The organism is Suilimivivens aceti, assembly GCF_025567405.1.
Lineage (GTDB): Bacteria > Bacillota > Clostridia > Lachnospirales > Lachnospiraceae > Suilimivivens > Suilimivivens aceti.
On the sequence record NZ_JAOQKJ010000008.1, the window covers coordinates 1 to 57,671 of the forward strand.

The 57,671-nt window shown below is 45.4% G+C and carries 59 protein-coding genes, 1 tRNA gene and 1 riboswitch (1 of these 61 running past the window's edge); of the genes, 11 read left to right on the plus strand and 49 right to left on the minus strand.

Going from position 1 to position 57,671, the window contains the following annotated elements; translation table 11 throughout:
* Positions 1-516 (plus strand): ABC transporter permease (locus tag OCV77_RS10370; RefSeq protein WP_262575016.1); only part of this gene is annotated, 516 nt, incomplete at its 5' end.
* Positions 517-567: 51 nt separating this feature from the next.
* On the opposite strand, the gene OCV77_RS10375 is transcribed toward OCV77_RS10370, so the two are convergent.
* From OCV77_RS10375 to OCV77_RS10435, 13 genes are all read right to left on the minus strand, one after another.
* Positions 568-813, minus strand: coding sequence for a DUF6061 family protein (locus tag OCV77_RS10375; RefSeq protein ID WP_262575017.1), 246 nt, complete (start codon positions 811-813; stop codon positions 568-570).
* Between the two features lie 227 nt (positions 814-1,040).
* Positions 1,041-2,486 (minus strand): 23S rRNA (uracil(1939)-C(5))-methyltransferase RlmD, encoded by a 1,446-nt coding sequence (rlmD, locus tag OCV77_RS10380; RefSeq protein ID WP_262575018.1) that lies wholly within the window; start codon positions 2,484-2,486, stop codon positions 1,041-1,043.
* A 155-nt stretch (positions 2,487-2,641) separates the two neighbouring features.
* Positions 2,642-2,968 carry a DUF4366 domain-containing protein gene (locus OCV77_RS10385; protein ID WP_118798640.1) on the minus strand — a complete coding sequence of 109 codons (327 nt, stop codon included), beginning with the start codon at positions 2,966-2,968 and terminating at the stop codon, positions 2,642-2,644.
* A 97-nt stretch (positions 2,969-3,065) separates the two neighbouring features.
* Positions 3,066-5,336 carry a DNA helicase PcrA gene (gene pcrA / locus OCV77_RS10390; protein WP_262575020.1) on the minus strand — a complete coding sequence of 757 codons (2,271 nt, stop codon included), beginning with the start codon at positions 5,334-5,336 and terminating at the stop codon, positions 3,066-3,068.
* A 15-nt stretch (positions 5,337-5,351) separates the two neighbouring features.
* Positions 5,352-6,116 carry a zinc ribbon domain-containing protein gene (locus tag OCV77_RS10395; RefSeq protein ID WP_262575021.1) on the minus strand — a complete coding sequence of 255 codons (765 nt, stop codon included), beginning with the start codon at positions 6,114-6,116 and terminating at the stop codon, positions 5,352-5,354.
* Between the two features lie 25 nt (positions 6,117-6,141).
* Positions 6,142-7,245, minus strand: coding sequence for a TFIIB-type zinc ribbon-containing protein (locus OCV77_RS10400; protein WP_262575022.1), 1,104 nt, complete (start codon positions 7,243-7,245; stop codon positions 6,142-6,144).
* 24 nt (positions 7,246-7,269) lie between these two features.
* Complete coding sequence (locus tag OCV77_RS10405) at positions 7,270-8,625, minus strand: SPFH domain-containing protein (RefSeq protein ID WP_262575023.1); 1,356 nt, start codon at positions 8,623-8,625, stop codon at positions 7,270-7,272.
* Between the two features lie 207 nt (positions 8,626-8,832).
* Entirely contained in the window at positions 8,833-9,861 is a 1,029-nt protein-coding gene (locus OCV77_RS10410) for an ABC transporter substrate-binding protein (protein ID WP_262575025.1), read from the minus strand.
* Positions 9,862-9,970: 109 nt separating this feature from the next.
* Positions 9,971-10,300: a LiaI-LiaF-like domain-containing protein gene (locus tag OCV77_RS10415; protein ID WP_262575026.1), complete on the minus strand. Its 330-nt coding sequence runs from the start codon at positions 10,298-10,300 to the stop codon at positions 9,971-9,973.
* The gene (locus OCV77_RS10420) at positions 10,301-10,906 is read right to left on the minus strand and encodes a hypothetical protein (protein ID WP_262575027.1); all 606 of its coding nucleotides are present in this window, start codon (positions 10,904-10,906) and stop codon (positions 10,301-10,303) included.
* 27 nt (positions 10,907-10,933) lie between these two features.
* A complete protein-coding gene (locus tag OCV77_RS10425) occupies positions 10,934-11,335 on the minus strand; it encodes a hypothetical protein (RefSeq protein WP_262575028.1) in 402 nt (133 codons plus the stop codon).
* Positions 11,332-11,859 carry an RNA polymerase sigma factor gene (locus tag OCV77_RS10430; protein WP_262575030.1) on the minus strand — a complete coding sequence of 176 codons (528 nt, stop codon included), beginning with the start codon at positions 11,857-11,859 and terminating at the stop codon, positions 11,332-11,334. Before OCV77_RS10430 ends, OCV77_RS10425 begins: the two co-directional genes overlap by 4 nt.
* A 172-nt stretch (positions 11,860-12,031) precedes the next feature.
* Positions 12,032-12,646, minus strand: coding sequence for a DUF1836 domain-containing protein (locus tag OCV77_RS10435; protein ID WP_262575031.1), 615 nt, complete (start codon positions 12,644-12,646; stop codon positions 12,032-12,034).
* A gap of 170 nt (positions 12,647-12,816) precedes the next feature.
* Here OCV77_RS10435 and OCV77_RS10440 point away from each other — a divergent pair, with 170 nt between their 5' ends.
* Positions 12,817-13,110: a YerC/YecD family TrpR-related protein gene (locus OCV77_RS10440; RefSeq protein WP_118798629.1), complete on the plus strand. Its 294-nt coding sequence runs from the start codon at positions 12,817-12,819 to the stop codon at positions 13,108-13,110.
* A 61-nt stretch (positions 13,111-13,171) separates the two neighbouring features.
* On the opposite strand, the gene OCV77_RS10445 is transcribed toward OCV77_RS10440, so the two are convergent.
* The 3 genes from OCV77_RS10445 to OCV77_RS16820 all read right to left on the minus strand — a co-directional run bounded on the left by OCV77_RS10445 (position 13,172) and on the right by OCV77_RS16820 (position 14,519).
* Positions 13,172-13,885, minus strand: a complete 714-nt coding sequence (locus tag OCV77_RS10445; RefSeq protein ID WP_262575032.1) for a M23 family metallopeptidase — start codon at positions 13,883-13,885, stop codon at positions 13,172-13,174.
* Between the two features lie 94 nt (positions 13,886-13,979).
* Complete coding sequence (locus OCV77_RS10450; protein WP_416910500.1) at positions 13,980-14,300, minus strand: PTS sugar transporter subunit IIC; 321 nt, start codon at positions 14,298-14,300, stop codon at positions 13,980-13,982.
* Between the two features lie 42 nt (positions 14,301-14,342).
* Positions 14,343-14,519, minus strand: coding sequence for a hypothetical protein (locus OCV77_RS16820; protein ID WP_331488846.1), 177 nt, complete (start codon positions 14,517-14,519; stop codon positions 14,343-14,345).
* 228 nt (positions 14,520-14,747) lie between these two features.
* Between OCV77_RS16820 and OCV77_RS10455 the strand changes: the two genes are divergently transcribed.
* Positions 14,748-14,948: a cold-shock protein gene (locus OCV77_RS10455; protein WP_118798626.1), complete on the plus strand. Its 201-nt coding sequence runs from the start codon at positions 14,748-14,750 to the stop codon at positions 14,946-14,948.
* 307 nt (positions 14,949-15,255) lie between these two features.
* Positions 15,256-16,611: a sodium-dependent transporter gene (locus OCV77_RS10460; RefSeq protein ID WP_262575034.1), complete on the plus strand. Its 1,356-nt coding sequence runs from the start codon at positions 15,256-15,258 to the stop codon at positions 16,609-16,611.
* 157 nt (positions 16,612-16,768) lie between these two features.
* Here OCV77_RS10460 and OCV77_RS16825 read toward each other — a convergent pair whose 3' ends face one another.
* From OCV77_RS16825 to hisA, 10 genes are all read right to left on the minus strand, one after another.
* Positions 16,769-17,038 carry a CFI-box-CTERM domain-containing protein gene (locus OCV77_RS16825; protein ID WP_416910529.1) on the minus strand — a complete coding sequence of 90 codons (270 nt, stop codon included), beginning with the start codon at positions 17,036-17,038 and terminating at the stop codon, positions 16,769-16,771.
* 92 nt (positions 17,039-17,130) lie between these two features.
* Positions 17,131-17,445 (minus strand): type II toxin-antitoxin system RelE/ParE family toxin, encoded by a 315-nt coding sequence (locus tag OCV77_RS10465; protein ID WP_262575035.1) that lies wholly within the window; start codon positions 17,443-17,445, stop codon positions 17,131-17,133.
* Between the two features lie 4 nt (positions 17,446-17,449).
* The gene (locus OCV77_RS10470) at positions 17,450-17,716 is read right to left on the minus strand and encodes a type II toxin-antitoxin system Phd/YefM family antitoxin (RefSeq protein WP_262575036.1); all 267 of its coding nucleotides are present in this window, start codon (positions 17,714-17,716) and stop codon (positions 17,450-17,452) included.
* Positions 17,717-17,811: 95 nt separating this feature from the next.
* Positions 17,812-18,072, minus strand: coding sequence for an AAA family ATPase (locus tag OCV77_RS10475; protein WP_262575038.1), 261 nt, complete (start codon positions 18,070-18,072; stop codon positions 17,812-17,814).
* A 207-nt stretch (positions 18,073-18,279) separates the two neighbouring features.
* Positions 18,280-19,680 (minus strand): sensor histidine kinase, encoded by a 1,401-nt coding sequence (locus tag OCV77_RS10480; protein ID WP_262575040.1) that lies wholly within the window; start codon positions 19,678-19,680, stop codon positions 18,280-18,282.
* Complete coding sequence (locus OCV77_RS10485; protein WP_262575041.1) at positions 19,668-20,330, minus strand: response regulator transcription factor; 663 nt, start codon at positions 20,328-20,330, stop codon at positions 19,668-19,670. Before OCV77_RS10485 ends, OCV77_RS10480 begins: the two co-directional genes overlap by 13 nt.
* Before the next feature lie 40 nt (positions 20,331-20,370).
* Positions 20,371-21,114: a lantibiotic immunity ABC transporter MutG family permease subunit gene (locus OCV77_RS10490; RefSeq protein WP_262575042.1), complete on the minus strand. Its 744-nt coding sequence runs from the start codon at positions 21,112-21,114 to the stop codon at positions 20,371-20,373.
* Between the two features lie 2 nt (positions 21,115-21,116).
* Positions 21,117-21,848, minus strand: coding sequence for a lantibiotic immunity ABC transporter MutE/EpiE family permease subunit (locus tag OCV77_RS10495; protein WP_262575043.1), 732 nt, complete (start codon positions 21,846-21,848; stop codon positions 21,117-21,119).
* A 50-nt stretch (positions 21,849-21,898) separates the two neighbouring features.
* Positions 21,899-22,609 (minus strand): lantibiotic protection ABC transporter ATP-binding protein, encoded by a 711-nt coding sequence (locus tag OCV77_RS10500; RefSeq protein ID WP_317246632.1) that lies wholly within the window; start codon positions 22,607-22,609, stop codon positions 21,899-21,901.
* A gap of 301 nt (positions 22,610-22,910) precedes the next feature.
* Positions 22,911-23,753 (minus strand): phosphoribosylformimino-5-aminoimidazole carboxamide ribotide isomerase, encoded by an 843-nt coding sequence (gene hisA / locus OCV77_RS10505; protein ID WP_262575044.1) that lies wholly within the window; start codon positions 23,751-23,753, stop codon positions 22,911-22,913.
* A 113-nt stretch (positions 23,754-23,866) separates the two neighbouring features.
* On the opposite strand from hisA, the gene OCV77_RS10510 reads away from it, so the two are divergent.
* A complete protein-coding gene (locus OCV77_RS10510) occupies positions 23,867-24,331 on the plus strand; it encodes a hypothetical protein (protein WP_262575045.1) in 465 nt (154 codons plus the stop codon).
* Between the two features lie 70 nt (positions 24,332-24,401).
* On the opposite strand, the gene OCV77_RS10515 is transcribed toward OCV77_RS10510, so the two are convergent.
* From OCV77_RS10515 to OCV77_RS10535, 5 genes are all read right to left on the minus strand, one after another.
* Positions 24,402-26,354 carry a fructose-1,6-bisphosphatase gene (locus OCV77_RS10515; protein ID WP_262575190.1) on the minus strand — a complete coding sequence of 651 codons (1,953 nt, stop codon included), beginning with the start codon at positions 26,352-26,354 and terminating at the stop codon, positions 24,402-24,404.
* 87 nt (positions 26,355-26,441) lie between these two features.
* Positions 26,442-27,203, minus strand: a complete 762-nt coding sequence (dapB, locus tag OCV77_RS10520; protein WP_118799380.1) for a 4-hydroxy-tetrahydrodipicolinate reductase — start codon at positions 27,201-27,203, stop codon at positions 26,442-26,444.
* Positions 27,204-27,238: 35 nt separating this feature from the next.
* Entirely contained in the window at positions 27,239-28,123 is an 885-nt protein-coding gene (gene dapA / locus OCV77_RS10525) for a 4-hydroxy-tetrahydrodipicolinate synthase (RefSeq protein ID WP_262575046.1), read from the minus strand.
* A gap of 70 nt (positions 28,124-28,193) precedes the next feature.
* A riboswitch (Lysine riboswitch) is annotated at positions 28,194-28,370 on the minus strand.
* 142 nt (positions 28,371-28,512) lie between these two features.
* Positions 28,513-29,010, minus strand: coding sequence for a cob(I)yrinic acid a,c-diamide adenosyltransferase (locus OCV77_RS10530; RefSeq protein ID WP_118799378.1), 498 nt, complete (start codon positions 29,008-29,010; stop codon positions 28,513-28,515).
* A 105-nt stretch (positions 29,011-29,115) separates the two neighbouring features.
* A complete protein-coding gene (locus OCV77_RS10535) occupies positions 29,116-29,769 on the minus strand; it encodes a single-stranded DNA-binding protein (RefSeq protein ID WP_118799377.1) in 654 nt (217 codons plus the stop codon).
* A 172-nt stretch (positions 29,770-29,941) separates the two neighbouring features.
* Here OCV77_RS10535 and typA point away from each other — a divergent pair, with 172 nt between their 5' ends.
* A complete protein-coding gene (gene typA, locus OCV77_RS10540) occupies positions 29,942-31,801 on the plus strand; it encodes a translational GTPase TypA (RefSeq protein ID WP_262575048.1) in 1,860 nt (619 codons plus the stop codon).
* 122 nt (positions 31,802-31,923) lie between these two features.
* Here the strand turns inward: typA and mgtE are convergent, their stop codons facing one another.
* Both mgtE and OCV77_RS10550 read right to left on the minus strand, forming a co-directional pair.
* Positions 31,924-33,273 carry a magnesium transporter gene (gene mgtE, locus OCV77_RS10545; protein ID WP_262575191.1) on the minus strand — a complete coding sequence of 450 codons (1,350 nt, stop codon included), beginning with the start codon at positions 33,271-33,273 and terminating at the stop codon, positions 31,924-31,926.
* A gap of 218 nt (positions 33,274-33,491) precedes the next feature.
* Positions 33,492-34,139, minus strand: coding sequence for an IMPACT family protein (locus OCV77_RS10550; protein ID WP_262575050.1), 648 nt, complete (start codon positions 34,137-34,139; stop codon positions 33,492-33,494).
* 177 nt (positions 34,140-34,316) lie between these two features.
* Here OCV77_RS10550 and OCV77_RS10555 point away from each other — a divergent pair, with 177 nt between their 5' ends.
* The gene (locus OCV77_RS10555) at positions 34,317-37,043 is read left to right on the plus strand and encodes a transglycosylase domain-containing protein (protein WP_262575051.1); all 2,727 of its coding nucleotides are present in this window, start codon (positions 34,317-34,319) and stop codon (positions 37,041-37,043) included.
* 154 nt (positions 37,044-37,197) lie between these two features.
* Here the strand turns inward: OCV77_RS10555 and OCV77_RS10560 are convergent, their stop codons facing one another.
* The 7 genes from OCV77_RS10560 to OCV77_RS10590 form a co-directional block, all read right to left on the minus strand.
* Positions 37,198-37,953, minus strand: coding sequence for a hypothetical protein (locus tag OCV77_RS10560; protein ID WP_262575052.1), 756 nt, complete (start codon positions 37,951-37,953; stop codon positions 37,198-37,200).
* Entirely contained in the window at positions 37,925-39,295 is a 1,371-nt protein-coding gene (locus tag OCV77_RS10565; RefSeq protein WP_262575053.1) for an MATE family efflux transporter, read from the minus strand. The genes OCV77_RS10560 and OCV77_RS10565 overlap by 29 nt, the downstream gene beginning before the upstream one ends.
* A 12-nt stretch (positions 39,296-39,307) precedes the next feature.
* Positions 39,308-39,937 carry a histidine phosphatase family protein gene (locus OCV77_RS10570; RefSeq protein ID WP_262575054.1) on the minus strand — a complete coding sequence of 210 codons (630 nt, stop codon included), beginning with the start codon at positions 39,935-39,937 and terminating at the stop codon, positions 39,308-39,310.
* 195 nt (positions 39,938-40,132) lie between these two features.
* Positions 40,133-40,543 carry a PBECR2 nuclease fold domain-containing protein gene (locus tag OCV77_RS10575; RefSeq protein WP_262575055.1) on the minus strand — a complete coding sequence of 137 codons (411 nt, stop codon included), beginning with the start codon at positions 40,541-40,543 and terminating at the stop codon, positions 40,133-40,135.
* Positions 40,544-40,761: 218 nt separating this feature from the next.
* Positions 40,762-40,834: transfer RNA gene (locus OCV77_RS10580), tRNA-Thr, on the minus strand.
* Positions 40,835-40,965: 131 nt separating this feature from the next.
* Positions 40,966-41,790 (minus strand): Cof-type HAD-IIB family hydrolase, encoded by an 825-nt coding sequence (locus OCV77_RS10585; protein WP_262575056.1) that lies wholly within the window; start codon positions 41,788-41,790, stop codon positions 40,966-40,968.
* Positions 41,777-43,159, minus strand: a complete 1,383-nt coding sequence (locus OCV77_RS10590; RefSeq protein ID WP_262575057.1) for an MATE family efflux transporter — start codon at positions 43,157-43,159, stop codon at positions 41,777-41,779. The genes OCV77_RS10585 and OCV77_RS10590 overlap by 14 nt, the downstream gene beginning before the upstream one ends.
* 109 nt (positions 43,160-43,268) lie before the next feature.
* On the opposite strand from OCV77_RS10590, the gene OCV77_RS10595 reads away from it, so the two are divergent.
* Entirely contained in the window at positions 43,269-44,180 is a 912-nt protein-coding gene (locus tag OCV77_RS10595; RefSeq protein WP_262575058.1) for an AraC family transcriptional regulator, read from the plus strand.
* A gap of 204 nt (positions 44,181-44,384) precedes the next feature.
* On the opposite strand, the gene OCV77_RS10600 is transcribed toward OCV77_RS10595, so the two are convergent.
* Positions 44,385-45,152, minus strand: a complete 768-nt coding sequence (locus tag OCV77_RS10600) for a hypothetical protein (protein WP_262575059.1) — start codon at positions 45,150-45,152, stop codon at positions 44,385-44,387.
* A gap of 349 nt (positions 45,153-45,501) precedes the next feature.
* Here OCV77_RS10600 and OCV77_RS10605 point away from each other — a divergent pair, with 349 nt between their 5' ends.
* From OCV77_RS10605 to OCV77_RS10615, 3 genes are read left to right on the plus strand one after another with little or no spacing between them, the layout of a single operon-like run.
* Positions 45,502-46,257, plus strand: coding sequence for a DUF5058 family protein (locus OCV77_RS10605; RefSeq protein WP_262575060.1), 756 nt, complete (start codon positions 45,502-45,504; stop codon positions 46,255-46,257).
* A gap of 15 nt (positions 46,258-46,272) precedes the next feature.
* Positions 46,273-46,986 carry a hypothetical protein gene (locus OCV77_RS10610; RefSeq protein WP_262575061.1) on the plus strand — a complete coding sequence of 238 codons (714 nt, stop codon included), beginning with the start codon at positions 46,273-46,275 and terminating at the stop codon, positions 46,984-46,986.
* Positions 46,983-48,428: a M20/M25/M40 family metallo-hydrolase gene (locus OCV77_RS10615; protein WP_262575062.1), complete on the plus strand. Its 1,446-nt coding sequence runs from the start codon at positions 46,983-46,985 to the stop codon at positions 48,426-48,428. The genes OCV77_RS10610 and OCV77_RS10615 overlap by 4 nt, the downstream gene beginning before the upstream one ends.
* Here OCV77_RS10615 and OCV77_RS10620 read toward each other — a convergent pair.
* The 8 genes from OCV77_RS10620 to OCV77_RS10655 form a co-directional block, all read right to left on the minus strand.
* Positions 48,388-49,578: a PP-loop family protein gene (locus tag OCV77_RS10620; RefSeq protein ID WP_331488849.1), complete on the minus strand. Its 1,191-nt coding sequence runs from the start codon at positions 49,576-49,578 to the stop codon at positions 48,388-48,390. The two genes, OCV77_RS10615 and OCV77_RS10620, sit on opposite strands and share 41 nt — an antisense overlap.
* On the minus strand, positions 49,562-50,335 hold the full coding sequence (locus OCV77_RS10625) for a tRNA threonylcarbamoyladenosine dehydratase (RefSeq protein WP_262575064.1): 774 nt from the start codon (positions 50,333-50,335) through the stop codon (positions 49,562-49,564). The genes OCV77_RS10620 and OCV77_RS10625 overlap by 17 nt, the downstream gene beginning before the upstream one ends.
* A 144-nt stretch (positions 50,336-50,479) precedes the next feature.
* Positions 50,480-51,415 carry a cysteine synthase A gene (gene cysK, locus OCV77_RS10630; RefSeq protein ID WP_262575065.1) on the minus strand — a complete coding sequence of 312 codons (936 nt, stop codon included), beginning with the start codon at positions 51,413-51,415 and terminating at the stop codon, positions 50,480-50,482.
* A 100-nt stretch (positions 51,416-51,515) separates the two neighbouring features.
* A complete protein-coding gene (locus OCV77_RS10635; protein ID WP_262575066.1) occupies positions 51,516-52,700 on the minus strand; it encodes a MalY/PatB family protein in 1,185 nt (394 codons plus the stop codon).
* Positions 52,701-52,717: 17 nt separating this feature from the next.
* Positions 52,718-53,872, minus strand: coding sequence for a trans-sulfuration enzyme family protein (locus tag OCV77_RS10640; protein ID WP_262575068.1), 1,155 nt, complete (start codon positions 53,870-53,872; stop codon positions 52,718-52,720).
* A 27-nt stretch (positions 53,873-53,899) separates the two neighbouring features.
* Positions 53,900-54,490 (minus strand): hydrolase, encoded by a 591-nt coding sequence (locus OCV77_RS10645; protein WP_262575069.1) that lies wholly within the window; start codon positions 54,488-54,490, stop codon positions 53,900-53,902.
* Between the two features lie 163 nt (positions 54,491-54,653).
* Positions 54,654-56,231, minus strand: a complete 1,578-nt coding sequence (locus tag OCV77_RS10650; protein ID WP_262575070.1) for a DUF853 domain-containing protein — start codon at positions 56,229-56,231, stop codon at positions 54,654-54,656.
* A 118-nt stretch (positions 56,232-56,349) separates the two neighbouring features.
* Positions 56,350-57,671, minus strand: partial view of an ABC transporter ATP-binding protein gene (locus OCV77_RS10655; RefSeq protein ID WP_331488851.1) — the 3' portion only. The gene runs 676 nt beyond the window's last position; the window shows 1,322 of its 1,998 coding nt (coding positions 677-1,998); its start codon lies beyond the right edge, outside the window — the gene reads right to left on this strand; its stop codon occupies positions 56,350-56,352.

A 57,671-nucleotide genomic window follows, 5' to 3' on the forward strand; every position in this document is an offset into this window, starting at 1 on the left:
GACGAGGCCGAAGCAGAGCAATATCTATCGAAGCTCACTGCCGGTGAGTTTTCGCCCTTGATGTATGAAAGCAAGGCCACGGCTCGCTCTGAATTTGCTCAGTTCCGGCAGATGTTCCTTCTGATAGGTGGTATCCTCTGTGCTATCATTGGGCTGGTGGGACTCTTAAATTTCTTCAACGCCATGATGACCGGTATTCTTTCCCGCCGCCGTGAATTTGCTGTGCTTCAGGCTGTAGGAATGACAAACCGGCAGCTCAAAACCATGCTGATCTACGAGGGGTTGTTTTACGCAATGTCTTCTGTAGCGGCGGCCTTTATTCTGTCGCTGGCGGTGGGACCTCTTGCGGGGAAAATGCTGGGCAGTATGTTCTGGTTCTTTGAGTATCGATTCACCATTCTGCCTGTCCTGCTGACAATTCCGGTATTTCTTCTGCTGGGGTGGCTGATTCCTTGCATGATGTATGACAACGCAGCGAAATGCAGTGTTGTAGAGCAATTAAGGGATACTCAATAACTGTTAAGCAAAAAACGGCCCTCTGCCAAGGAAAAGGCAGAGGGCTGAGTTTTAATCTAAGGGTTTACATTCAGTTACAGTTTTTAGATAAATTTCGGGGTTTCCGTTCAAAACAAGGTCTGCATATCCAATCGGGTCATTGTAGATTAGATAGTCCAGCTCTGACCGCTGATACATATTGTCGGCAACCTCGTTTTCCACCGCATTCGTATCAATGGCAATCTTGCTGCCATCAAAAAATTTCAATTCCACACAAGCGGTATCCATGTTAAACTCACAAGAAACCAATCTATCCATAAGAAACCTCCATTTTGCTGGATGTTAGATCATCCCAAAATATTTGAACGCTTCTCGGATTGCTTTCTCTTTTTCCGGCGGACACTGGGGCTGTCTGGAATCCTCGGATTTCGGCAGATTATAGTTTTTGCCTACCTCAGTTTAACCTGTGAGATATAGAGGTTGGACACCTTTAACCCGGTATGCTCCAGCGCATAGTCCTTGATTTGAGTGTAGGTTGCCCCATCCTAAAATTCGGACATATCCCTATCTTCCAAAGAGAACTCAACCCGAATCTTTTTCGAGTCGACCTCACCCTTGGAAAGCAAGACAACAGTCTCAATTCCTGTGGTAAATGGGAACTGATCCACAGCCACTGCCTTTTCCACGTAATATCCTTCTTCAAGGAAAACCTCCAGATCTCTCACAAGGCTGGTGGGTTTGCAGGAAATATAAACAATCCTGTCAATCCCATAGCTGATGATCTTCGTAAGTGCCTTCGGGTGAATACCGTCACGTGGGGGATCCAGCACGATCATATCCGGCTTTTCTTTGATCTGATCCAGTACCTTCAGCACATCGCCTGCAATAAATTCGCAGTTGGTCAGACCGTTTCTCTTCGCATTTTCCCTTGCTGCCTCTACCGCCTCTTCCACGATCTCCACGCCGATCACCTTCTTCGCTACCGGAGACAGGAGCTGGGCGATTGTTCCCGTACCGCTGTAAAGATCATATACAACCTTATCTGCTTTTCCCTCTCCGTCTGTCAGGTCTCCCACGTAGTCCCTTACTGTCTGGTACAGCACCTCGGCACTCAGGGAATTGGTCTGAAAAAAGGAAAATACAGAAATCTTGAACCTGAGTCCCAGAAGCTCCTCCTCAAAAAAATCCCGTCCATACAGGATCTCTGTTCTGTCACTCTGTACCACATCTGCCACCGCATCATTTGTGATATGGAGAATTCCTGCCAGACTGCCATCCAGGGAAAGTGCAAGCAGTCCCTTCTTATATGCTGTCAGATCCACTTCCTCCTGGGAGGTTGTCACAAGGGCAGCCAGGATCTCTCCGGTACGCTTTGCCTTTCTCACAAGAAGATGACGCAGATATCCGGTATGTCTTAATCTGTGGAAAAAGCTGATATTCCGCTCTGCAAAATAATCTCTCGTAAAGGAAAGGATCTTCCTGTAATCTTCATCTACGATCTGACAGTGATCTACAGTCACAATATCATAAAAGCTGCCTCTCTTATGCATGCCAAGTGCCAGGGGACCGTCTTTTACTTCATCTCCGAAGGAAAATTCCATCTTATTCCGGTAGCCATAGCATTCCGGACTCTTCTTGATCCCTTCAAAGATCCATGGTCTCTCCTGTCTGGCAAGAGCACCTGTAAGAAGCTTTCGGATCTGTCCTTCCTTGATCTTCACCTCTTCTTCATAGGGCAGTGACATATACGTACAGCCACCACAGGTTCCAAAGTGAGGACATATCCGGCTCGTTTCAAGAGGTGAATTTTCTTCTACAGAAAGCAGTCTGCCCTCAGCCTTTCCCTTTCTGTTTTTCTGGATCACTGCCTTTATCTTCTGTCCCGGCAGGGCATTCTTTACCGTGCAGCTTCCCTCTTCAGTCACCACGATACCCTTATTGGGAAAATCAATTCTTTCTACTGTTCCTTCTATGATCTGTCCTTTTTTCAAATCTATTCCTCCACAGCAAAATAGGACATGCAAAAGCTGCACATCCTATTCATGATCTCATTTATGCATATCCTTCTGCCAGAGAAAGCACCTCACCTGAATATACCTGGAAGGTATTCTCTGCAAAACAATCCTTTTTTTGCAGACTTCCCGGATTATTCAGCGAAATCTTCCTCAGATGCTGCATTTTCAGATACCTGTTTAGCAGGCTTCTTCTCTGCATCCCCATCATCCTCTTCAAAGAAATCATCTTCAAAATCATCATCGAAATCATCATCATAATCTTCCAGATAATCCGGTGTGAAGTAACGGTATACAAGGAATGCAATTCCTGCTACAGCAGCAACAATACCGATAATGGCAAATACCCATACCAGTGTATTATTTTTCTTCTGCTCCTCTTCCTTCTTATTAAAAAATTCTTTCAGCTCCCTGAGATCGTGAGCTTTCATAAGATCCATCATTTCTTCCACTCTGTTCATAAAAGATACCTCTCTTTCCTATACGGGCAAAAAATCATATCCCATTCCAATTCATGCCATTAGTATAGCATTTTGTGAACATTTTTACTACCTGAATTTATAATTTTTTGAGTTTTGCAAATCCTGCATACATAATCTTCTGTCCGGCTTCATCAAAATCTACTGTTACCTTGTAATCTCTCGGTCCCGGCTCCATAGCAAGCACAGTTCCTTCTCCGTATTTGATATGGGAAACCCTGTCCCCTGCATCATAATCCGGTTTTCCTGCAGCATTTCCTCCCTTGGTGATTCCAAGTGATCCAAAAGAGCTTATTCCCATTTTGGTTCCGGCACTTGCGATATAAGGTTTATTTTCTGCAGCGGTTCTCTTTTTAGTCAGCACCGCTGCAGGCTTTGTCCTCGAAGGCTGCAGCAGATCATCATCCCGGTAGGCCGGCTTTGGCATCCGGTTATCCAGAAGCTCCGGCGGAATCTCCTTCACAAAGCGGCTCACTGCGTTATACTGCGTCTCGCCCCGTATCATTCTCATTTTAGCACAGCAGATTGTCAGCTCCTTCTTTGCCCTTGTTATTCCCACATAGGCAAGCCGCCTTTCCTCTTCAATCTCAGCATCTCCATCTGCTACGATGCTCATATAGCTCGGAAAAAGACCATCCTCCATGCCTGTCAGGTAAACCTGGGAGAATTCCAGCCCCTTGGCACTGTGAAGTGTCATCAGAAGGACTCTGTCATCATCCTCATCCACACCATCAATATCCGCCACCAGCGCCACTTCCTCCAGGAACTCACTCAGAGAAGGCTCATCATGGGTTTCTTCATAGGATGCCACCTTGCTGACCAACTCATCGATATTTTCAATTCTCGTCTGTGCCTCTTCCTCACTGTCTGCCTCCAGATCCCTGACATATCCTGTCGTTTCAATAATATCCTTGATCAGATCCGTCAGCGTATACACCTGGAGCTTACTGCGGAACACCTTTATCATATCCACGAAGGGCTTAAGCTTTGCACCGCTTCTTCCTATGGTGCTGATCTCATCCGCCTGCTTCAGTGCATCATAAAAGCTGATCCCCTTTTCATCTGCATAATCCTGTACTTCGGCAATCGTCGCAGCACCGATCCCTCTCTTCGGGATATTGATGATACGCTTTACAGAAAGATCATCCCGTCCATTATCAATCGTCTTCAGATATGCCAGAAGATCCTTGATCTCTTTTCTGGAATAGAAGTTCACACCGCCTACCACATCATAGGGAATACCCTCTACGATAAACCTCTCTTCCAGAAGACGGGCCTGCGCATTGGTACGGTAAAGCACTGCGCAGTCCTTATACTGATAGCTGCCATTCCGCTTCTTCCTTGCCACATCATCTGCAACAAATTCAGCCTCTTCATAGGCATTGTCAAACTGCCGGAAATGGATCCTCTCTCCAGCTCCCTGATCTGTCCAGAGGGATTTCTCCTTTCTGCCTATATTATTCCGGATCACGGCATTTGCTGCATCAAGCACATTCTGGGTAGAGCGGTAATTCTGCTCAAGCCGGATCACTGCTGCTTCCGGATAGTATTTTTCAAAATCCAGTATATTGCGGATATTGGCTCCCCGGAATTTGTAGATAGACTGATCATCATCACCAACCACACACAGATTATGTCTGTCTCCGGCAAGCAGCCGGATCAGCTCAAACTGAGCACTGTTAGTATCCTGATACTCATCCACCATAATATACCGGAACCGGTTCTGATAGCTCTGCAGCACATCCGGACAGTCCTTAAAAAGCTCTACCGTCTTCATGATCAGATCATCAAAATCCACTGCATTGTTCTTTTTCAGTGTCTGCTGGTACTCCTTGTACAAGGCGGCAATCTTCTGCTTATGATAATCTCCTGCCGCACTCAAGCTGTATTCATTCGGGGAGATCAGTTCATCCTTTGCAGAGGAGATCGCTGATAACACCGTTCTCTCCTTTAATACCTTAGTATCCACATTCAGCCGTTTACATATATCCTTGATCACCGATTTCTGGTCATCTGCATCGTAAATGACGAAATTTGTATCATAGCCGATCCTGTCAATATACCTCCTGAGGATCCTGACACAGGTAGAGTGAAAGGTGGTGATCCATGCACTGTCTGCAAAGCCAACCAGGCTCTCCACTCTTTCCTTCATCTCTCCGGCAGCCTTATTGGTAAAGGTGATCGCCATGATCTGATAGGGATTAATACCCATTTCTTCTATTAAATAAGCGATCCTGTGTGTCAGCACACGGGTCTTTCCGCTCCCGGCACCTGCCAGCAGAAGAACTGGTCCCTCTGTCGTAAATACCCCCTGCTTCTGCTGTTCATTTAATGTATCATAAATACTCATTCCAAAAACTCCTGCTTAAACTTCTGTAACCCGATGGAATGTCCACGCATATAAATTCAATTCCACAACCGGTGTCCCGCAATAAGCGCACACCTTTTCTCCAAGCCCTGATATGGGCGCTCCACAGTTCGGGCAGTTGATGCCAAGAGACAGATCCCTTTCATCCTGCACCTTCTCCCTGTCCTGTATATACACAAGCTCTGTGTTGTACCTTGTCTGCTTTTCCCTGTCCCGGCTGCCCCTTACAAGCTCACCGGTTTCTGCAGTCACATAATACCGGTATTGCAGGGACGTCTGAAACATGACAGTACATCTTCCTTCTCTTTTCTTGTAATCTGTGATCTCTGTACGATGGATCCTGACCTTCTCAAAATGTTCTCTTTCCCCGCTATTCTTCTGCTGGACGATCTTCATTTCAAGCTGATCCCTCAGTTCCTGGCTTCCTTCCTTCAAAAGTCCCTGATCTGCTGCAGAAACCGCCATCAGATAAGAGGTCAGGACATTTTCAGCCCTGACCCTCATATCATCATATTGAAACTGTGGAAAATCTTTCTTAATTTTCGGAAGATAAAGACCTGTCATTGCCGACACCGATTTCGGGGTTTCCTGATACTCCTCCTCGACTCTGTCAAATCCTTCCTTCAGGGAATCTGTTCCAAATACCTGTCTGGAAAAGTCCCGGATCCCTCTTTTCAGACGGCTGATCCCATATGCTGCTGCACCGATCACACAGAGCAGCAATATCAGAACCACTGCTGTCATTATCAGCGTCATATTCATAGCTGTCTTTTCCTTCCCATATCTTTTATGAATTAGCAAGCAGCCAGATAAGTACGCAGATAGCAATAATACCTGCCACAGTGATAATCACCTTTGGTATAGAAATCGGAGTCTTGCCGGATACCTTGCCAGTCTGTCCGTTGACCATAAACTGGTATACCTTATCCTTGTACTTGTAGCTGGAGATCCATACCGGCAGGAGCAGATACTTGTAGGTCACATCATAATATCTGGTAGATAATTTCAGATTTTTCACATGATCTGCGTTCTTCTCTGTCCGGATCTTACTTTCAATGGCTTCTCTCAGTTTAAACTTAATGCTTTCCTTTGCCATCTGGAAGGCTTCCTTTAAACCAACAGCGTACCGTTCTGCTGCAAAGCCTGCTACATACTCAGGCTTATAGCTCTTATTCTCTTCTGTCTTGTAAGGCTCCAGTCCCTGAAGCATGGACTGATTATGATTGGTCGTTGCACAGACAAGCTCATCATCGATCGTTTCCCTGTATACGCCCTTTGTCGGATACCAGTCTGTGACCGTTTCTTCCTTATCCCCATTGCGCACGGTACGATCCTTACCATATTCTCCACGGTATTCCGTTTCCGTCTTAGCATCAAAGGTCCAGTAGGGAAGATAAACTCCTTTAAAACGCTTTGCCTTTGCACTCTCTTTTGCAAGCTTCGGACAGAACCATTTCTTTTTGATCCAGTTTTTAAATAAACCAGCCGCTTTTTCGTCTGTTACCTGGAACGGCACGACACCTCCCGGTGCCATGGTCTTCTGATCAGAAGCCTCCATAACCTGATTGGAACCGCAGAACGGACATACGCCGGAGATCTCCAGTGCATCATAAACCGTTTCTGCGCCGCAGGCCTTACAGATCACCGTCTTCTTCTCTGTACCCCAGTTACAGTTTTCCGTCTGCTCTGCCTTGTCAAGATCAAGCTCCTGTGCCTTTGCAGGCTGTGTTTTTTCCTTCCTGATCTCTTCTGTATGTCCGCAATACGGACAGGCAAGTCCCCCTGTGGTCGGGTCAAATTCCATGACACCGCCACAGCTTGGACATTTTTTATCTGTTTCTTCTAGTGTTTTGGTTTCCCTTGCTTCCAGGTTTTCTTCAAATCCACTCATCATTCTCCCCTTTTCTCTGATGGCTTAATGGATATCGTTATCGTCAAAAGGATCGCCGCACTCCGGACAGAATTTCGGAGGATTCTTGGGATCTTCCGGCTCCCAGCCGCATTTGTCACACTTGTAAAGCGGTACGCCTGCAGGCTTCTTCGCGCCGCAGTTGCTGCAGAACTTGCCTTTATTTATAGTACCACAGCTACAGGTCCAGCCATTCTCTTCCGGTTTTTTGGCTCCGCATTCTACACAGAACCTGCCAGTATTGACTGCCCCACAGCTGCAGGTCCAGCTATCACCCGTCTGTGAAGCTGCAGCTGTCTGTGCAGGTGCTGCCTGAGCCGGAGCTGCCTGCTGCGTGGGTGCTGCCTGCTGTGCTGCTCCCATCTGGAACAGCTGCTGTGCATTCATGCCCCCTGCCTGAGTTGCCATATTCATGCCTGCAAATGCCATCATGGGTCCTGTGGAGGTATTGGACGCTGCTGCCTTCATAGCCTCTGCCTGTGCACCGACAAGCGTTGCTGCTGCCATATTGGGATTGCGAAGGACTGCGCTCTTCTGCAGATCCTTGATCATCTTCTCATCTTCCTCAGATGCCTTCATGGAATTGACACCGAAGGAAACGATCTCAATACCTCTGAGCTGTGCCCATTTCTCAGAAAGGACATCATTCAGGGCATCTGCCAGCTCCATGGTATGTGCGGGTACTTCACTGTAACGGACACCCATGGCGGAAATCTTTGCAAATGCAGGCTGCAATGCTGTCATAAGCTCTGTTTTTAACTGGCTGTCAATCTCTCTTCTCTCATAATCCTCTGTCACATTGCCGCAGACATGGGTATAGAAAAGAATGGGGTCTGTAATATGATAGGAATATTCACCATTGCAGCGGATGGCAATATCAATATCAAGACCGATGTTATTATCTACTACACGGAACGGTACCGGACTTGCCGTACCGTATTTATTTCCCATAATTTCCTTGGTATTAAAGAAATATACCCTCTGATCCTTGGCTGTATCTCCGGCAAAGGTGATACGTTTTCCAAAGGTCTTAAAGGAATTCACAATATTATCTCCCAGCTTGCCATAGAAGATACTGGGCTCTGTGGAAGCATCATAAGTAAATTCTCCTGCCTCCGCACAGATCTCAACGACCTTACCCTGATCCACGATGATCATACACTGTCCTTCATTGACAGCGATCACGGAACCATTGGAAATGATATTTTCATCCCCCTTGTTATTGGCAGCACGCCCCTTGGTTCTTCTGTGTCCCTTGGTTACCAGTACATCTGACTCCAGTGCATCACAATAGAAATACTCGCGCCACTGATCCTCCAGAACCCCTCCTGCTGCACCTTTGATTGCTTTGATTAATCCCATTTTACAGTCCTCCGTTTTGTATTATGGGGAAGCCGGCGGTTCACTGACTTCCCCACGCATTCGACATTCCGTTTTATCTTATGTCCGGTATGTCCCCCTATATGCCTTATATTATTATATCTATTTTGAAAGCTTCTGTCTATACACTTTCCGTCCCGTCATTGCTATTCCTGACAGCATTTTATTTCCTTCTTCCCTGCTTTTTCCTTACCTGCATGCTTTTTCTGCAAATTCAGTTGTCACCAGAGCCTCATAGGGCACTCTTTCCGGCAGCTCCCCGGCTTCTTCCAGGATATTCTGCAGCAGTATAAAGGCATCCTCCTCAAAGACCAGATCTGTTTTCCATGTATCCTGATCGTAATAACGCTTCACGATCCTTTCCAGCGTTTCCACCTCTGTTTCCTCAAATTGAGGGGCGATCACCACTGCAATTTCCTCCGGTGTATGGCTGTTCACATAATCCATCCCCATTTGCAGAGCATAGGTAAATGCCTGGATCACATCCGGGTTCTCTTCGATATAGCTTTTTCTTGCGCTGAATGCCGTATAAGGCACATAGCCGGATGCTTCACCAAGGGAAGCCACCACATAACCATCCCCCTTCGTCTCAAGTGCTGTCGCATGCGGCTCAAACTCTACCGTAAAATCCGCTGTGTCACTTCCGGAAAAGGCAGCTGCTGTAGACCCAAAATCGATACTCTGGTCGATCGTAAGATCTCCCTTCGGATCAAGGCCGTTCTTTTTCAGAATATATTCAAATACCATCTCTGGCATACCGCCTGCACGACCGCCAAGCACTGTTTTCCCTTTCAGCATGGAAAAGTCAAAGTCTGGCATTTCCTCCCTTGCTACGAGGAAATTTCCTGCACGCTGGGTAAGCTGTGCAAAGTTCACCGCATAATCCTGTGTCCCTCCTGCATAAGTATAAATTGTTGCTTCACTTCCCATAAAGCCAATGTCTGCTTCCCTGGTCAGCACTGCTGTCATGGTCTTATCAGCACCAAAGCCGGTAACCAGTGTCAGATCTATCCCCTGTTCCTCAAAATATCCCTCTTCGATTGCCACATACATAGGTGCATAAAAGATACTGTGTGCTACTTCATTCAATGTCACACTTATCCTCTTCTCTGCCCCGGCATCTGTCTTTTCTCCTTTTTCACAGCCAATCAGCACCGACAAGACCATGCCTGCCAAAAGAAGCAGGGACACACCTTTTCGAATCAGTTTTCTTTTCATGATTTTCTCCCTTTTCCGGATAAAATTTTCACTGCTTTATCCTATGAGAGTGTCTCAGAAAATGTGACCTCAGGAAAGAAACATGAAAAAATCCCGAAGAGAGTACAGCCTACCAAAGCTGTACTCTCTCCAGGATTCCCATGCACATGGAAAAGCATGCTACCATTATCATCAGCAGAATTGCCGGAAAATCATATACCATTTTCTGCTGCTCTTCCATTCCTCCCTCTTCATTCATCACCCGGCAGGTTTTCCCGCTGCTTGCAAGAAGCACCTCTATGCCAAGCATAATCAGGAGCACCGGCCAGAAACGGATCACCTCGTAAGGGTCAAAGAACGGAAAGAAAAGTCTTCCCAGAAACAGGACACCCGTCAGCACCAGTGTGATGCCTGCCGTAATGGTTCCCACCCGGTGGATATAAACCGTCTTTCTGCCCATTTATGCTTCCCCCTCCCTGTCAGGGTTCTCCGATGCTGCACTCTGATCAGCAGCTTCCTGTTCTCTGTCCTTTATGGGTTCTTCCCTGTACAGTTCTTTCTTCTTTCCACGGATCATGTGCACACCAAGTACAATGATCAGAACAGAGGCTACGAGCCTCGGCACATAATCACTGATCGTAAACAGCAGCTCATAGATATATTCCGGTAGTACCCTGTAAGCCCAGAGCATATCTACACCTGTTCCCCACAAAAGCCATACACCGAGCACGATCAGCAGTACTGCAATTCCCCTGGAATTTCCCTGCAGCTTCTTTTTTCCTTTTTGGAACAGCTCCATGCCAAGGATATCATTATCCTCCACCTGTGCAAATTCCTCGTCACTTAAGGATGCCAGATGATTGGCATGGAAAAATCCGTATGCCCATATCACAACCGCCAGAATGGAAAGTCCATCCAGTCCAAGGAATGACGGGATCATGATCATTCCAAGGAAAAACAGCATCAGCTCTGTTCCTGTCCTCATAAACCCCATATACATTTCTGCCGCTCCCGGCATCAGTGAAAAACAAAATGTCAAAAATCTGTTCTTTTTCTTTGTTTTCATTCTTTTTCCTCCATTTTATCCTGTCTTCTACAGATCATTTGCTAATATCTTTTCTTTTGCTTCCCGCACACCGTTATTCAGCCTGTCAAAAAGCGTTTCCGGCTTCTTTGCACGATATTCGGGATCATTCAGGTCTTCTCTTGTGATCCTTGGTCTGTCCTCCTCCTGAAGCACTCCAGCCCGGCTGATATCACTGCCATCCCGGAAAGGATTGACGATCAGAAGGGTAAGCGCTGCCGCCATGCCTGCTGCCACCTTCAGGACATATACGGCGAAGGGAACCGTCTTTTTTTCTTCTGTCTTTGGCAGTTCCGGCGGAAAGATCTTCTTCATGATCTCTTCCTTCAGATGCTCCGGTGCATACAACTCCTGCTGCTCCAGTTTCTCAAGGAAAGCATTTAATTCCTCATCTGTTGGATAATTTTTCATTTCAGATCCTCCCTTCGGTACTTCTTCTTCAGCATATCCCTTGCCCGGTAAATCTGGGTCTGTATGGTCTTGCTGTTCATGCTTCTGTCTCTGGCAATCTCTGCAACAGTCTTTTCCTGCAGATAATAGGCTCTGGCAATCTCATCATAGGGTGGCTTCAGAGAATCGCAGATCTGTGCAAAGCCGCTTTTGATCTCCGTTTCCACGCACTGCTCTTCCGGTCCGTCCCGCCCTTCCGTCATCACCTCAAAAAAGCTGTCTTCCGTCGGGATATTCCTTTTGGCTGAACTTCTGACATAATCAATGCTCTTGTTGACTGCTATCCTGCAGATCCACGCCTTTTCATTATTGCCGTCAAAGGTATCATACTTCTGATAAACAGAAAGGAAGGTTTCCTGCGAAAGATCCTCTGCTGCGAAGTAATCTTCAGTTACTTTATAACAAATGGAAAAAACAAGCTTCTGATAGGTATCGATCAGCTCTGAAAGCCGGCTTTTTGAACATATGGATCCATTTCCCTGCATGGCCTGTTTCCTCCTCTGTTTAGTAACAGCACAGCTTCCGCTGCCCTTCTATACAGTATAACGCAGCAGCCCTTCCGTTTTCTTCAGGAATTTTATATTTCTAAAAAAACTATTTTTTATCAAAAAAGACCAGGCCTTTGCCTGATCCTTTCTCTCTGCTCTCTGTCCTGTTCTATTTTCCCTTCTCCTGCTCCCCGCTTTTACGGAGCTCATCCACCATCTTCTCGATCAGTAGCTTCTTAATATAAACATCGAACCCCAGCAGACCCACGAAAGAGAACATTCTCAAAAATTCCCTGTCCTCCTCCGGTGCATCCCCAAAGATTCCCTGTGCCGTCTCAAATTTATGCAGGATATCCTCCTTCAGTACTTCTACCTGAGATTTTTCAAGGCTAAAAACCTCATCATAGATCCGGCTTATATCTATATTCCCATCAGTCTGGAAATACTTCCTGGATACAGGCTCCAGAAGAGTCTGTATATCATTGATGGAAAGAATCCCCTTGAAATAGTAAATAAAGATCAGCATCAGTACATGTTCCTTACTGTACTTCTTCTTTACCGGCGGCGGCAGAAGATCATTCTTGGCATAATTATTAATCATGGTCTTGGTCAGAACCTTGTCACTCTCCGGATTCCTTGATGTATTTTTCAAACGGCTTTCCATGAAGGTAGTAACCTGATCCATGTACAGATCAATACCCGGTATGTCCTCTGACTTGATATGCTGTATCCTGTCAAGGCTTTCCATAATACTGTTTAGCAGATCATCTTTATCTATTGTCATTTTATCGTCACCTCGCAAGCCTCTGTATAAGTGCTTCCATTCTCTATATTATATAGTATTTAAAACCACATAGCAAGTAGAAGCCTGTATTTTTACAATTTTCTTTACTTTAAAACTTTAATATGTTAAAATCTTACTGATCAGGAGATTAGAAAGGAGAATTCCCTTTTATGAATAAGAAAATAATGACACCAGCTGTAGATGAGCTGTTTGATGCGATCTTAAGCCTGCAGTCCAAAGAAGAGTGTTACAGTTTCTTTGAGGATCTATGCACCATCAATGAGTTGCTCTCCCTATCCCAGCGTTATGAAGTTGCCTCCATGCTGCGCGACAAAAAAACCTATCTGGAAATTGCTGAAAAAACAGGAGCCTCCACAGCTACGATCAGCCGTGTAAACCGTTCTCTCAACTATGGAAATGATGGCTATGAGCTTGTTTTTGAAAGATTAAAGGGACAGTCCTGAGTAAGGAATGTCCCTTTTATTACCTTTATTTCAGCAGTATTTACTTCCGTTCTCTGCCGGTCTAACCATTGATATCGATCATCGTCATGGGATCGATATAAGCATCATCCTTCATGATCTGATACCCCAGCTTCTGATTATCCTCCTCTATGGTAAAGAGAATATAACCCTTTCCCAGTTCTTCTCCTGCCTTAACAAGCGCTGTGCCATTGTTACGATACACTGAGCAGTAACCATTTCCGTGATCTACCACGATCTTGGTTCCATACTCTGTATCCGCATCCACACTCAGGACAACACCTGTACCTGTTGTCAGGACATTGACACCTGCAGCAGCCGTAAAGACCAGCATCGGATCACCCTCTGTGGCCTCTTCCATGGTAGCGGATCCACTTAAGGGGAATCCCTTGGGCAGTGCATTTTCTACGGTTTCCTGTGAAATCGCATCTTCTGTAGCTGCCTTCTTGCTGACAGTCTCACTCAGGACAGTAACCTTGTTGGAAAGCGTACTGTTCTCTACACTCAGGGCTTCATTTTCATCCGTCAGATTATTGATCGTCACAAGCTGATCCACCAACTGGCTTCTTGCATCCTTCAATGTGATCGAATCATAGATAAATCTGCAGATCACACCAACGATCATCAAGAAAAGAACAATGGCAGCCACCTCTACGATCCCTGAGCTGATATGTCTCTGTTTCATGACACCCTCTTCATTTTCTGTTACAAGAAGAAGGGCAAATTTACTTTTTCTCTTTTTATTTTGCTGTTCCATTACTTCCGTGTCACCTCCGGATCTGTTATGATAGCATGACAAAAAAACGTTACATAAGCGTTATTTTAGCACAGATGGCGGATTTACACAAGTTTTACACAGAAAGCTTCATACTTCCTTCACAAATCAGACCTTTTTTTCTCATAAATTCACTGATCCCAAAAGCCATGATACCGGGCAGTAAAAAGTGCATGACTGCGATTTCAAGCAGGACGATCACAGGAGGCACGCCTTCGGAAACCATGGTCTGGTAGGCATTGATCTGTCCTACAAGACCGGCCGTTCCCATACCGGAGCCTGTAGCATTATTAGTCATATGCAGTACCATGGTCGATACCGGACCTAAAACTGCACTTGCAATGATCGCAGGAAGCCAGATCAGGGGATTTTTCACAATATTCCCGATCTGCAGCATACTGGTTCCAAGTCCCTGGGCCAGCAGGCCATTTACTTTATTTTACCTGAAGGATGCCGTAGCGAAGCCGATCATGTTCGCACAGCATCCAACAGTTGCTGCTCCGGCTGCGATTCCATTCAGTCCAAGGATGATCGTTCCAATGATCAGCGTAGCAAAAAGCCCAGATGCCATACCGCTGAGTCCATCGATAAAAATTTCATTCAGATATTTTTCCATTGTTTCATATGCATTCTATTCCTTTCTGAAATACCTTTTACTCCGCCTTTTAGCATATTTTACCTGCCATGATATTTCAATTACAAAAGTATCTTTTTTAGAATTCACAAAACTTTCACAAATCCTACAAATTTCTTTACTTTTTAAAGTAGTTGTGCTATTCTGAATTTGTTGCAGCACAGGGCTGCAAAAATTTATATTTTTTATTTATATGTGGAGGTATCTACGATGAACAAAGGTACAGTTAAGTGGTTCAACAATCAGAAAGGATACGGTTTCATCTCTGACGAATCTGGAAATGACGTATTCGTACACTACTCAGGACTGAATATGGAAGGCTTCAAGTCTCTTGAAGAAGGCGCTTCTGTAGAGTTTGATGTAGTAAATGGTGAAAAAGGACCTCAGGCCGTAAACGTAACCAAGTTATAATCCGAGAGATTTATAACGCATTAATTCAGTAACACGATGTGCCTGTTCTTAAATATAAATGTTATATTTTATTTAGGATTTGCTATTGTTTTAAGGAATTAAGGAAAATCCCCATCTTTGCAGATGGGGATTTTTTTGCGCCTGTCATCCGTGTCCTGATCTTCCCTTCTCCGTCCTCTGTCCAAAACCCTTTTCCTGTGATCTGCTGCACTGTATTTCCCGGTTCACTGCGTCAAAGCGGCGCATTGCAGTTTCTATCCTCTTCCTGTAGAATAAGGTTAATTTGCTGAAACAAAGGAGAGCTGTTATGAATCGTGAATCTTTCAAATCCCGGCTTGGCTTCTTACTGGTCAGTGCCGGCTGCGCCATCGGTATTGGAAATGTCTGGCGTTTTCCCTATGTTGCCGGAGAAAATGGTGGTGGCCTTTTTGTACTTCTGTACCTCGTTTTCCTGATCCTTATGGGTCTCCCTGTCCTTACCATGGAACTGGCCGTAGGACGTGCCAGCCGCAGGAGCGCTGTACAGGCTTACCAGACACTTGAAAAAACCGGCAGTAGGTGGCATATTCACGGATGGTTTGCCATTCTTGGCTGTTATCTGCTGATGATGTACTATACCACTGTTTCCGGATGGATGATCTCCTATTGTGTAAAGTTTGTAACCGGTACCTTCCGGTCCGGCATGAGTACAGCGGATACCAGTGCTGTTTTCTCTTCGCTTCTTTCCAGTCCTCTGCAGATGGGCTTTTTCATGATCCTTACTGTCGTTGCCGGCTTTTTGATCTGCAGTAAGGGTCTGCAGGATGGGCTTGAAAAGCTCAGCAAGATCATGATGATCGCCCTGCTTTTCCTGATCATTATACTGGCCGCCCACAGCCTGACGCTTTCAGGAGCCTCCGAGGGTCTTTCCTTCTATCTGATCCCACGCTTTTCCACAGTGCAGAATGTCGGTCTTGGCAATGTTATTTCCGCTGCCATGAACCAGGCCTTTTTCACATTAAGCCTTGGGGTTGCTGCCATGGAGATCTTTGGAAGCTATATGAGTAAGGATAATACCCTGGCAGGTGAGGGAATCCGCATCTGTGCCCTTGATACCTTTGTTGCCATTATGGCAGGTCTTATCATTTTTCCCGCCTGCTTCAGCTACGGTGTTGAGGTCAATGCAGGTCCGCAGCTTATCTTTATTACATTACCAAATGTATTTGTCAATATGTCTGGCGGTCGTATCTGGGGATCCCTGTTTTTCCTGTTTATGACCTTCGCCAGCTTCTCAACCGTGATCGCCGTATTTGAAAATATTATGTCCTTCTGTATGGATATGTTTGGTATCAGCCGCAGGAAAGCCGCACTGATCAACTGTATTATCATCCTCATCGCCAGCCTGCCCTGTGTACTCGGATATAATCTCTTTAGTGATCTCCACCTGATCGGCGGAAGGGATGTACTTGACAGCGAGGATTTCCTTGTCAGCAACCTGCTCCTTCCCCTCGGCTCTCTTGTTTATCTGCTCTTCTGCGTCACGAGGTGGGGCTGGGGCTTTGACAATTATCTTGAAGAAGCTAATACAGGAAAAGGCATTAAGATCAGTCGTTTTCTAAAGCCTTACTTCCAGTTTATTCTGCCTGTACTGATCCTGATCATCCTGATCCAGGGACTTTTATAAATTTTGTATTCAAAAAGAATCCACCGGATCCTTTTTTCATATGCATGGCAGCAAAAAACTGCCGGATTCTGACCTCCGGCAGTTTTTATTTTATGACTTCCTTTCATTTCTCTCATACCAAGTTTCATTATCATCTATTTGTTATAAATTACGTTTTTTACCAAACTCTGTCTTTATAAGCTGTATCTTCATATCCTTGCTCTTGCAATATACTAACCATCCTGTCTAATACTATTTTACATGACTCCTTAAACCACTTTCTTTCCCCAAATCTTTTTATCAGCTTAGGACTGAGCACATAATATGTTTTAATGAATATCCGCCCATACCAGGATTCTGCAAGTGAATAATCTCTATATCTTCTCAAAATCCATACCTGGGGACAGTCAAAAAAACATACTCTCCGTATAATTACGGATTTCCTTATTTATTTTTACTTCCAATCATAGCACCTCCTTTTTGAGTACAAAAAAACGCCACCTGCTGTGAAGTGACGATTTGTGTATTTGATATTCTGTTTTAACGGATAAGCCAACTGTAATCTTTACGGCAGTCAAGGATATAATCCACATAAACCGTATCATCTTGGATTTGGTAAAGAACGAGATACCACTTTGCAACAAACATCTTATGATATTTATTCGTCGGTATATACGCTTCTTCAAAAAACGGAAAACGCTGTGGCATATGTTCTAAAGAACGCATTGCTTCCATAAGCTCTTGCTTTTTCACTTTGGAAGCATCTTTATTAACCTGTGCCATAAAACAAATATGTGTTCCCAACATACGCTTTGCCCTGTCGGAAACAATGACTTTATATTTTTTATCTGACATAGGCTTATACCTCTGCGATTACGTCGTCAAGGTAAGCATCGAGCTCATCAAGAGTGCAGCCGTTTCTTCCTGCTATTCTGTCTTCTTCGACAGCAAGCAGTTCTTCTCTTAGCTTCAGCATTTTTTCCCGACGGTTATAAGTTTCAATATCCATAACAACCAAATCTCCTTCACCATTCTTTGTAAGGAATACCGGCTCTGCCGTTTTACGACACATATCTGCAATCTCGTTGTAGTTCTGGCGGATTGCTGCTGATGGACGAATATTCATATTTGCACCTCCTTAAAACAGTTGTGATAGTAATATTCTAACCATATTATAATCATTTCATGCAACAGAGTCAACGAATATAGAAAAATTTACATTTACAAGCCCATCATTTCTCTTACAACACGGTCTGCCATTTTTACTGCACCCACCAGAACGAGCATATTAAAAACAAGCTCCCCGATATAGCTCCATACCATTGTAACCGCCGCCATCGTAAGATTTGCCTGTGCATCAGCATCAATCAGCAGGACTTTTTTACCCTGCTGCACCAGACTTACACCCAGATTGACCGCTGTGGTTGTTTTTCCGACACCGCCTTTCTGGTTAGTCAGAGCAATCACTTTGCAATTTGACATACTTGACTCATTTGAGGAATTAAAAACTGCAGACAATGCCACTCAGGCTCAAATGGTTATGTACAGCAAACTTTTCAAAATCAATTTTACCAAAATGGATCCATACGAGTTCAAGACCTTTACAGACATTTTGCAACGCTACTCAGACCTCTGCAAACCAGTTAAGGGAAATGGACGTGGCAAGAAGAAAAAGTAATGCTATCAACACTATTGACTAGTAAAGCTTATCTCAACCTTGGCTCCACTAGTCTCATTGGAATTAGCAAGAACAATCTTTCCTCCGTGCTCCTCAGCTACTTTTTTCGCAAAGAACAATCCTATGCCATAATGAGAGCCGCCGGTTCTGCTAGAATCATCCATGAAAAATTGCTCTGTGCCATGGGCAAGCCCTTCAGGCGTAAAGCCACTTCCGGAATCCTCAACGGTAAAGGCAAGTTCTCCGTCGCTGTAAGTAACTGTAATATTTATCACACTGCCCTTGGGCGTGTGCTCAGCAGCATTTCTCACAACATTCATGACAGCCCTGACAACATGATCGTACACGACGCTTATAACAGAGTCGCTATTTTCACTTTCCAATTCTTCCTTCCAGTTAATCTGATGCTGATAAACTTCCGATAGTCCCAAGGTCTGCTTTTTGATATCAGCCAGAACATCATAGACATTCACGTTAACAGGTGCCTGCGAAATCCCCTCCTGAGACTTCGTAACTTCTATGAGAGTCTGCACATAATTCTGAATCTGAAGTACGCTTCCTGAAATATAGTCCGCATAATTCTTCTGTTCATCCGTAAGCTCTGTCTCTAATAAAAGCTCGGAATTGCCACGTACCACCGTAAGAGGCGTCTTGATGTCATGGGCAAGCGCTGACATCTGCCTGTTCTTTTCCTGCTCGGTCTCCCACTGCTTCTGAAGTGAAGTCTTAAGCGCATATCGCATATCATCAAGCGCCACCAAACATTCATCAATCTCACGAACACCTGAATAATTGATTTCAAAATCCAAATTTCTGTCGCCAATCTGCACTAAAGCCCCCCTCATGGGAGCCATCTTCTTTCTGATTCTATATCCGAATCTCTTTGCAAAAATCTGCATAATTCCGATACAGCAGAAAAGAACGAACAACATCAAAAGTATTTCCGGGTTTGGCATATGTTCATTCATCCACAAAGATTTATACTGAGGCTTAAGTCTATACTGCAAGACAACATATTCATCCGTCCGGGGAATAACTTTATAATATTTGCCATCGCTATAATTCTTATTTGCTAATACCTTCCGTGCTGTTTCCACATCCTTTTCGCCAAGATTGCCAGAGATTACTTCCCCATCCTCTGAAAAAACAACATAATGACATACATCAGGAATTATATCCTCTGTCACTTCGTTTGCTGTTTCAATCTGTTCAAAGACTTCATTTATTCTATATTCCGCGTAGTTAGCCGGGTATATAGCACCAATATTGATAAGCACGTTAAAAGCAAAATAAGAAATGATAACCCATATAACGAGTGCAAATCCCATTAAAAAAATATAGGCCTCGAACATACTTCCAAGCCCCAGCGTACCTCTCTTGTTTTTTTTATTCTTACTCTTTACTCTTCCCATTTATATCCAATCCCCCAAACTGTCTTAATTGGCATATACTCGAAGCTTGAAAGCTTTGTTCTAATATTTTTGATATGTGTAATGATTGTGCTATCGCTACTCTCACTGTCGTAACCTAACACCTTTTCCAATATCTGTTCCTTTGAAAAAATCTGTCCGCGGTTCTTTGCCAAAAACTCGCATATGTCATACTCTGCCTTTGTAAGACTTATTTCCTTTTCATCAATCATCATCTTTCGTGCTTCAAGCATAAAGCATATTCTGCCAAGAGCAAGTCTTGCCACATGCTCACGTTTTTCTCTTCGAAGGTGTGCTCCAATCCTTGCACGAAGCTCCATTACTCCGAAGGGCTTACAGATATAATCATCTGCACCAAGGGCAAGTCCATTTACAAGACTTCCCTCATCCGTCTTTGCAGTGATAAATAAAATCGGACAATCAACCACATTTCTTATCTTCGAGCAAAGCTCAAAGCCGTCAATTCCAGGCATCATCACGTCCAGTAATATTAGGTCGAAGTGTGAGAGCTTATCCATCTCAATTTTCGTAGGTTCATCAATTTTTGTAACGGTGTGAGAGTCTTTAACAAGAATACTCTCAATCATGTTTAAAATGGCTTTTTCGTCGTCAACCGCAAGTATGTTTGCCATATTCTTTTTTCATCCTCTATTTCATTATATTTGAAGCTGATTATTCAGATATTTTACTACCCTCATAGTTTGTAGCAAAAGCAAAATATCCTGCAAAGCATACAGCAACAACTACCAGGTAAATCGGTGCATGCGACTTTATTTCAGAAAGTGCTCCCCTATCCGCAAGCTCGTATGCAAGGAATGTTTCAGGAATTCTGGCTGTCCATGAAAGTGGTACAATCTTCCAGACATACATTCCAATATCAGTAAGGAAAAGTGCACTGATAAGTCCCGAAATCAAACCTGCACCTATTGCAAAAGCTTTTCCAAAAACAAATGCAAAAATCTCAAATATCAGATAAAGTGGGATTGCGGAAAGCCACATCACAAGGACTGCTCTAACAAAAAGCCCCATTGAAGCGATACTATGTCCATGTATCATGTTAAAGCCAAATCCGAATATAACCGCCGTAAACAACAAGGCAAAGAGACCAAACACAAGTAATGTCACTACCTTAGAAAAGAGCGCTGCTGTCCTACTTCTTAAAGTAAGAAGATTTTGGAATGCCCCGGCATTTTGCTCCTGCTCCATTGTACTAGCAATGAATATTCCAATCAATACAGGAAATGCAGATCCAAGAGTCTCATAAAAAGCAGTTATCTTATCTGTTTCATTCCATCCGGAAATCGCATAATAAGCAAGAAACACTGCACTTACCACAATCGGGATTATAATATGAGCAATTATTACGGAACTTCTTTTCATCTTATAAAAATCTGCGCGAAGACATCTGGTAAACATTATTATTTCACCTCTCTTTTTTCAAACCAGTTAAGGTATAGATAAGTTAAAAGCATAAAATGGGCGAGTGCAATGAGAATTCCAGGAAGAATTACGAAGGAACTAAGAAGTGGTTCCCCTGCCTGCGCTCTCAATCCATTTGGAAGTACATGCAAAAGCGGCGTAACAACTCTCATGGATATCGCAGAGACCAGTATAAACCATTTTTCTGAAGGTGCTACGATAATTCCAAGCACATTTATAAACAGACAAACCATAAGTTCTACTACCATTCCAAATTTTTCACTTAAGAATAAGAACAGTGGTATCTGCCAAAGCTCTGTGATAGTTAGAACGACAACCGTTATAGCTGCTCCAATTACAGGAATACTTGTTGTTAAAATAGCTCCCCCCACGGTAGCTCCTGCAAAAAGTACTACATTTGATACAAGAACAAGGATTCCAAGATAAGCAATTTTCCCAAGCATCAGTTTTCTTTTTTCCATTGGAAGAGTCTTGATGTTGTAGTATCCGTTTTTCTTTTCTCTAATTACAGAAAGGTAGCTTACGATAGCAATCATACCAGGAAGAAGAAGTACATACCACCAGTTCCATGCGCTCTCTGCGTAGGCATTGGTCATTCCTAACGTAAGCACAAATGCCATTACAAGTGTAATTATTGGAAATACACCTATGAGTTTACTACTCATAGTTCTCTTTGATTTTAAAAATTCCGCTCTTATTATATTAGTCATTGCTTTAGTCCTTTCATCTAATCTGTCAGATAGTTAGTAATTTACGTTCTTTATTCGATATTCTGAAGCTTACGATTTTTCTTAACAACATCCATAAAGAGCTCTTCAAGATTCTGTCCCGGAAGAAGCTTACCTTCATATCCAAGTACTCCGTCTGAGATTATTCCGATATAATCAGCACACATCTGAACCTCTGAGAGAATATGGCTTGACAAAATCACGGTAATTCCCTGCTCAGGTAAGGTTTTTATAAGTTCTCTAAGCTCTTCAATTCCGATTGGGTCAAGTCCGTTTGTAGGCTCATCCAGAATAAGGAGCTTGGGATTTGCAAGAAGTGCAAGTGCTATTCCAAGTCTTTGCTTCATTCCCAGCGAAAACTGACCAGCCTTCTTTTTTCCTGTATTTGTAAGTGAAACTGTTTTTAAAACCTCATCGATTCGGCTCTTTGCCACCCCAAGAAGAATAGCTCTTACTTCAAGATTCTCTCTTGCTGTAAGATTTTCATAGATTGGAGGATTTTCGATGAGTGCTCCAATCTCTTCAAGAATTGCTCTGCTCCATGGCTTTCCGTCATAGATTATCTCACCATCTGTAGGCTTCATGATTCCGGTTATCATCTTTAGTGTTGTCGACTTTCCTGCTCCGTTTGGTCCAAGGAGCCCATATACACAACCCTTTGGTATATTCAGCGATACTTTATTTACCGCCTTCTGATCTTTAAATGTCTTACAAAGTTCGTTAGTTTTAAGCATCATTTCCATTATTTTTCCCTTTCCTTTACCTATATATAAATTTGTTTTTTATTTTGTTGCCATAGATATTTTTCAATCTGAAAACAGATTACAAAGAAAAAATAAAGATTTGATGAAGATTATTAGAAAAGCTTTCATATATCCATAAATAATTTGTCGCAAAAAATTAGAGGCACTCTATAAAAGAATGCCTCTTTTTATCATATCATCTTAAAATACTTAAGTGCTTCTGTGATAGCTTTCTCCTTTTCCGGAGTTGTACCCGGTCGTCTACTATTCTCTGATTTTGGCCTATTGTAATTCTCTCTTTCTATAATTCCATACTTGTCGCATCAATCTCATCCAGATTAATCTCAATCTCGATATGATCATCCGGCTTTTGTTGGGACAAAAGAACAACCGTCTCAAAGCTCATCCTCCCCCCAAACAGATCAAGGGCGCTGCCGATCGTCACATCAACCCGGTTCCTCCCAAGAAGCTTCAGCTTTTCCAGATCCTCATAGGAATGTACCCCGCCTGCATAGGTAGACGGAATTTCGCAGGAATTTCCAAGAAGGGCAGCTACCTCCGCTTCTATACCATTTGCCTTTCCTTCCACATCTACTGCATGCACCAGAAATTCATCACAGAATCCTGCCAGCTTATGCAGCGTTTCCTCATTTAACAAAACATCTGTATACTTCTGCCACCTGTCGGTTACAATATAATAGCTTCCTTCCCGTTTCCGGCAGCTTAAATCCAGCACAAGTCTGTTCTTTGAAACAGCCCTTACCATTTCCTGCAGGCGGTCATAATGAAGCTTTCCATCTTTGAACACATAAGAGGTTACGATCACATGGCTTGCACCTGCCTCCAGATATTCCCCTGCATTCTCCGGTGTGATCCCACCACCGATCTGCAGTCCTCCCGGATAGGCACGCAGTGCACTGAGAGCCTGTCTTTTCGTCTGTTCATAAAATTCTGAAGAGGGTGGGTTTAAAAGTATAATATGTCCGCCTGAAAGCTTTTTATTCTGATATAATCTGGCAAAAAAGGCCGCATCCTGCTCTGAAACAAAATTTTCCTCTGCCTGATCTCCTGCATCCTTCAGGCTTCCACCTACAATCTGTTTTACTTTTCCATTGTGGATATCAATACATGGTCTGAATTTCATTCTCTGCTCCTTTTCACACGAATTATTTTAATACAGAATGCACATAATAGCAACAGAACTGACAGTTTGCAGTTCTTAAGAAAGGCATCTTTCAGCCTTAGACAGGAGGTATTATGATGAAAGGATCGAAAAAGCTGTTAGTTGCAGCTATGCTGCTTTCTATGACATTGGCACTTGCTGCCTGTGGAAGCAGCAAAAATAACAACTCTGCAAATGATATGGCAGGGAACGCTGCAACCGGAAACAATCAGGGAACTGTCACAGGCTCCCCGGAAAATAATGCTGCAGGCACCGAGAATGGTGCAGTGAATGGCAATGACAATATCACAGATGATGTCAATGATGCAGTCAACGATGTGACTGCTGGTGATGATGGTTCTCTCCTCGAAGACGCAGGAAATGCGGTTGGAGATGCAATCGATGGTATTACCGATGGTGTCGATGATGTTGTAAACGGAGTTACAGACGGCATTGATGATATGACAGATTCCGTTACAGGAAGCAGTAACACAGGCAGTCCGGCTAATGGTAATACACGAGCTTCTGCATCCCCCTCGGCTTCACCTGTAAAGAAGTAATTACTGCCAGATTTTATTCTTATATTGGCAGAAAAAGAGCTGTCAGACAATGACAGCTCTTTTTTGGAATTTATTTTTCAATAATCGTACCATCCCGGTAAGCATCAAGCAGCAGTTCCAGTTGAGTGATGCTTTCCCGCAGCTCCCGTCCAATATCAGTATCCGCAACCAGGATCCTGTCATAGGAGGTTTCCACGATCGTAGTATCAGAGAAAATATCTGATTCATGCAGGATCGCTGCTTCTGTAGATTCGAAGGGCTCATGGGCAACCAGACGCATACCATGGGAATTGGCCACCAGTGTATAGCCCGCAATTCCGGTCTTGCTCTGATAGGCCTTGGAGAAGCCACCATCGATAATGAGCAGCTTGCCATCACACTTGATCGGTGATTCTCCCTTTTTCAGTTCTACCGGCACATGTCCATTGATGATATGGGAATTTCTGGTGCTGAGGCCAAATTCCGTCAATATCTTATTCAGAAACTCTTCATTGCCAAGCAGTGAATAATAGCTGTTCTTTACTTCCTTGTGAGTCTCCTTGTCTGCTATGAAATACCGTTCAAAGGTAGCCATCTTATCCTTGCCAAAGACCGGGGAATTAGGTCCTGCCCATATATACCAGATCAGATCCTGCGCCCGGTACATCTCGATTGGCTCATTCTTGGCGTAGTAGCCTTTTCTTGCACAATTGTCAAGCACATCATACAGCGCCTTGCCTTTATACTCCCTGCCCTCTACATTGGCAGATTTAAAATCGCCTTTCTCATCCACCGGCACACAGCCATGATACAGAAGATTGGAATTATGCACCTTGTACAGACTTCCGTTGGTATAAAGAAAACGGATGTGCCTCTGAAGCTTCTCACATTTCAGGAAGGCCTGACGCAGTCTTGCCATAACCTGCTCTTCTTCCGGAGTCAGGTTATAGGGATCATTCCTGTCCACGGTCGGGAATTCCACGTCTGACATGGCATATTCCTTATCACCGATCCGCACAGTCTTCTTATCATAATCAATTTTGTCAAGAAGCAGTCTGTCATCCATCTGAAATTCCGGATGCTTTTTGATCACCTGGCCTTCCAGCTTGAACTGCATAATGGAAATTGCCTTATGGATCTTCATGTCAAGACTCAGATCCTTGGTGTCATAGTCTGTATTAAACTTAATGGCAAAGGTATCGCAGTTTACATCCTTATAAGTCTCCATGGCAAAGGTGGCAAGCGGGATCAGATTGATACCGTAGCCGTCCTCCAGGGTATCCAGGCTGCCATATCGTGCTGCGATACGGATGACTGTCGCAATACAGGCAAGATGTCCGCAGGCAGCCCCCATCCACACGATATCATGATTTCCCCACTGGATATCCACCGAATGATACTTCATCAGCGTATCCATGATAATATGGGGACCAGGACCTCTGTCATAAATATCCCCTACAATATGCAGATGATCGATAACCAGTCTCTGGATCAGGTTGCTCAGGGCAATGATAAAGTCAGGTGCCCGCCCAATCCTGATAATAGTATGGATGATCTCATTGTAATAGCCTTCCTTATCGGAAACCTCTGCCTTTTCTGTGATCAGCTCTTCGATGATATAAGCGAAATCCTTCGGCAGAGCCTTTCTTACCTTGGATCTGGTATACTTGGAAGCCACACGCTTGGTTACCTGTACCAGCCTGTGCAGTGTGATCTTATACCAGTCTTCAATATTGTCTTCCTCCTGCATCACAAGATCCAGCTTCTCTGCCGGATAATAGATCAGCGTGGCAAGTGCTTTCTTGTCCCTGCTGCTTAAGGTATTTCCGAACACCTCATCAATCTTCCTTTTCACAGCACCGGAGCCATTCTTCAGTACATGGTTAAACTGCTCATACTCCCCATGGATATCCGTCAGGAAATGCTCGGTTCCCTTCGGCAGGTTAAGAATTGCCTGCAGATTGATGATCTCTGTAGAAGCTGCCGCAATATTAGGATACTGATGTGCAAGGCTCTTTAAATACTTTAATTCCAGTTCATTCATTTTTCCGTAGGTCACCTTATGACCCTTCCCCCGTTCAGATTAAAAAAGGAATGGCCATTTCTTCATAAAACCATTCCTTTTCTCTTACTATTTATTATCTATCACATTACTCATATTGTAAAGACCTGCAGGCTTACCTTTTAAATATTTTGCAGCCTGGACCGCCCCTTTTGCAAAAACAGCCTTGGAATAGGCACTGTGGGAAAAGGTGATCACCTCATCTGTTCCCGCAAAGATCACATCATGATCTCCTACGATAGTACCGCCTCTGACGGATGCAAATCCGATCTCCTTCTTCGGTCTTACTTCTCTTCTGGTGCTTCTGTCAAACACGTAGTCAAATTCATTGTCAAACTCTTCGTTGATCGTATCACCAAGTGCCAGCGCAGTACCACTCGGTGCATCCTTTTTCAGATTATGATGCTTCTCTACGATCTCGATATCATATCCTGCCGGTACCAGTGTTTTTGCTGCTTCCTTCAGAAGCTTTAACAGCATATTGATGCCAAGGGACATGTTGGCAGACTTCAGGATCGCTACCTTCTTTGAAACCTCTTCTACTCTCTGAAGCTGCTCCTCAGAAAGACCGGTGGTGCAAAGCACACAGGGCACCTTTTTTTCCTCGCAGTAAGTAAGCAGGTTATCTACTGCAGGTGCTGCACTGAAATCAATGATAACATCCGCCTCCGTGTCACAGTCCCTGATATCTTTAAAAACAGGAAAGGGATTCTTTCCCTCATCAAAAGCATCTACACCTGCTGCCAGTGTAATTTCCGGATCATCTGCAATCAGGGCAGCGATATTGCGTCCCATCTTTCCATTGCAGCCATGCATGATCACATTTACCATTTTCTGTTCCTCATTCTTTCCTATTAATATGGCTCTTATAAAATACCGTAATCCTTCATTGCCTTTTCAAGCTTTACCGCATTTTCTTCTTCCATCTCGCAGAGCGGCATACGAAGGATACCAGCTCCCCTTCCCTGCAGGTTCAGTGCCTTCTTCACAGGGATCGGATTTACCTCACAGAACAATGCATTGCAGAGCGGAATCGCACGAAGCTGTTCTGCACAGCTTCCTGCCACATCTCCTGCAAAGAACTTCGCACAGATCTCGTGTGTCTGTCTGGGTGCCACATTGGAAAGAACAGAGATCACACCCTTACCGCCAAGTGCAAGAAGAGGAGTGATCTGATCGTCATTACCAGAATACAGATCTACCTTACCATCTGCCAGAGACATCAGCTTCACGATCTGGCTTAAGTTTCCGCTTGCTTCCTTGACACCTACGATATTCTCTACCTCCGTGCAGAGCTTCACAACAGTTTCCGGTGCGATATTGCAGCCTGTACGGCTCGGCACATTATAAAGAATAACTGGAACCTTAACAGAATCTGCCACTGCCTTGAAGTGCTGGTATAAGCCCTTCTGGGTTGCTTTATTGTAATAAGGAGTTACCAGAAGAAGTCCGTCCACGCCGTATTTTTCGGCCTCTGTAGAAAGATAGACCGCTGTATCTGTACAGTTGGAGCCTGTTCCTGCAATGACCGGGATCCTGCCATTTACCTTCTCCACACAGTAGCGGATCACATCCAGATGCTCCTCATGTGTCAGTGTGGAAGATTCTCCGGTAGTACCACAGACGATGATCGCATCCGTACCATTCTCGATCTGATACTCTACCATTTCTGCAAATTTCTCGTAATCCACCTCACCGTTATCCTTAAAGGGTGTAACGATTGCTACTCCTGCGCCTGTAAAAACTGCCATATTAACTGCCTCCTTGAATATTATTATGTAAAAAAACAGCCGGCACAAATGGCGCCGACTTTTATCTCTTTCATCGGATAGCGCCCCATCAGAATCTGATGACAGTCATACAGCTCTTAACTGTATCCCCAAGAATCCATATGCAGTGTCTCCGAATTCTTTCGGCGTGTTTTCCTTTCATTTTCCTTCCTCTGTGCCTGCCACATCCAAAAAATTACTCTTAAAATACGCAACCTCTATCTCATCTATCAAGTTGTTCATGCAGCCATCTGCTGTCGCAGACTGAACTGCTGTTTTGTTATAAACAAATCATAGCACCTCGCCTGACTCCTGTCAATGCGCAGATGCTATGATATCCTGCTCTTGCTATTGCAAAAAATGCTTTTGTCTTACCAGCGTTTAAATTTCAATGTTTCTATCCTGGAAACCTCATCGGCGACCAGACACAGATCATCATTCAGTGAAATCCCTGTCATGATAATATCAGTTTCACCGTCCCTTGCTTCCAGTAGATTTTTCAGATCTTCCACGGTAATGATCTCATTGTCAATGAGTCCAAGTACCTCATCCAGGATCAGCAGATCACATTCTCCCGTGGTAAGCACTTTCTTGGCAAAGTTCAATCCGTTTTTAATGTTGACAATTTCTTCCTGCTTCTTATCTTCAGAAAGTGCCACAAAATCGGTCTCACTCTTTTCAAAACGGAAAATCTTGATCTCCGGCTCAAGTCTCCTGATAAACTCAGTGTCCTGCAGACCTCTGCCCTTCAAAAACTGGATGATCACAACTCTTTCACCGGCCGCTGCCGCCATCACCGCCTTGCCAAGTGCTGCCGGACTCTTGCCATGTCCATCTCCGCTGTATATATGTATCAGCCCCTGTTTCATAAACACACCTCATATGAAAATTCTATAGAAACTTACGGCTCATCATATCACAGTCAGATAAGAAAAGCAACTTTTCGCTGCTTTTCCCGGATTTTTTGAAAAAAATCATGCATGAAGAGGCGTATCCTCCGGCTCCTCCAGAAGCTCCAGCTTACTGACAGAAACTTCATAGGCGATTCTCTTTTCTGCCTGTTCCTCTGACAGCTTCTTCATATATTCCCTGCTCTGGATCCTCCCAAAGATCTCACATCTGGTCCCCACATGGAAATGATTGGCGTATCTGGCATTTCTTCCCCAGCAGATACAGGGAATATAATCACTCTTTCCATAGGGTCTGTTTACCGCAAGCAGAAGATCTGCGATCTCCCTCCCAAGCGGCGTCTTCCGGTAAACAGGCTCCTTGCAGATATAGCCATCCAGATAGATCTGATTGGTCTTTGCACTTTCTTCAATCTCATCAACAAATTCAATTTCTCTGGCAAATACAGAAAGAACCAGCCTGTTCTTTCTTTCCTCATGGCGGTTGTAGGAACGGAACTGTCCTGTGACCATGATCAGCTGTCCCCTGTAGTCAGCTTTTACATCGATCAGCCTCTCCGAGACCATCAGCGGGATAATGTCACTGGAATCGCTCAGTCTTTCCACTTTTACTTCTACCATGTAAAATCCTTCCCCGAAAATTTCATGGCTGAATGAGAAATCACTGACAATTTCTCCCATGATTACCACCTGGTTGTTTTCAATTACCTTATCTGTCATTGCTCTTCTCCTTTTACACTTTGGTTTTTCCCTGTATGTAATAAATATATATCATCTCTTTTGCCAAAGAAGAACCTTTATTTACCGCATAAAATCGACATTCTGACACTTTACAAGCCTTATTTACCGGTGTTATACTACGAAATAGTGTTTATGTCAGATGGAGGAGATTATGAAACAGAAAAGAGAAGATATCAGAAACGTTGCCATTATTGCCCATGTTGATCATGGCAAAACCACCTTGGTTGACGAGCTTTTGAAACAAAGCGGTGTCTTCCGTGAGAATCAGGAAGTAGCCGAAAGAGTGATGGACTCCAATGATATCGAACGGGAACGTGGTATTACAATCCTTTCCAAAAATACTGCGGTAACTTACAAAAATACAAAGATCAATATTATCGATACTCCCGGGCATGCAGACTTCGGCGGCGAAGTAGAACGTGTCCTTAAGATGGTAAACGGTGTTATTCTTGTAGTAGATGCTTTTGAAGGTGCCATGCCCCAGACCAAATTCGTTCTCCGCAAGGCTTTGGAATTAAAGCTTCCTGTTATCGTCTGCATCAATAAGATCGACCGCCCGGAAGCAAGACCTGATGAAGTGATCGACGAAGTTCTGGAGCTGTTTATCGATCTGGAAGCCAGTGAAGAACAGCTTGACTGTCCCTTTGTCTTTGCTTCAGCAAAGGCCGGTACAGCTTCTCTTGATATGGATGAGCCAGGTACTAATATGGTTCCTTTATTTGAAACGATCCTGGATTATATCCCGGCACCGGAAGGTGATCCTGATGCCGGTACCCAGGTTCTGATCAGTACTATTGATTATAATGAATATGTGGGTCGTATCGGTGTCGGCAAGGTAGACAATGGCTCCGTAAAGGTCAATCAGGAAGTGATGATCGTAAACCACCATGAACCTGATAAGATGAAGAAGGTCAAGATCAGTAAGCTTTATGAATTTGACGGATTAAATAAGGTAGAGATCCAGGAAGCCGGCATCGGTTCCATCGTTGCTATTTCCGGCATTGCAGACATCCATATCGGAGATACTCTCTGCCCCGTAGATAATCCGGCTCCCATCCCTTTCCAGAAGATCTCAGAGCCTACCATTGCCATGCATTTCATTGTCAATGATTCTCCGCTTGCCGGTCAGGAAGGTAAATACGTTACAAGCCGTCATCTCCGTGACAGACTGTTCCGTGAGCTGAATACAGATGTTTCCCTGCGTGTAGAAGAAACCGATACCACAGAGTCCTTCAAGGTATCCGGACGTGGTGAGCTGCATCTGTCTGTCCTGATCGAAAATATGCGCCGTGAAGGCTATGAATTTGCAGTCAGCAAGGCCGAGGTTCTTTATAAGACAGATGAAAACGGCAAGAAGCTGGAGCCTATGGAGCTTTGCTACATTGATGTACCGGAAGAATTTTCCGGCTCCATCATTGAAAAGCTGAGTCAGCGAAAGGGTGAACTGCGCAGCATGGGAAGTGCCAGCGGCGGCTACACCCGTCTGGAGTTCTCCATTCCTGCCAGAGGTCTCATCGGTTACCGTGGTGAATTTATGACAGATACCAAGGGAAACGGTATCATGAATACCGTATTTGACGGCTATGGTCCCTTCAAGGGTGAGATCCAGTACAGAAAGCAGGGTTCCCTGATCGCCTTTGAAGCCGGGGAAGCCATCACCTATGGTCTCTATAATGCACAGGAGCGTGGTACTCTCTTCATCGGTTCCGGTGAAAAGGTATACTCCGGCATGGTTGTAGGGCAGAATGGACGTGGCGAGGATATTGAGCTGAATGTCTGCAAAAAGAAACAGCTTACCAATACACGTTCCTCCAGTGCAGACGAAGCGCTTCGTCTGACACCGCCCAAGGTATTAAGTCTTGAGCAGGCTCTTGACTTCATTGATACCGATGAGCTTCTGGAGGTTACTCCGAAGAGCCTTCGTATCCGTAAGAAGATCCTGGATCCTACCATGAGAAAGCGTGCTGCCATGCGTCAGGCTTCCCTGGCAGCTCAGGCAGACAATAAATAATGAAGTGAGAAAAATCCCGGAAAGAATAACTTTCCGGGATTTCTGTTTTTATTATTTTATGAGACCGGGATCAGAAGCCTAAGGCCCTGATTCCTGCTGCAGGCACCTGTCTCTGTTTGTCATCATATATGCATGATCGCTGTAGCAATGCTGAAATAGATCAGCAATGACAGCGCATCTACGATCGTAGTAATGAAGGGACTCGCCATAACTGCCGGATCAAAGCCGATCTTCTTGGCAAGCATTGGAAGGAGACATCCGATGATCTTGGCAATAAACACAGCTGCTACCAGCGTAAGACACACGACTGCTGCAACTGCGATCGTCACTCTGTCAAAAAGCAGAAGCTTCACAAAGTTCGCTGCAGCCAGCGTCAGTCCGCAAAGCACTGCTACTCTTGCTTCCTTCCACACTACCTTAAACGCATCCTTAAACTCGATCTCATTCAAGGAAAGTCCACGGATGATCGTAACACTGGCCTGTCCACCCGCATTTCCGCCGGTATCCATCAGCATGGGGATATAGGCAGTCAGCACCACACAGGCACTTAAGGCATCCTCAAAGGAAGTAATGATACTTCCTGTAAACGTCGCTGAAATCATCAGCAGTAAAAGCCACGGAATCCTCTTTTTCCAGGTTTCAAACACCGTAGTCTTCATATATGGCTTATCGGTAGGTACGATAGCCGCCATCTTTTCGATATCCTCTGTGGCCTCTTCCTGCAGAATATCCACGATATCATCGACGGTAATAATACCAACCAGACGGTTCTCATTGTCTACAACGGGCATTGCTGTAAAGTCGTATTTCTGGAACTGCCTGGCAACCTCCTCCTGATCCATCATGGTATTGATAAATACCACATTCTCATGCATCATCTCACCGATAACAGCATCCGGTGGTGTAATCAGCAGATAACGGAGTGCTACCGTTCCAACCAGTGTACGCTTGGCATCCAGAACATAACAGATATTGATGGTCTCACTGTCCACACCTACCTGTCTGATCCGGTTAATGGCATCCTGTACTGTCATATTTTCCTTCAGATCCACATACTCCACAGTCATGATACTGCCGGCAGAATCTTCAGGATAGCGAAGAAGATGATTGATATCTCTCCTCGTATCTGCACTGGCATTTGCCAGAAGCTTCTTGACTACATTGGCAGGCATCTCTTCCAGAAGGTCTGTCGCATCATCCGCCATCAGATTATCAATGATGTTGGCGGCTTCCTTGTCGGACAGACTGGTGATGATCATCTGCTGATGATCCACTTCCAGATAAGAAAACACATCTGCTGCCATGCTCTTTGGCAATATACGGAATACCTTTAAAAGCTCTTCCTCCTCCATTTCCTCCAGAATAGCCGCTACATCAGCGGTATTCATCTCAGCTACCTTCTGACGGAGGTTTGTATACTGCCTGGTTTCCAGTAATTCCCTGATTATTTCCAGATCCCTGATTTCTTCCATATCCATAGTATATCTCCTTTATATGTGATTTTTATGCTCCGTTCATGAGGAGGTATGTCCGCATTGCCTGACTGTGAACTTTTACTCATAAAAACCACCACCTTTCGAAGAATCCTACTATGTGTTATACCCATTTTACGGATATTTGATTACCAAATTTACTTTAGACCACCTGTCTCTTTTTGTCAACGGATTTTACCGTAAGATCTATGTCAGATTCAGGTAAAATCCCTGTAATACCCCTCTTCCAGGATCTGGAACGAAGCCCTTCCCGCTGTTCCTTCTGTCAGCTCCTTCAAGAGAAAATCCTTCTCCTCTGCCGGTACTCTGACCTGTATCTCCACATTCTCAGTATAAATGCACTCCGCTTCCAGTCCCTTTCCTGCAAGAAGGAACTGTATCCTTCCAAGATCCGTATAATTTGTCTTTATGGAAAGCATCACACCATAGCGCATCCATGCAGTTTTGGATGCTGCAAGCCCTGCCTTGGCAGCCTCTGTATAAGCCCGCACGAGGCCTCCTGTTCCCAGAAGCACTCCTCCAAAATACCTGGTCACGACAATGGCTGCACCTGTCAGATTTTCCTTTAACAGTACCTCAAGGATCGGTCTTCCTGCCGTTCCCGCCGGTTCCTTATCATCACTGCATCTTGTCAGCTCCTGGTTTCTACCTATTATATAAGCCGGACAATTATGCTTCGCATCATAATATTTTTTCCGCATGGACTCGATAAATGCTGCTGCCTCTTCCTCAGATGAAACCGGCATCGTATTCGCAATAAAACGGGATTTCTTTTCTATGATCTCACCGCTTCCTCTCTCTACCAGTATACGATAAGGAGAAAACTGTTCTTTTTTTTCTTCCATCTGTGTTCTCTTTTCCCACTCTTTTCTTAAATTATGAGGAAGCTTTCTTCTCTTGTCAAGGCTGAATAAAACGGCACCATATGGTGAACAATTCTTAATAAAGTATGAAAAACCTTTCCTTTGCTGGCACATTTTGGTATACTCTATATGTTGTAAAACTGATATGGAGGCAATTACATGAATTATAGTAAAAAAGGGATCAAGGAACGTCAGAAATCCCTCCATGCTTCATCCCATAAATGGAGCAAGAAGTTACTGCTTGCTGTCATGAACCTGATGGTTCTCGGCATTCTGGCAATCGGTGTCATCGGTGCCAGTGCCGGGATCGGTGTTTTTAAGGGGATCATTGATACTGCTCCCAGTATTGAAAATATTGATGTCACACCTACCGGGTTTTCCACCTTCGTTTATGATCTGGAGGGCAACCAGATCGGTAAACTGATCGCCCAGGATTCCAATCGTATTCCCGTGGCCAAGGATATGATTCCGGAGAATCTCGCCCACGCTTTTGTAGCGATCGAGGATGAACGTTTTTATGAACACAATGGCATTGATATCAAAGGAATCATCCGTGCAGCCTATGTAGGTATCAGCAACGGATTCCACTTTACTGAAGGTGCCAGTACCATTACCCAGCAGCTTCTGAAAAATAACGTATTTACCAACTGGACCAAGGAAGATGGCTTCATGGATAAGATCAAGCGTAAGATCCAGGAGCAGTATCTTGCCATTGAGCTGACCAAAACCATGTCCAAGGATGATGTCCTTGTCAACTATATGAACACCATTAACCTTGGACAGAATACTCTTGGTGTACAGGCAGCATCCCTGCGTTATTTCAACAAATCTGTCAACACTCTGACACTTTCGGAATGTGCCGTTATTGCCGGTATCACCCAGAATCCTTCCAAGTTCAACCCTATCTCCCACCCGGACAATAATGCCCAGCGTCGCGAAAAGGTCCTGAACAATATGCTGGAGCAGGGTTATATCACTCAGACCGAATATGATGAGGCCATGGCAGATGATGTCTACTCCCGTATCCAGATCGTCAATGCTGAGGTTGAAGAGGACTCCGTAAATACATACTTTGTGGATGCCCTTACCGATGATATCACGGAGGATCTGATGGCCACTGGTAATTATACAGAGACCCAGGCCTATACCCTGCTTTACAGCGGAGGTCTTAAGATCTATGCTACGCAGGATCCCCATGTACAGGAAATCTGTGATGAAGCCTTTTCCAATGAAGAGAATTATCCGGAGGGTACCAGATGGCAGCTCAGCTATGAGCTGACCACCCAGGATTCTAATGGCAATTTCAAAAACTACAGTACAGAAATGTACCGCCAGTATTTCAAGGAGATGGACAGCTCCTTTAACCTGCTTTATTCCAGCCAGGAGGCTGCCTATGATGCAATTGAGCAGTATAAGGCTGCTGTTATGGAACCCGGCGAGGAAGTATATGGTGAAAATATCACCCTGACTCCCCAGCCACAGGTTTCTATCGTTATCGAAGATCAGAGTACCGGCTATGTCGTTGCCATGGTAGGCGGCAGAGGCCAGAAGGAAGCCAGCCGTACCTTAAACCGTGCTACTGATTCCAAACGTCAGCCCGGCTCCACCTTCAAGATCGTAGCGGTTTACGCTCCTGCCCTTGACAGCGCAGGCCTTACCCTTGCTACGGTTATGAATGATGCTCCTTTCAACTATGCAAACGGACGTCCCGTCAACAACTGGTGGGGCAGTGAATACAGAGGTCTGAACTCCCTGCGTACAGCAATAGCACAGTCCATGAATATCATCGCTGTAAAAACACTGACGCAGATCACACCTCAGCTTGGCTTTGATTACCTGAAGAACTTTGGTTTCACCACTCTTGTAGAAAGAGAGGAAATCACCGTTGGCGGCAAGACACAGGTATTTTCTGATATCCAGCAGTCCCTTGCTCTTGGCGGTATTACCAAGGGTGTTACCAATGAGGAGCTGACTGCTGCCTATGCTTCGATCGCAAATGGCGGCACCTATATCAAGCCCAAGCTTTACACCAAGGTTCTTGACCATGATGGCAATGTTATTCTGGACAATACTGCTCCGCAGTCAAGACAGGTGATCAAGGAAACAACTGCATGGCTCCTGACAGATGCCATGGTAGACGTTGTTACCTCCGGTACCGGTGCCTCTGTTAACTTTGGTAATATGGCGATTGCCGGCAAAACAGGTACCACATCTGATTACAATGATGTCTGGTTCTCCGGCTATACACCTTATTACACTGCCTCCGTCTGGACCGGTTATGATAACAATGCCAAGCTCCAGAAAGGAAACGGTGAACGAAACCTTGCCAAAAAGCTCTGGCGTGCTGTTATGAGTAAGGTACACGAGGATCTTCCTAGCCAGTCCTTCCAGGTACCCAGTGGTATCGTCACTGCAACTGTATGCTCACAGTCAGGCAAGCTTCCGATTCCAGGTCTGTGTGATGGTACCCTGAAAACGGAGTACTTTGCAGAAGGCACTGTTCCTACAGAAAGCTGTGATGTACATTATCAGGGTATGGTTTGTCCTTACAGTAACCTTCCGGCCTGTGATACCTGTCCTTTCAAGGTTGAAGGTGTCCTGACCATGACGCCTGTAGAGGATCCGTCTCTCCAGCAGGGAAGCGGCACAGAAGCACCGGCTATGGCAACCCAGGAGGTTACCAATGAAGACGGCACTGTCTCCACGATCACCGTACCACAGGCAGCGCAAAAGACCTGTATCCACACTGCCGAATACATGGCTCAGCCTGGTATTGAGACGATCATCGAACAACAGCGTGGAGAAATGGCAGCCGCTTCTGCCGCAGCACAGGCTGCCGCAGCTCCGCTTCCCACAACAGAGGGTGAAGCACCAGCCGCTGAATAACCAGCTTCAAAATTTCATTCTGCAGGAATCCTATGGTTCCTGCAGATTTTTTTATGAAACGCTTTTCCTGACCGGTAATATAAAAAAGAGAACAGTCCGTTGACTGCCCTCCCTGCCGGCTCCCCATGTGGATCCTTTATTATGCTGTATTGTCTCAATTCCGGAAAAGTCCTTTCCGGGCAGTGATCACAAGGATATTGCCCAGTATATTACCGAGAAAATGAGATCTGCAAAGTTTCTCATAATCTTTTCTCTTCATATAATATTTCCTTCCCCATGAGGATATTTCATAATACAGTTCTTCTTTTTCTGACAAAATACCCGTCACTACTACAAAATGTCCGCTTACCTGTGCCTTGCTGCCAGAAATTTTCCCATTTTCCAGCTCCTCTTTTCCGTAAAACCGGAGCCCGTCCCTTTTGTCCCATGGAAGCAGCATCACCGGGATACAGAGGATAACCGGGATATCCTGCTGCAACATCTGCATGGTTCTTTCATGGATCCGTGAAATCCTAAACCCCCAGAATGCCCGGTAAGGACTTTTTCTCTTTTGAAAAAAAAGGTTGATCCGGAAAGTCATCCAAAGACTGCTGACGCCTGAGGAAAAAGGGATTCCAAGCAGCATCCGGTAGCTTTCTTCAAACCATTTCCTGTACTCTGCTTCCGTCAGCTCCTTCTGTTCATAAAAGGAAGAAGGCCATATCTGCAGCTCCTTTCTTTTTCTTCCCAGATAAAACAGCATATCGGAAAGAGCAATGACCCCACAGCCACTGCTCCTCTTTCGCTTCTCCTTCTTGTCTGCCTGCGCCGTCTTTGCAAAAAATCCCTGGTCTCCGCCAAAGGTCTTTGCTCCGTTTTCTTCCCGCAGGACCTGTATGTAATTATTTTGCAGCCGTACCTGTACTTCCAAGCTCTTTTCTCTTTTCTATCTTTTTTATGACATGGAAATAGGATACCATAGTAAAGATGCCCGCTGCAAGCCATGCTGCCGGATCACAGAATACAGCAAGAGAATAACTCATCACCCTCATGGCGATCACTGCGCAGAGCAGCCTTGCAAGCAGCTCTACCACACCGCCCATCATAGGCAGGAACCCATAACCGCAGCCCTGCATGGTATTTCTGAAAATAAAGATCACACACAGCGGAATATAAAAAAGAATACAAAGCACCGTATATCGCTTGGCATAGAACATGATCTGTGTCATATCCGTTCCGCTCTCGAAGAAAAATTTCAAAAGAACAGGCAGCCCCAGATATGCTACCAGTCCTGCTATGACAGAATAAACGATATCTACCAGCAATGCGGCGTTGACACCTTTTTTGATCCTGTCTACCTCTCCTGCACCGTAGTTCTGGCCACTGTAGGTCGCCATGGTCTGTCCGATCGCCATCATTCCCTGCGTCAGCATATTCTGAAGCTTGCTGGCCGCTGTATAGCTGGCTACTGCCAGGGCACCAAACAGATTAATGGCTGCCTGCATCACCATAGTTCCGGAGGCTGTGATTGCAAACTGAAGTGCCATAGGTACACCAACACCAAGCTGTTTTTTCGTATCCTCCGGGAAAAAACGCATCTGTTCCCATTCCGGCCGCAGCATGGTTTCCTTTTTCCAGATATAAAGAAAACACATCAGTGCTGATACTCCCTGGGAAATAATCGTGGCAAGTGCTGCACCTGCCACTCCCATTTTTAACCCTACGATCAGTGCAAGATCCAGCACTACGTTCAGGCAGGCGGAAAAGATCAGTGTTACCAGCGGTACTTTGCTGTTCCCGATTGCCCTCAGACATGCACTGAAAAAATTATATGCCACACTGGCAATAATTCCCGCACAGATAATGGAAATATAGGTATAAGCATCCTCAAATATATTTTCCGGTGTGTTAAGGAGACGCAGTATCCCCTTCATTCCAAGCAGTGAAGATACTGTCATCAATATGATAACGGCCGCCGACAACAGCATTCCATTTGCTACACTTTTCTTAATTCCTTCCTCATCATGGATCCCATAGCGCTGACTGGTCAGCACAGTAAAGCCTGTGGACAATCCTGTTGCCGCACCGATCACCAGAAACATGATCGTTCCTGTGGAACCGACAGCTGCCAACGCACCGGAACCTACAAACCTTCCAACGATCATGGAATCTACCGCATTATAAACCTGCTGGAATACATTTCCTAAAAAGAGCGGCCATGTAAACTGCAGAATGATCGGCATCGGATTCCCCTTTGTCATATCCTTTTGCATCTGATCACCTCATTACTTCCGTGGTGTATAATAGATTTTTCCTTCTTCTATCATCTGAAACTCTGTACCTTTTACAGAAAGATGGGTCACTGCACAGTTTTTGTGCACACCCTCACCCCAAAACTCTGCAACAGGCGTATGATAAATATTCGCCAATATTGCCTTCAGTGCACATCCATGGGTGGACAGAAGCACTGTTTTGTCCTGATATTCTTTTTTTTGAAGCAGCTCTGTTAGGAATGCCCCTGTCCTGCTGATCACATCCTCAAAGCTTTCGCCTCCTGGTGGTGTCTGGTAATTCTCTGTATCAAAGAAGAAGGTATCAAAAAAAGCTCCTCCATCGGGAATATTGTACCCCTTCCTGCCACAGCAGAGTCCTTCATACTCGCCAAAGCAGATCTCCTGCAGCCTTTTATCCTCATAAACCGGGATCTGTCTTCCCCTTGCGATCCACTCTGCGGTTTCCCTTGCCCTGCATAAAGGGGAAGTAAAGATCACATCAAAGGGAATATCCTTAAGCCCTTCTGCGGTTTCCCTGGCAAGCTCTCTTCCATATTCATTCAGTGGGATGTCGCAGCTCCCCTGGATTTTTCTTTCTTTATTATAATCGGTTTCTCCATGACGGATCAAGTAGAGTTCCATTGTAAGCTCCTTTTTCCTGCAAAAAAATACCACTGCATATGTGCAATGGTTACCTTGTAAACCTTTTTATAAGCGAAGAACCATCTGGCAGGCGTCGCCTCTCCTGCATCTCTTTTGACCCATAGGGTGCGTGGTTGCAACGAATTTTACCACCTCAGATAGTTCTCCTCTTATTGTATCCACATTATACCCTGTTTATTCTCGTCTGTAAAGAATTTCTTTATTTCGCAAGTAGTTCTGCAATCTCTTCTCACTAAGTTCCCAGCAGGAAATGACGGAATTCTTATATCCCTGTTCATCTTCTGATGTGCACAGTCTCAATACCACTTGTAAAACCCCATTTTCAGTTTTTATTCGTTTAACAACTAATCCCGTGTATTCGTGCTTATCCCTAATAATATAATCAGGAATTCTAATAGCTTCCTCTATATTACTTAATACCCTATCATAAACCTCTGGATGCCTATCTTTAATGTGTTGAATTTGATTATCCGTTATTATCACTTCATCCGTTACAATGTCTTCAGTGATACACTTATATATTTCTCGATTGATTTTGCCTATTATGTACACTTCAATATTCCTTTTATCTGCTAATATATCCATTTTAACAGTTTCATGTTCTTATGCAATATTTTTCTTTGATTCTTTGTATTTTCCCGTTTCAATTCACATATAATACATATGCTCACAACTATTTACAGAGGAACAATCGAAGAGTATACGCAGAAATATAACGACATGACCCTGCTGCACTTTGACAAAATGCAACACGAAATACAACACAAAAAATAAAAACCCTTGATCCTTCAAGGGTTTTAGAAAGCTGCTGACGGGAATCGGACCCGTGACCTCCGCACTACCAATGCGACGCTCTACCGACTGAGCCACAGCAGCCTGTGGTTTTACACCAACGAATTGTATTATAGCATGGCCTAAAATGCTTTGTCAACTCCCATTTCAGGAATTTCCCAACTGAAATTTTTCCTGCAAATTCCGTCAGCAAATTCAGCCATCTACCCTCCTCCTTATTCCTGAAACAGGAACCTCTCAATGGCCTCCCTGCAGCCGTCATGGTCATTATCCGCCACTGTTACATCACAGATTTTCTTGATCTTCTCACTGGCGTTTCCCATGGCAACTGAAAGTCCCGCCATCTTAAGTGCCCCGATATCATTGTCTGCATCGCCTACGACAACAGTCCGGGACATTGGGATCTTCAGATAATCACAAAGCCCCTGCAGACCAATCCCCTTATGGATTCCCTCCGCAGAAATTTCCAAAGATGCGATCTCAGAATTTGCCAGTTCTACCGGCAGACCTGCTTCACAGATCAGCGCTCTTGTTTTCTCTCTTGCTTCTGTAGACGGATGATAAAGATTTATTTTTGCTACAGGAAAAGGATCTGTCAGATAGGTCTCTATCAGGGACTCCCACTGGTCTGTCACCTTTTCAAACATACCTCTGTAAATGCCCATCTGATAATAGTCCATCTTAGCTATGGCATCCTTCTGTACAATAGATTTTTCAGTCAGAATATGAATCATCACATCTTCTTTGGCTGCGATCGCCAGCACCTGCTCTGCCAGCTCCGGTGTAAGCCCTTTTTCAAAAACAGCCCTGTTCTGCCGCCTGTCAAGCACCAATGCACCGCTGACGGAATTTACATAAGGAATATCGACAACATCAAAATACTTATACAGCTCTGCCATACAGCGTCCGGTATTCAGCACTACAGTAAATCCATGATCCATGGCTCTTTTCATTGCAGCAACAGTCTTTTCTGAAATTTCCTTCTGACTGTTCAGCAGCGTTCCATCCATATCAAATGCGATCATCTTATATGGTTTCATTTATATAATCTCCCTCTGTGGTATCCTTCAGTTCCCTCCGTACCAGAAAAAGGAACACCAGAATAAATATACAGCATACAACCCAGGTCACCGGTTCGCAGATACACACTGCGAAATAACCATACACTGGAACTACAAAAAGTGCAAATACCACCTTGCCGATCAGCTCCAGGCTGCTGCAGATCAGTGGCGATACGGAATGTCCCATGCCCTGCAGGCCGTTTCTGACGATCACAAGCACTGCCATGGGCGGTATCATGGGAATACTGATCTGCAGATACAGCGCTCCATTCCGGATCACCTCTCTGTTATCACTTCCCGTGATCATCCTGACCGCATCCTCTGCCCCAAAGATTGTAAACAAAAGCGCTATGATCCACCATGCTCCGTACAGAGCAATTGCAGAAAGCATGCCCCTGCCGATCCTGCTTCTCCTTTCAGCCCCCACATTCTGACTGACATACGTGGCTGTGCTGGTTCCAAGCGCAATCCCGGGAATATAAAATAGCTCTGCCAGCTTTCTGCCGCCTACCTGGGCTGTAATATACAGATTTCCTAGAGCATTGATACTGCCCTGAAGCACAACACTTCCTATATTATAAATAGCACTCATCAGCGCCATACTCATCCCGGCTCCAAGCATGCCTGCTACAAAGTCCTTTCCCGTATGCCTGTCCTTAGCAGAAAAGTGAAGCTGTGGATACCTTTTCAGAATCAGGATAAATGCCAGCAGTGCACTGACTGCCTGCGACAATATGGTCGCTGCTGCAGCTCCCCGGATTCCAAAATGAAAAGGTCCCATAAACAAAATATCCAATATCACATTCAGAATACTGCTTGCCAGTAAAAAGAAAAGTGGTGCAATACTGTTTCCTACCGACTGCAGCATGGCTGATTCCATATTATAAGCCATAGTAAATGGTATACCAAGAAGTATGATCGTAAAGTACTGAAGCGCAGGCTGCAGCGTATCCTCCGGCACCTGCATGGCCACAAGAATGGGACTTCGAAGCAGCAAAAACAAAATCATCATAAGAAAAGCAAAGCTCGTGGACAGTATTGTCATCCAGCATACCGACTGTCTGAGTCTTTTCTGATTTCCTGCCCCAAAGCTTCTGCTGACAGAAAGTGCCAGCCCGTTATTCATTCCAAATGCAAAGTTGGTCAGCAGACTATACAGTGCGGAGGTAACTCCTATCTGAGCCAGGGCACTATCTCCAAGCAGATGCCCTGCTATGGCAGTATCTGCCAGATTATACAGCTGTTGTAACAGGTTTCCCATGAACAACGGCATAGCAAATACCAGTAACAGCCGGAAAGAATTTCCCCCTGTCATATCAAGAACACGTGCTTCTTTTGTCTTTTCCATCGTAATCCTGCTTTCCTTCTTTTTTCTACATTGTAACGAAAAAGAAGGCTTTCTGCTTTTCCAAAAGCGGTGTATACTATAACAAAAGCGACAAAAGAGGTTCATCTCTATGATTCAGACACGAAATTATGTTACCGTTGATTTTCAGGGAAAGGAGATCCCCTCAGGGCACCTGCGTCCCTTTAACCTGACTGCCAATGATGGAGATATCCACCAATATGCAACTGACTGTATCATTGCCCACTGGCATCAGGAAATGGAAGTTTTCATTTCCACCAGAGGGCAGGTTCGGATCGGCATTGAAGATCAGGAATATCTGGTCAGGGAAGGAGAAGGCTGCTTTATCAATTCGGACATTCTGCACTCCTTCACTCCTGTCGATGCCTCACCATGTACTTATCATTCCTTCGTTTTCGACACCGGTATTGTTGGTGGTGCCCCCGGAAGCGTTTTTGATACCTCCTGTGTCCGTCCTCTGCTGGAAAGCGGGATTCCCTACCTTCAGTTTACCCCCTGCAAAGAAGATGCTCCTTTTTATGATAATTTTTCTCTGGCTTTTGAAGCCTGCAGAAATGAGAACCCCGGCTATGAATTTGATGTCCGGACTGCTCTTTCCAAAATCCTGCTGTTTCTGAATCAAAAAATAAGCCCCGTTTCCGGGGCAAAAGCTTCTTCCATACAGGAACAGCATATGAAGCAAATGTTACTTTTTATTGACCGTCATCTCTCAGAATCCTTTGGTGTTGCCGAGCTTGCCGGCAGCGTCAACATCTGTGAGCGGGAATGTCAGCGGATCTTTCAACGCTATCTGCATTACCGCCCCATGGAATATGTCCGCCGGAAACGGATCTATACCTCTGCTGCAAAGCTGCTGTCCTGCGATTCCCTTGTGACCGATGTGGCCTTTGAATACGGCTTTGCGAGCCCAAGTCACTATACCAAACAGTTCCGGGAACTGATGGGAATGACACCAACCGAGTACAGACGGCTGAATTTATCTGCCATTCAGTTGCCCGGGTGATCCTATGATGTCATTTCAGGTGGAATTTCCAGTGATTTTAAAGCCATTGGCATCTGCATACTCCTTTAACCGGCGGTACCCATTCACAATATCATCTCCTCCACTTTTAGAACACAGCATCAGAATATGCTTTCAAGAAAATAAACATAAAGAGAAACAACCGCCCACAAAGTGGTTGACCTCTCGGAATACGTTTATATTTTTCTACCAGTCTGATCCCCAGTCATCATATCCGGAGTCCCAGCTGGAATCTGAATCCCAGCTCGAGTCCGAATCCCAGCTGGAATCCCAGGAGCTGTCATCATCACTGCTGTCGTAGCTGCTGTCATCACTGTAATCATAGCTGCCATCATCACTGTCATTATAATCATCATAATTACTTTCATAATTATAGCTGCTGCCAGAATAATCTGAAGAGCTGTCACTGAAAAGAAGACCACAGGATCCGATTCCAATAACGATCAGGGCGATCAATATATAGAGTCCCAGTCTCCCCTTATTATTGTTCCTGTCTCCCGAGCTGCTGTTATGACTGACAGGCTTCTGCGCTGCTGCACTTTTCTGATTTGCTGCCGATCCTTTATTAACGCTCGCTGCTCTCTGCCCTGCCTTCTGGATAGCAACCCGCTCCTTCATCTTCGTATACAGCTCGTTTACGGCATAGGCTTCATCATCGCCCTTATAACGGACCATCCTTTTGCCGTCTGCACCATTCTTATATACTACAAAGGTGCCATCCTTTTCATCCTTATAAATACCAAATGCCTTAGCCCCCTTGTAATCCTCCCCGATAAATGTCCGCATCTCATCAAGCGGCAGCTTCATCTCTTTCGCCCATGCCTTTAATTCCTCTATCGTCTGCGGAATATCATTGGCCTGCCTTACATAATGACTGTTGACACCACCACAGTTTGGACATGTTTTGTCAAAATCATTGATCCACGCACCACACCATTCACATTCGATTCTCATTTGCTCCCCCTTACCGTATAATCCTGTATTTTATAGTATCAGCTGCCAAGTGTTCTACGGGATAATATGTGTTTGAACCTAGACACTGGCAATACGGCATGCCGCACTCTTCCCAGAACTGATACTTATATTATTATACACGTAAAAAGAAGCCCGGGCAATTATTTTTCTGACAAACGGGAGTTTGTAGACGGCTGTATTGCCGGTGGCCAGTTGATATCTCTCTGTCAAAATGGTAAAATGAGAAAAAATCTCAGAGAAGCTGGAACATAACAAACATGCACTGCTTCACATATGGAACTCCTGAAACCGGGAGAACTTTGAAAGACAATATCAAGGAGGATTTCCCATGAACATTCTGTCTTTACTGAACAGCGTCCCTTTGTATGGGATCTGTGGCGGCATTATTGCCTTTGTTGCCGTCGTATGCATCGTTTTTCTTATCCGCGCTTACCGGGCCGGTGTCTCCATTGGCATGGATCGGACCAGGTTAAAGCAGGTGATCCTGTCAAGCGCCACCTTTTCGGTGCTGCCAAGTGTCGGCATCCTGCTTGGTGTGATCGCCCTGTCCGGAAGCCTTGGTACCCCATGGCCCTGGCTCAGGCTTTCTGTGATCGGCGCCCTGCACTATGAAACCCAGGTTGCCCAGGCAGCAGCGGAACAGGTTGGTATGACCTCGCTCTCCGCCCGTGAAATGACACCCCAGAATTTTGTTACTATTGCTCTTCTTATGAGTATCTGTATCATCTGGGGAATGGTGCTTTCCGTTATTTTCAACAAAGGTTATCTGAAAAAGCTGCAGAAAAACACTAAGAAAGGAAGCGCTCAGGGCGGCTTTGGTGATCATGCGATGAGTGCCATGTTCATTGGACTTGTTTCTGCTTATATCGGCAGCTACATCGGCGGCTTTGTTTCTGGAAATGGTCTGTTTACTTTTTCCGGAAGTATCCTTCCCCTTATCGTAGTTGCGGTTTCCGGCCTTGCCATGGCACTTTGCCTGTATCTTTCTGAAAAGAAGAAAAAGGTCTGGATCGACAGCTTCTCCATTGCCGGCAGCATGCTCCTTGGCATGGCAGCCGCTGTCTTAGCAAATCTGTACTTATAAGGAGGCGAATCTTACATGAATAACGAATCTTTTGAAAAATACAATGCCGGGACCCATATCCTCGGAAGAGTCTTTTCCGTTATCACACTGGTTCTTCTGGTTGGCGCTCCCTTTATGATCGGTCTGTTCCTTGGTGCCATGCCAGACCTTCCTGCCGTTGGCAAAGGCTTCCTTTCTGTAGGAATTATCTGGTTTGTGAGCAGTATCGTGGAATTTCTTGTTTATACGCCCATGCTGGGTGCAGGTGGCGGCTATCTGGCCTTTATCACGGGAAATCTAATCAACATGAAGATCCCCTGTGCCATCAATGCCAGGGATCAGGTTGGAGCCAAAAGCGGTACCCCGGAAAATGAGATCATCTCCACTCTTTCCATTGCAGCCTCTTCCCTTGTTACGATTCTGGTACTGGCTCTCGGCGTCCTTTTACTGGTGCCGCTCCAGCCTGTTTTACAGAGCGAAGTACTGCAGCCCGCTTTTGAAAATGTAGTGCCAGCCCTTTTTGGTGCCATGGCCTATAAGTATTTCCGCGGAAACCTGAAAATTGCAGCCGCTCCTCTTGTCCTGATGAGCCTTTTGTTTATCCTGGTTCCTTCCCTGACAGGTTCCACCAGTTTTATGATCATTCCTTCCGGCGGTCTTGCGATTGGTATCGCTTTTCTCTTCTACCGCCAAAAGGCAAAGGCTCTGGCACAGGAAACTGATCTCCATATGAAAGCAGGTGACAAATGATGAAAACAATTTTACTGATCCTTGCAGCAGTCCTTGCTCTTCTTATTGTTCTGCTGCTTATCGCTGTGATCCATACCCTTCTGATTCCTTCAAGGAAGTCCTCCTATACCGCACCAAAGGAAACAGAAAAAGCCAGGATGCTTGCAGAAAAGCTTTCCCGGATGATCCAGTATGATACAACCTCACATGCAGGAGTCCATGAAGAGGAAAAATTTCTCAGCTTCCACAAGCTCCTGGAGGAGCTGTTTCCACTCGTCCACAAACAGCTTGAAAAAACAGTGATCGAAGGAAACCTTCTCTATTACTGGAAGGGAGAAAGCCGCGAAAACCCAATCCTTCTGATGAGCCATCAGGATGTGGTCCCTGCAGAGGGTGAATGGAGCCATGCTCCTTTTTCTGGTGACATTGCGGACGGAAAGGTCTGGGGAAGAGGCGCCTCCGACACCAAATGTTCTGTCATGGCCTTTTTCCAGGCTGTGGAAGAGCTGCTTGCTGAAGGCTATACACCCGCCTGTGATGTTTATCTGGCTTCCTCCTGCACAGAAGAGTGGGGCGGTGACGGTGCTCCAAAGATCGTAGCTGAGCTGCAGAAAAGAGGCATCCGCCTTTTTCTGGTCTGTGATGAAGGCGGCGGCATCATTACCGATCCGATCGGTGGTATCAGGGGTAATTTTGCCATGGTCGGTGTTTTTGAAAAGGGCAAGGCAGATGTGAAATTTACTGCCAGGTCCACAGGTGGGCATGCCAGTGCTCCCGGCAAAAACACCCCCATTCCAAGACTTGCTGCCTTTGTCAATGAAGTCGAAAAGCATACTCCCTTCCAGCGCAGATTTTCACCTGAGGTATCTGCCATGTTCCGGAAGCTGGCTCCTTATGCCCCCTTCCCATTAAAGCTGGTATTTGGCAATCTCTGGCTCTTTTCTCCGGTATTAAAGCCACTCCTTGGCAGCATCAGTGCCCAGGCCGGTGCTATGCTGCAGACTACGATTGCCTTTACCATGCAGTCCGGCTCCGATGCCTGCAATGTGATCCCACAGGAGGCAAGTGTCAGTGCCAACATGCGTTTTATCCCCCATCAGGGACAAAAAGAAAGCCTTTCCATTATGGAAAAGCTCGCTTCAAAATATGGTCTTACGATGGAAGTACTGCATGCCAATGATTATTCCACGCCGGTTGATATAAACGGCTCTGCCTTCCGTCAGGTTGAGTCTGTGATCGCAGAGACCTTTCCGGGTCTTCCTGTCAGTCCCTACGTCATGACCGGCGCTACAGATGCCCAGTTCTATCAGTGTATCTGTGACAGCTGTATCCGCTTTGCTCCTGTTATTTATGGTCCTGAGCAGATGAAAGGCATGCATGGCCTGAATGAAAATATTGTTTACAACTGTCTGCCGGGCGCAGTCAGCTTTTATCAGAATCTGATCCGTGCCCAGCGTAAGTAGTAAGGAAATGATGGGTGACCCCATCCTGCTTATAAGCAATTACAGTACTTAAATTTACATTTTCCACACTGCGGAAAATATTCTTTTCAATCACAGGGTTCTTTTCGGCAAGCTCATGGATCAGTTCCTTGATCTCAGCCCGTTTAGAACCCTTTTCTGTGCCGCCGCAGGATGCACAGTTCTCTGTAAACCTGCAGGCACACTGGATAAAGTGCAGTTCATTATAGTGCATCCACTTGATGATATCCGCTTCCCGGATCAGGTACAGCGGCCTGATCAGCTCCATGCCTTCGAAATTGGTGCTGTGAAGCTTTGGCATCATCGTCTGGATCTGTGCTCCGTAGAGCATTCCCATCAGGATCGTTTCGATCACATCATCAAAGTGATGTCCAAGTGCGATCTTATTACAGCCAAGCTCCTTTGCCTTGCTGTACAGATAGCCTCTTCTCATACGGGCGCACAGATAGCAGGGGGATTCTGTGATATCTGCTACCGTGTCAAAGATCTCCGTTTTAAAAACAGTGACCGGCACCTCCAGAAGCTTTGCATTGTTCAGGATCGTCTGATAATTCAGTTCATTATAGCCGGGGTTCATCACGAGATATACTACTTCAAAATTCTTTTTTCCATGACGCTCAAGCTCCTGAAAAAGCTTGGCCATCAGCATGGAATCCTTACCGCCTGATATACAGACAGCGATCCTATCCCCATCCTGGATCAGTTCATATTCATTGATCGCTTTGGTAAATTTACGCCAGATCTCCTTACGGAATTTCTTGACTATGCTCCGCTCTGCTTCCTCGCAGCGGTCCAGCTTATCCTCTTCCTTTTCCATCAGCTTCTGCAGCTTATAACGAAGATAAGAATGAAAGCCGCCATCTATACTGTAGATCTCATAGCCCTGCCCTGACAGCTCTTCTGCAATATCATCACTCTTCTGCCCCGTATAACAGATCAGGTAGACCGGTCTGTCCTTTGGCACTCTGTCAAGCTCATCCATGAAATCCTCGTGGAAAATATGAATGGCACCCGGATAGGTTTCTCTTTTGTAGTCTTCTTCACTTCTGATATCAATGACCAGCTTTTCCCCTGCATCCTCTATCAGAGCCTGTATCGTTTTTCTTTCCATGTTCTCAACCCTTTTTATCATGTCTGATCCCTGTCAGATCCTTCACTACCTCTGAAGCAATGATAAGACCAGCTGCAGACGGTACAAAGGAAGTGCTTCCCGGAATGGCCCGTCTGACAGTACATGTCCTCTGGGTCCCGGGTGGGCAGACACAGTGTGTTCTGCAGCTGTTCTGTGTATCCTCGACCGGCTTCATGGCCTCTTCCCTGGAATACAGCACCTTCAGCTTCTTTACACCCCGCTTCTTTAATTCACGCCGCATTACCTTTGCAAGCGGGCAGACACTCGTCTTGTAAATATCTTCAATGCACAGCTCTGTGGGATTCAGCTTGTTTCCAACTCCCATACAGCTGATCACCGGAACGCCTGCTTCCTTTGCCTGCATGATGATCTGAAGCTTTGCAGTTACGGTATCTACCGCATCTACTACATAATCATAGGAAGTAAAATCAAAATCCCCGGCATTCTCCGGCAGGAAAAAGCAGTTATACACATTCACCTGTGCCTGTGGATTAATAGAAAGGATCCTCTCCTTCATCACTTCTGTTTTGTATTTTCCTATAGTCTGCCTGGTTGCTATGATCTGACGGTTCAGATTAGTCAGACAGATCTTATCATCATCCACCAGCGTAAAGCTTCCTACACCGCTCCTGACAAGCGCTTCTGCCACATAGCCTCCTACACCTCCGATTCCAAAGATTGCCACATGGGTCTTCTCCAGATGCTCGAGGGCTTCTCTTCCCAGTAAAAGCTCTGTTCTTGAAAACTGATTTAACATTGATTTATTTCCTCCGTTGCAATGCTCATTGTAACATCTACTTTCCCTGCTGGCAACGTGTTTTACACACAGCAAGATGACGGATCCCCTTTCTATTCAGGCTGATCCGTCATCACTGGTTTCACGTACTTCTTTTTATTCTTTTTATTCTGCAAATAAAGGAGTAGACAGATATCTGTCTCCGGAATCGGGAAGCAGGACTACGATGGTCTTCCCCTTATTCTCCGGTCTTGACGCAAGGATTCCTGCTGCCTTCAAAGCTGCACCGGAAGAAATACCTACAAGGATTCCTTCACTGACAGCAAACTTCCTGCCCTCTGCAAAAGCATCTTCATTCTCAATGGTGATGACTTCATCATATACCTTGGTATTCAGGACATCCGGTACAAAGCCTGCACCGATTCCCTGGATCTTGTGAGCACCGGGTGTTCCTTTGGAAAGAACAGGGCTTGTCGCCGGCTCAACTGCTACGATCTTCACATCAGGATTCTGCTCCTTCAGATATTCACCAACACCGGTAATGGTTCCGCCGGTACCTACACCAGCTACGAAAATATCAACCTTACCGTCAGTCTGATCCCAGATCTCAGGACCTGTGGTAGCCTTGTGCACTGCAGGGTTTGCAGGATTTACGAACTGTCCGAGGATCACAGATCCCGGAATGCTTTCCTTTAATTCTTCAGCCTTGGCAATAGCACCCTTCATACCCTTGGAGCCGTCTGTCAGTACAAGCTCTGCACCATATGCCTTCAGCAGGTTTCTTCTTTCAACGCTCATGGTCTCCGGCAGTGTCAGGATTGCCTTATAGCCCCTGGCTGCTGCGACTGCTGCCAGACCGATGCCGGTATTTCCACTGGTAGGCTCAATAATGGTAGCGCCTTCCTTCAGGATTCCCTTCTTCTCTGCATCCTCGATCATGGCAAGGGCGATACGATCCTTCACAGATCCTGCAGGATTTAAGTACTCCAGCTTGGCAAGAATGGTTGCATCAGTGATGCCACTCTTTGCAGCATAACGGTTTAATTTAAGAAGGGGTGTCTTTCCAACTAATTCTAATGAACTTTCTACAATTTTACTCATTTTTTCATCCTCCGCTTTATTCTATACTATCCTAGTATGAATACTATGTTTATCTGTTGAGGATATCATACATCTCTTTTCCTAGTATGTCAATAGGAATTTAAGAATTTTTTATTGCATTTTTGATCCGCCCTAGCGCCTCTGCCAGGGTAGCCCTTGTACAGGCTGCATTGATCCGCTGAAATCCCTCTCCACAGGCTCCGAAAATAGCACCACTGTCAAGCCAGAGGCCTGCCTTTCTGACAATCAGATCCTCCAGCTCCTCGCTTGTCAGGGAAAGCCTTCTGAAATCAAGCCAGAGAAGATAGGTTCCTTCCGGCTTTCTCATCCTGATCTCCGGGATCTGTTCCCTGATATACTGCTCTGCAAAATCGATATTGGCCCTGACATAAGCCATCATGCCCTGATACCATTCCTCCCCCTGCGCGTAGGCTGTCCTGCAGGCCACAAGTCCAGATGCATTGACCTGACTGTAGCCGGCCGCTGAGATTTCCTTGACAAACCGCCTTCTCAGGCTGTCATTTGCAATGAAAATATTGGATACCTGAAGTCCTGCGATATTAAAGGTCTTGCTGGGTGCCGTACAGGTCACACTGATATCCCTGATTTTATCGCTCAGATCTGCAAATACCTGATGCGTTCCTTCAAAGATAAAGTCTGCATGGATTTCATCACTGACTACGACAACATGATTTTCCACACAGATCCTTCCAATTTCAAGGAGACTTTCTCTGTCCCAGACTCTTCCAACCGGATTATGGGGATTACAGAGGAAAAAGAGCTTCACCTTTTCATCCTTTACCTTACGTTCAAAATCAGCAAGATCCATTTCATAATGACCATCCTCCTTCTGTACCAGTGTGTTACTGACAAGCTTCCTGCCATTGTCCTTGATCACACTGCTGAAGGGATAATAGACCGGCTGCTGGATCATGACAGCCTCTCCCTCTTTTGTGAAGGCTCTCACTGCCATAGCAAGGGCAAATACTACACCCGGTGTCTTGACCAGCCACTTTTCTTCCACCTGCCATCCATGCTTCTTTTTCATCCAGTCCCTGATCGCTGCAAAATAATCCTCTTTGGAATCGCTGTAGCCATAGATTCCGTGAGCAGCCTGAGCAGCCAGGGCATCCTGGATATAGGAGCTTATCCTGAAATCCATATCTGCCACCCACAAAGGCAATATATCCGCTGGCATTCCTCTTTCTACGGCAAAATCATACTTCAGGCAGTCCGTGCCCTTACGTTCTACCGGTGCATCAAAATCAAGATTTCTTTCACTCATTCTCTTCTTCCTCCCTTTTACTTTGATGCAGCTGTGAAGGCCTGCGCAAGATCTGCGATCAGATCCTCCTTTCCCTCGATCCCCAGAGAAAGCCGCAGTACTCTGTCAGTAATTCCATTTTCAAGGAGCTTGTCCTTCGGTACATCTGCATGGGTCTGTGTCACCGGATAAGTGATCAGGCTTTCCGTACCGCCAAGGCTCTCCGCAAACTGGATCAGCTTGACATGCTCCAGAATCCCCTGTGCACGCTCAGTTGTGTCCACCTCAAAGGTCAGCATCCCGCCAAAGCCTCTTGCCTGCTTTTTCATCACTTCATATCCCGGATGCTCTGGCAGTCCCGGATAAAGAACCTTTGTCACGCAGCTCTGTCCCTTCAGCCACTCTGCAACCGCCATGGCATTTTCCTGTGCACGCTCCATCCGGACAGCCAGTGTCTTAATACCACGCAGGATCAGCCAGCTGTCAAAGGGTGCCAGTGCAGCTCCTGTCGTCTTGTAGAAGAACCGGAGCTGCTCTTTAACATCCTCTCTGTTTGTCACAAGGAAGCCGGCGATCGTGTCGTTGTGTCCTCCAAGATATTTGGTGCCGCTGTGCACAATAATATCAGCGCCCAGTGACAGTGGATTCTGGAAGTACGGAGACAGGAAGGTATTATCCACGATCAGAAGCAGGCCTTTTTCCTTCGTGATCTCCGAGAGCTTTTTTATATCAGTTATATTCATCATGGGATTGGTGGGGGTTTCCACATAAACTGCCTTTGTATTTTCCTTTATGTAGGGAAGGGGATCTTCCTTTGCCAGTTCAATGGCTGTGATCTCAATCCCCTTGTTTTTACAGACGCTGTTGAAAAGCCTGATCGTACCACCGTAAAGATCACCGTCTACGATCAGATGATCGCCAGGCTTAAAGCATTCCATAAGAGTAGCAATGGCTGCCATACCGCTAGCAAAGGCAATAGCATCACAACCGCCCTCCAGTGAAGCCACAATCCTTTCAAGCTGTTCTCTCGTTGGATTCTGCAGTCTCGTATAATCATAGCCGGTGCTTCTTCCTACCCCATAGTGGGCAAAGGTTGCCGTCTGGTAAATAGGAAAACTGACTGAGCCAAAATCTTTATCCTTATTCTTTTCTTCTTCAAGATGCAGACATCTTGTTTCTACTGTATATTCCATTGTGTTCTTCTCCCTTATGCTTTTTCTTTATGCCTCTTCCTTTTTCATGGTCTCTGCAACATCCGCCTCACAGCTCCTCATAGCCTCCAGTGTCCTTGTCAGCAGTTCATCCAGCGGGATTCCCATCATCTCTGCACCCTTTTCGATAACCTCTCTGGAGCAGCCTGCTGCAAAGCCCTTGCTCTTGTACTTTTTCTTCAGGGATTTCAGCTCCATATCCTGTACACTGCCAGAGGGTCTCATCAATGCTGCCGCACCGATCAGGCCTGTAAGCTCATCTACCGCATACAACACCTTTTCCATCTCGTGCTCCGGCCTGATATCTACGGTAAGCTCATAGCCATGGCTGCAGACAGAATGGATGATATCCTCAGACACACCTGCTGCCCTTAACAGCTCCGGTGCTTTGATACAGTGCTGCTCCGGATACTGTTCAAAATCAATATCATGCAAAAGTCCTACTATACCCCAATGCTCTTCTTCCTCTCCGTAGCCGCACTCCCTGGCAAAGCAGCGCATGACACCTTCTACGGTCAGACCATGCTGAATATGAAAGGACTCCTTATTATACTTTTTTAACAGGGCAAAAGCCTCGTCTCTTGTAATTCCATCTTCCATTTTGTTTGTCCTCCTTTATATACATAATTCCTATCGGTATACTATGCTTATTTTCTTCTGATTATAGCACAGCGCATTTATCCTGTAAACGAGAGAATACAGAAAACGGCAGTGTCTTCTGCTTCTCTGCAGAACCGCTGCCGTTTTCCCTTTTCTTTTTATCCTACATTTTAAACAGAGTCTTCATCAGTCCCCTCCCAAGAGAGGCTCCTACATTACCGCCAAGCTTCTTCCCAAAGCTGCCACCTACGGATTTGCCGAGAGTATTCCCGATCTCTCTTCCTATTGTCCCGGCCGCACTGCCTGCCACCTGATTGACTGCAGATCTTGTTCTCTTCCTCTGGCGCTCCGCTTCCTTTTCCTTCTGCTTCTGAAGAGCTGCTTCCTCCTTCGCCTGAAGCTTTTTCGCCTCAGACTCTTCTTTTGCCTTCTGCGCTTCTGCTGCATCTGTCAGTGATTTTCTCTGCAGAAATTCATAAGCAGAATCCCTGTCAAAATTTTCCTCATATTTGCTGTAAAGAAGACTCTCTCTGATCTCCCTTTCTCTCTCTGCATCCGTAATGGCACCCATCCGGCTCTGGGGCGGCAGGATCTTACATTTCTTCACTACAGTCGGGATCCCTTCTTCGTCCAGCACAGAGATCAGTGCTTCTCCAATTCCAAGGCTTGTCAATGTTTCATAAGTATCAAACTCCGGATTTTCCCGGAAGGATGCTGCAGCTGCCTTCGCCTTCTTCTGCTCTGCCGGTGTATAGGCATGAAGGGCATGCTGGATCTTATTGCCAAGCTGGGCAAGCACGCCATCCGGAATATCCTTGGGACTCTGGGTTACAAAGTAAATGCCGACCCCCTTAGAGCGGATCAGCTTCACCATCTGTTCCACCTTCTCAAGCAGTACCCTTGGCGCTGTATTAAAAAGCATATGGGCTTCATCAAAGAAAAAGACCATTTTCGGCTTTTCTGCATCACCTGTTTCCGGCAGTGTTTCAAACAGCTCAGACATCATATAGAGCAGGAAGGTGGCATACATGGCAGGACGTCCAATGAGCTTCTGACAATCCAGGATCTGGATCCTGCCACGTCCCGTATTGTCTGTGCTCAGCCAGTCCCTGATATCTAATGCCGGCTCCCCAAAGAAGAGCTCTGCTCCCTCTGCCTCCAGTGCGATGATCGCCCTGATAATGGCTCCGAGGCTCTGCCTGGAAATATTGCCATAGGTCAGGGAAAACTCCTTTGCATTGTCACCCACATACTGCAGCATGGCTTTCAGATCCTTGGTATCGATCAGAAGCAGCTCCTGATCATCTGCGATCTTAAAGATGACAGTCAGGATATCCGTCTGGGTGTCATTCAGATCAAGGATCCGTGACAGCAGGAGCGGTCCCATTTCAGATACTGTCGTACGAAGAGGCATACCCTTCTCTCCATAAATATCAAAGAAATTGACAGGGTACTTTTTCAGGGAAAATCCAAGTTCAGAAAGTCCAAGCTTTTCTACACGGCTTCTGATATTCTCATTGTTTTCCCCCTCAAGACACATACCTGCAAGGTCACCCTTCACGTCTGCCAGAAAGACCGGAACACCACAGTCGCTGAAGGACTCTGCCAGTACTTTTAAGGTAATAGTCTTACCGGTTCCCGTAGCACCCGCGATCATACCGTGGCGGTTTGCCATTTGGGGATAGATAAATACCTTTTCTTCCCCGGATCTGCCAATCAGTATTTTGTTTTCAATAAACATCGTTTCCCCTCCCGATAAAGCGTATGCCCTTCTACAGTCCGCAGAAGGGCAGTCCATAAATTAAATTCAGTTTACCGCACACGGGATATATTTGTCAAAGCCTGTCTGCATATAATGCTTAGCTCAGCTCAGACAGACCCGTATACAGCTCATAATAGCGTCCCTTCTGTACAAGCAGATCCTCATGGTCACCACGTTCAATGATCTCGCCATTCTCCAGTACCATGATGGCATTTGCATTTCTTACGGTAGAAAGTCTGTGTGCGATCACAAGGGTGGTTCTCTGTGCCATCAGTCTGTCCATTCCCTTTTCAATATGCTTCTCAGTTCTGGTATCAACAGAGCTGGTTGCCTCATCCAGGATCAGGATCGGTGCTTTGGAAATGGCAGCTCTTGCAATATTGATAAGCTGTCTCTGTCCCTGACTTAGGTTTGCGCCATCTCCTTCCAGCAAGGTATCATATCCATTTTCCAGGCGCATGATAAAGGAATGGGCACTGGCCGTCTTCGCAGCCTGCTCTACCTCTTCATCTGTGGCATCAAGCCGTCCATAACGGATATTTTCTCTCACTGTTCCGGTAAAGAGGTGTGTATCCTGCAGCACCATGGCGATACTTCTTCTCAGGTCATCTCTCCTGATCGCTGTTACCGGAATGCCATCAACAGTGATACTGCCTTCGTTAATATCATAGAAGCGGTTGATCAGATTGGTAATCGTCGTTTTTCCTGCCCCTGTAGATCCTACAAAGGCAATCTTCTGTCCCGGCTTTGCATACAGGGACACATGCTTTAAGATCGTTTTGTCCGGATTGTAGCCAAAGGTTACATCTTCCAGGGTAACGGCACCGTTTACCTTCTTATAATAATACTCTGCATCCTCGCGCAGAATATCTGTCATGATCCTCTGATCCTTTGCTGCTGCATTCGTCTTCGGGATCACATAGCAGAAGCCTTCTTCCTCTTCTCTGATGGCAATGGCATCCGCCGCATCTTCTGCTTCCGGTGCTTCATCCATTACTGCAAAAACTCTCTCTGCGCCTGCCAGTGCGGAAAAGATCGTGTTGACCTGCATAGCGATCTCATTCAGCGGTCTTGAGAACTGTCTGGAATAGTTTACAAACACAGTCAGTCCACCGATATCAAAGCCACGCAGTACACAGAGGATACCACCGATACACGCTGTCAGGGAGTAGCTCACCTGTCCCATATTTCCCATCACAGGTCCCATGATACCACCAAAAAACTGTGCTTTGATCTGTTTTCCACGAAGATCAGTGTTCAGGTAATCGAACTCCTCCTTTGCCTCTTCCTCGTGGCAGAATACCTTGACAACCTTCTGTCCGGTTACAGTCTCTTCAATATAACCGTTCAGGGTACCAAGTGCAGCCTGCTGTGCACGGTAATACTTCCGGCTCATGCTTCCGATCTTCTTTACTGCCT

Coding starts and splice junctions, on each gene's coding strand:
- OCV77_RS10625 (WP_262575064.1), bottom strand. CDS start 50,335: ATGTTAAATCAGTTTTCAAGAACAGAGCTTTTACTGGGAAGAGAAGCC.
- OCV77_RS10460 (WP_262575034.1), top strand. CDS start 15,256: ATGAATCGTGAATCTTTCAAATCCCGGCTTGGCTTCTTACTGGTCAGT.
- OCV77_RS10645 (WP_262575069.1), bottom strand. CDS start 54,490: ATGGAAGATGGAATTACAAGAGACGAGGCTTTTGCCCTGTTAAAAAAG.
- pcrA (WP_262575020.1), bottom strand. CDS start 5,336: ATGAGTATTTATGATACATTAAATGAACAGCAGAAGCAGGGGGTATTT.
- mgtE (WP_262575191.1), bottom strand. CDS start 33,273: ATGGAAGAAATCAGGGATCTGGAAATAATCAGGGAATTACTGGAAACC.
- OCV77_RS10490 (WP_262575042.1), bottom strand. CDS start 21,114: ATGTTTACCAGATGTCTTCGCGCAGATTTTTATAAGATGAAAAGAAGT.
- OCV77_RS10535 (WP_118799377.1), bottom strand. CDS start 29,769: ATGACAGATAAGGTAATTGAAAACAACCAGGTGGTAATCATGGGAGAA.
- OCV77_RS10400 (WP_262575022.1), bottom strand. CDS start 7,245: ATGAGTGGATTTGAAGAAAACCTGGAAGCAAGGGAAACCAAAACACTA.
- OCV77_RS10455 (WP_118798626.1), top strand. CDS start 14,748: ATGAACAAAGGTACAGTTAAGTGGTTCAACAATCAGAAAGGATACGGT.
- OCV77_RS10430 (WP_262575030.1), bottom strand. CDS start 11,859: ATGCAGGGAAATGGATCCATATGTTCAAAAAGCCGGCTTTCAGAGCTG.
- OCV77_RS10575 (WP_262575055.1), bottom strand. CDS start 40,543: ATGGATATATTAGCAGATAAAAGGAATATTGAAGTGTACATAATAGGC.
- OCV77_RS10555 (WP_262575051.1), top strand. CDS start 34,317: ATGAATTATAGTAAAAAAGGGATCAAGGAACGTCAGAAATCCCTCCAT.
- OCV77_RS10495 (WP_262575043.1), bottom strand. CDS start 21,848: ATGACTAATATAATAAGAGCGGAATTTTTAAAATCAAAGAGAACTATG.
- cysK (WP_262575065.1), bottom strand. CDS start 51,415: ATGAGTAAAATTGTAGAAAGTTCATTAGAATTAGTTGGAAAGACACCC.
- OCV77_RS10480 (WP_262575040.1), bottom strand. CDS start 19,680: ATGGGAAGAGTAAAGAGTAAGAATAAAAAAAACAAGAGAGGTACGCTG.
- OCV77_RS10410 (WP_262575025.1), bottom strand. CDS start 9,861: ATGAAAAGAAAACTGATTCGAAAAGGTGTGTCCCTGCTTCTTTTGGCA.
- OCV77_RS10385 (WP_118798640.1), bottom strand. CDS start 2,968: ATGAACAGAGTGGAAGAAATGATGGATCTTATGAAAGCTCACGATCTC.
- OCV77_RS10585 (WP_262575056.1), bottom strand. CDS start 41,790: ATGAAACCATATAAGATGATCGCATTTGATATGGATGGAACGCTGCTG.
- OCV77_RS16820 (WP_331488846.1), bottom strand. CDS start 14,519: ATGGAAAAATATCTGAATGAAATTTTTATCGATGGACTCAGCGGTATG.
- hisA (WP_262575044.1), bottom strand. CDS start 23,753: ATGAAATTCAGACCATGTATTGATATCCACAATGGAAAAGTAAAACAG.
- dapB (WP_118799380.1), bottom strand. CDS start 27,203: ATGGTAAATGTGATCATGCATGGCTGCAATGGAAAGATGGGACGCAAT.
- OCV77_RS10590 (WP_262575057.1), bottom strand. CDS start 43,159: ATGGAAAAGACAAAAGAAGCACGTGTTCTTGATATGACAGGGGGAAAT.
- dapA (WP_262575046.1), bottom strand. CDS start 28,123: ATGGCAGTTTTTACAGGCGCAGGAGTAGCAATCGTTACACCCTTTAAG.
- OCV77_RS10500 (WP_317246632.1), bottom strand. CDS start 22,609: ATGGAAATGATGCTTAAAACTAACGAACTTTGTAAGACATTTAAAGAT.
- OCV77_RS10550 (WP_262575050.1), bottom strand. CDS start 34,139: ATGGAAGAAAAAAAAGAACAGTTTTCTCCTTATCGTATACTGGTAGAG.
- OCV77_RS10510 (WP_262575045.1), top strand. CDS start 23,867: ATGATGAAAGGATCGAAAAAGCTGTTAGTTGCAGCTATGCTGCTTTCT.
- OCV77_RS10425 (WP_262575028.1), bottom strand. CDS start 11,335: ATGAAAAATTATCCAACAGATGAGGAATTAAATGCTTTCCTTGAGAAA.
- OCV77_RS10615 (WP_262575062.1), top strand. CDS start 46,983: ATGATGAAAACAATTTTACTGATCCTTGCAGCAGTCCTTGCTCTTCTT.
- OCV77_RS10415 (WP_262575026.1), bottom strand. CDS start 10,300: ATGGGCAGAAAGACGGTTTATATCCACCGGGTGGGAACCATTACGGCA.
- OCV77_RS10650 (WP_262575070.1), bottom strand. CDS start 56,231: ATGTTTATTGAAAACAAAATACTGATTGGCAGATCCGGGGAAGAAAAG.
- OCV77_RS10610 (WP_262575061.1), top strand. CDS start 46,273: ATGAATAACGAATCTTTTGAAAAATACAATGCCGGGACCCATATCCTC.
- OCV77_RS10570 (WP_262575054.1), bottom strand. CDS start 39,937: ATGGAACTCTACTTGATCCGTCATGGAGAAACCGATTATAATAAAGAA.
- OCV77_RS10515 (WP_262575190.1), bottom strand. CDS start 26,354: ATGAATGAACTGGAATTAAAGTATTTAAAGAGCCTTGCACATCAGTAT.
- OCV77_RS10470 (WP_262575036.1), bottom strand. CDS start 17,716: ATGAATATTCGTCCATCAGCAGCAATCCGCCAGAACTACAACGAGATT.
- OCV77_RS10605 (WP_262575060.1), top strand. CDS start 45,502: ATGAACATTCTGTCTTTACTGAACAGCGTCCCTTTGTATGGGATCTGT.
- OCV77_RS10595 (WP_262575058.1), top strand. CDS start 43,269: ATGATTCAGACACGAAATTATGTTACCGTTGATTTTCAGGGAAAGGAG.
- OCV77_RS10420 (WP_262575027.1), bottom strand. CDS start 10,906: ATGAAAACAAAGAAAAAGAACAGATTTTTGACATTTTGTTTTTCACTG.
- OCV77_RS10475 (WP_262575038.1), bottom strand. CDS start 18,072: ATGTCAAATTGCAAAGTGATTGCTCTGACTAACCAGAAAGGCGGTGTC.
- OCV77_RS10530 (WP_118799378.1), bottom strand. CDS start 29,010: ATGAAACAGGGGCTGATACATATATACAGCGGAGATGGACATGGCAAG.
- OCV77_RS10485 (WP_262575041.1), bottom strand. CDS start 20,330: ATGGCAAACATACTTGCGGTTGACGACGAAAAAGCCATTTTAAACATG.
- OCV77_RS10375 (WP_262575017.1), bottom strand. CDS start 813: ATGGATAGATTGGTTTCTTGTGAGTTTAACATGGATACCGCTTGTGTG.
- OCV77_RS10565 (WP_262575053.1), bottom strand. CDS start 39,295: ATGCAAAAGGATATGACAAAGGGGAATCCGATGCCGATCATTCTGCAG.
- typA (WP_262575048.1), top strand. CDS start 29,942: ATGAAACAGAAAAGAGAAGATATCAGAAACGTTGCCATTATTGCCCAT.
- OCV77_RS10640 (WP_262575068.1), bottom strand. CDS start 53,872: ATGGAATATACAGTAGAAACAAGATGTCTGCATCTTGAAGAAGAAAAG.
- OCV77_RS10440 (WP_118798629.1), top strand. CDS start 12,817: ATGAATAAGAAAATAATGACACCAGCTGTAGATGAGCTGTTTGATGCG.
- OCV77_RS10465 (WP_262575035.1), bottom strand. CDS start 17,445: ATGTCAGATAAAAAATATAAAGTCATTGTTTCCGACAGGGCAAAGCGT.
- OCV77_RS10450 (WP_416910500.1), bottom strand. CDS start 14,300: ATGCTGCAGATCGGGAATATTGTGAAAAATCCCCTGATCTGGCTTCCT.
- OCV77_RS10405 (WP_262575023.1), bottom strand. CDS start 8,625: ATGGGATTAATCAAAGCAATCAAAGGTGCAGCAGGAGGGGTTCTGGAG.
- OCV77_RS10435 (WP_262575031.1), bottom strand. CDS start 12,646: ATGACAATAGATAAAGATGATCTGCTAAACAGTATTATGGAAAGCCTT.
- OCV77_RS10600 (WP_262575059.1), bottom strand. CDS start 45,152: ATGAGAATCGAATGTGAATGGTGTGGTGCGTGGATCAATGATTTTGAC.
- OCV77_RS10635 (WP_262575066.1), bottom strand. CDS start 52,700: ATGAGTGAAAGAAATCTTGATTTTGATGCACCGGTAGAACGTAAGGGC.
- OCV77_RS10445 (WP_262575032.1), bottom strand. CDS start 13,885: ATGGAACAGCAAAATAAAAAGAGAAAAAGTAAATTTGCCCTTCTTCTT.
- OCV77_RS10620 (WP_331488849.1), bottom strand. CDS start 49,578: ATGATAAAAAGGGTTGAGAACATGGAAAGAAAAACGATACAGGCTCTG.
- OCV77_RS10395 (WP_262575021.1), bottom strand. CDS start 6,116: ATGAATATGACGCTGATAATGACAGCAGTGGTTCTGATATTGCTGCTC.